46 protein-coding genes (2 of these 46 cut by a window edge) are annotated in these 57,671 nt (G+C 49.0%); 31 read left to right on the top strand and 15 right to left on the bottom strand.

Going from position 1 to position 57,671, the window contains the following annotated elements:
• Nucleotides 1-2,589, top strand: the 3' portion of a protein-coding gene (locus C8R30_RS03060; protein ID WP_107789527.1) for a bifunctional acetate--CoA ligase family protein/GNAT family N-acetyltransferase. Its footprint begins 90 nt before the window's first position; the window shows 2,589 of its 2,679 coding nt (coding positions 91-2,679); its start codon lies off the left edge, out of view; its stop codon occupies nucleotides 2,587-2,589.
• A 315-nt stretch (nucleotides 2,590-2,904) separates the two neighbouring features.
• Nucleotides 2,905-3,279: a hypothetical protein gene (locus tag C8R30_RS03055; RefSeq protein ID WP_090669350.1), complete on the top strand. Its 375-nt coding sequence runs from the start codon at nucleotides 2,905-2,907 to the stop codon at nucleotides 3,277-3,279.
• 51 nt (nucleotides 3,280-3,330) lie between these two features.
• Here C8R30_RS03055 and C8R30_RS03050 read toward each other — a convergent pair whose 3' ends face one another.
• The gene (locus C8R30_RS03050; protein ID WP_107789526.1) at nucleotides 3,331-4,032 is read right to left on the bottom strand and encodes a glutathione S-transferase family protein; all 702 of its coding nucleotides are present in this window, start codon (nucleotides 4,030-4,032) and stop codon (nucleotides 3,331-3,333) included.
• 171 nt (nucleotides 4,033-4,203) lie between these two features.
• On the opposite strand from C8R30_RS03050, the gene C8R30_RS03045 reads away from it, so the two are divergent.
• The 7 genes from C8R30_RS03045 to C8R30_RS03015 all read left to right on the top strand — a co-directional run bounded on the left by C8R30_RS03045 (nucleotide 4,204) and on the right by C8R30_RS03015 (nucleotide 16,073).
• The gene (locus C8R30_RS03045; protein ID WP_090669356.1) at nucleotides 4,204-4,578 is read left to right on the top strand and encodes a winged helix-turn-helix transcriptional regulator; all 375 of its coding nucleotides are present in this window, start codon (nucleotides 4,204-4,206) and stop codon (nucleotides 4,576-4,578) included.
• Between the two features lie 272 nt (nucleotides 4,579-4,850).
• Nucleotides 4,851-7,490: an MMPL family transporter gene (locus C8R30_RS03040; RefSeq protein WP_107789525.1), complete on the top strand. Its 2,640-nt coding sequence runs from the start codon at nucleotides 4,851-4,853 to the stop codon at nucleotides 7,488-7,490.
• A gap of 119 nt (nucleotides 7,491-7,609) precedes the next feature.
• Nucleotides 7,610-10,849, top strand: coding sequence for a PAS domain S-box protein (locus tag C8R30_RS03035; RefSeq protein ID WP_107789524.1), 3,240 nt, complete (start codon nucleotides 7,610-7,612; stop codon nucleotides 10,847-10,849).
• A 9-nt stretch (nucleotides 10,850-10,858) separates the two neighbouring features.
• Nucleotides 10,859-11,605 carry a response regulator gene (locus C8R30_RS03030; protein WP_204799642.1) on the top strand — a complete coding sequence of 249 codons (747 nt, stop codon included), beginning with the start codon at nucleotides 10,859-10,861 and terminating at the stop codon, nucleotides 11,603-11,605.
• The gene (locus C8R30_RS03025) at nucleotides 11,602-12,870 is read left to right on the top strand and encodes a GGDEF domain-containing response regulator (protein WP_107789522.1); all 1,269 of its coding nucleotides are present in this window, start codon (nucleotides 11,602-11,604) and stop codon (nucleotides 12,868-12,870) included. The genes C8R30_RS03030 and C8R30_RS03025 overlap by 4 nt, the downstream gene beginning before the upstream one ends.
• Nucleotides 12,871-12,915: 45 nt before the next feature.
• On the top strand, nucleotides 12,916-14,733 hold the full coding sequence (locus C8R30_RS03020) for a sensor histidine kinase (protein WP_107789521.1): 1,818 nt from the start codon (nucleotides 12,916-12,918) through the stop codon (nucleotides 14,731-14,733).
• Between the two features lie 323 nt (nucleotides 14,734-15,056).
• Nucleotides 15,057-16,073 (top strand): hypothetical protein, encoded by a 1,017-nt coding sequence (locus tag C8R30_RS03015; protein WP_107789520.1) that lies wholly within the window; start codon nucleotides 15,057-15,059, stop codon nucleotides 16,071-16,073.
• A gap of 104 nt (nucleotides 16,074-16,177) precedes the next feature.
• Here C8R30_RS03015 and C8R30_RS03010 read toward each other — a convergent pair whose 3' ends face one another.
• The 4 genes from C8R30_RS03010 to C8R30_RS02995 form a co-directional block, all read right to left on the bottom strand.
• Nucleotides 16,178-16,516, bottom strand: a complete 339-nt coding sequence (locus C8R30_RS03010; protein WP_146162674.1) for a hypothetical protein — start codon at nucleotides 16,514-16,516, stop codon at nucleotides 16,178-16,180.
• A gap of 185 nt (nucleotides 16,517-16,701) precedes the next feature.
• Nucleotides 16,702-17,166, bottom strand: a complete 465-nt coding sequence (locus tag C8R30_RS03005) for a hypothetical protein (protein WP_090668448.1) — start codon at nucleotides 17,164-17,166, stop codon at nucleotides 16,702-16,704.
• 42 nt (nucleotides 17,167-17,208) lie between these two features.
• Nucleotides 17,209-19,596: a penicillin acylase family protein gene (locus tag C8R30_RS03000; protein WP_107789518.1), complete on the bottom strand. Its 2,388-nt coding sequence runs from the start codon at nucleotides 19,594-19,596 to the stop codon at nucleotides 17,209-17,211.
• 53 nt (nucleotides 19,597-19,649) lie between these two features.
• Nucleotides 19,650-20,138 carry a DUF1499 domain-containing protein gene (locus C8R30_RS02995; RefSeq protein WP_107789517.1) on the bottom strand — a complete coding sequence of 163 codons (489 nt, stop codon included), beginning with the start codon at nucleotides 20,136-20,138 and terminating at the stop codon, nucleotides 19,650-19,652.
• A gap of 272 nt (nucleotides 20,139-20,410) precedes the next feature.
• Between C8R30_RS02995 and C8R30_RS02990 the strand changes: the two genes are divergently transcribed.
• The gene (locus C8R30_RS02990) at nucleotides 20,411-20,935 is read left to right on the top strand and encodes a M15 family metallopeptidase (protein ID WP_258191924.1); all 525 of its coding nucleotides are present in this window, start codon (nucleotides 20,411-20,413) and stop codon (nucleotides 20,933-20,935) included.
• Nucleotides 20,936-21,026: 91 nt separating this feature from the next.
• Here C8R30_RS02990 and C8R30_RS02985 read toward each other — a convergent pair whose 3' ends face one another.
• Genes C8R30_RS02985 through C8R30_RS02975 form a run of 3 tightly spaced genes read right to left on the bottom strand, consistent with a single transcriptional unit; the run spans nucleotide 21,027 to nucleotide 23,882 of the window.
• Nucleotides 21,027-22,118 carry a UDP-N-acetylmuramoyl-tripeptide--D-alanyl-D-alanine ligase gene (locus C8R30_RS02985; RefSeq protein WP_107789515.1) on the bottom strand — a complete coding sequence of 364 codons (1,092 nt, stop codon included), beginning with the start codon at nucleotides 22,116-22,118 and terminating at the stop codon, nucleotides 21,027-21,029.
• Nucleotides 22,119-22,154: 36 nt separating this feature from the next.
• Entirely contained in the window at nucleotides 22,155-23,195 is a 1,041-nt protein-coding gene (locus tag C8R30_RS02980) for an ATP-grasp domain-containing protein (protein WP_107784270.1), read from the bottom strand.
• Between the two features lie 51 nt (nucleotides 23,196-23,246).
• Nucleotides 23,247-23,882: a hypothetical protein gene (locus C8R30_RS02975; protein ID WP_107784271.1), complete on the bottom strand. Its 636-nt coding sequence runs from the start codon at nucleotides 23,880-23,882 to the stop codon at nucleotides 23,247-23,249.
• Nucleotides 23,883-24,027: 145 nt separating this feature from the next.
• On the opposite strand from C8R30_RS02975, the gene C8R30_RS02970 reads away from it, so the two are divergent.
• Both C8R30_RS02970 and C8R30_RS02965 read left to right on the top strand, forming a co-directional pair.
• Nucleotides 24,028-24,801 carry a glycerophosphodiester phosphodiesterase family protein gene (locus tag C8R30_RS02970; RefSeq protein WP_239654150.1) on the top strand — a complete coding sequence of 258 codons (774 nt, stop codon included), beginning with the start codon at nucleotides 24,028-24,030 and terminating at the stop codon, nucleotides 24,799-24,801.
• The gene (locus C8R30_RS02965; protein ID WP_107789514.1) at nucleotides 24,779-25,948 is read left to right on the top strand and encodes an FAD-dependent oxidoreductase; all 1,170 of its coding nucleotides are present in this window, start codon (nucleotides 24,779-24,781) and stop codon (nucleotides 25,946-25,948) included. The genes C8R30_RS02970 and C8R30_RS02965 overlap by 23 nt, the downstream gene beginning before the upstream one ends.
• Nucleotides 25,949-25,991: 43 nt before the next feature.
• Here the strand turns inward: C8R30_RS02965 and C8R30_RS02960 are convergent, their stop codons facing one another.
• The 4 genes from C8R30_RS02960 to acs all read right to left on the bottom strand — a co-directional run bounded on the left by C8R30_RS02960 (nucleotide 25,992) and on the right by acs (nucleotide 30,615).
• Nucleotides 25,992-26,363 carry a septal ring lytic transglycosylase RlpA family protein gene (locus tag C8R30_RS02960; RefSeq protein ID WP_090668421.1) on the bottom strand — a complete coding sequence of 124 codons (372 nt, stop codon included), beginning with the start codon at nucleotides 26,361-26,363 and terminating at the stop codon, nucleotides 25,992-25,994.
• A gap of 56 nt (nucleotides 26,364-26,419) precedes the next feature.
• Nucleotides 26,420-27,496, bottom strand: coding sequence for a hypothetical protein (locus C8R30_RS02955; protein WP_107789513.1), 1,077 nt, complete (start codon nucleotides 27,494-27,496; stop codon nucleotides 26,420-26,422).
• Nucleotides 27,497-27,623: 127 nt separating this feature from the next.
• Nucleotides 27,624-28,589, bottom strand: a complete 966-nt coding sequence (locus tag C8R30_RS02950) for an MBL fold metallo-hydrolase (RefSeq protein WP_107789512.1) — start codon at nucleotides 28,587-28,589, stop codon at nucleotides 27,624-27,626.
• Between the two features lie 55 nt (nucleotides 28,590-28,644).
• Nucleotides 28,645-30,615, bottom strand: coding sequence for an acetate--CoA ligase (acs, locus tag C8R30_RS02945; RefSeq protein ID WP_107789511.1), 1,971 nt, complete (start codon nucleotides 30,613-30,615; stop codon nucleotides 28,645-28,647).
• Nucleotides 30,616-30,796: 181 nt separating this feature from the next.
• On the opposite strand from acs, the gene leuC reads away from it, so the two are divergent.
• The 16 genes from leuC to C8R30_RS02865 all read left to right on the top strand — a co-directional run bounded on the left by leuC (nucleotide 30,797) and on the right by C8R30_RS02865 (nucleotide 48,194).
• Nucleotides 30,797-32,209 (top strand): 3-isopropylmalate dehydratase large subunit, encoded by a 1,413-nt coding sequence (gene leuC / locus C8R30_RS02940; protein ID WP_090668410.1) that lies wholly within the window; start codon nucleotides 30,797-30,799, stop codon nucleotides 32,207-32,209.
• 36 nt (nucleotides 32,210-32,245) lie between these two features.
• A complete protein-coding gene (locus C8R30_RS02935) occupies nucleotides 32,246-32,374 on the top strand; it encodes an entericidin A/B family lipoprotein (protein WP_107784275.1) in 129 nt (42 codons plus the stop codon).
• Nucleotides 32,375-32,383: 9 nt separating this feature from the next.
• Entirely contained in the window at nucleotides 32,384-33,022 is a 639-nt protein-coding gene (gene leuD / locus C8R30_RS02930) for a 3-isopropylmalate dehydratase small subunit (RefSeq protein ID WP_090668404.1), read from the top strand.
• A gap of 26 nt (nucleotides 33,023-33,048) precedes the next feature.
• Nucleotides 33,049-34,110, top strand: coding sequence for a 3-isopropylmalate dehydrogenase (gene leuB, locus C8R30_RS02925; RefSeq protein ID WP_107789510.1), 1,062 nt, complete (start codon nucleotides 33,049-33,051; stop codon nucleotides 34,108-34,110).
• Nucleotides 34,111-34,266: 156 nt separating this feature from the next.
• Nucleotides 34,267-35,379 carry an aspartate-semialdehyde dehydrogenase gene (asd, locus tag C8R30_RS02920; protein ID WP_090668398.1) on the top strand — a complete coding sequence of 371 codons (1,113 nt, stop codon included), beginning with the start codon at nucleotides 34,267-34,269 and terminating at the stop codon, nucleotides 35,377-35,379.
• Between the two features lie 178 nt (nucleotides 35,380-35,557).
• On the top strand, nucleotides 35,558-38,026 hold the full coding sequence (locus C8R30_RS02915; RefSeq protein WP_107784277.1) for a motility hub landmark protein FimV: 2,469 nt from the start codon (nucleotides 35,558-35,560) through the stop codon (nucleotides 38,024-38,026).
• A 73-nt stretch (nucleotides 38,027-38,099) separates the two neighbouring features.
• Nucleotides 38,100-38,921 carry a tRNA pseudouridine(38-40) synthase TruA gene (truA, locus tag C8R30_RS02910; protein WP_107789544.1) on the top strand — a complete coding sequence of 274 codons (822 nt, stop codon included), beginning with the start codon at nucleotides 38,100-38,102 and terminating at the stop codon, nucleotides 38,919-38,921.
• 82 nt (nucleotides 38,922-39,003) lie between these two features.
• Nucleotides 39,004-39,630, top strand: a complete 627-nt coding sequence (locus tag C8R30_RS02905) for a phosphoribosylanthranilate isomerase (protein ID WP_090668395.1) — start codon at nucleotides 39,004-39,006, stop codon at nucleotides 39,628-39,630.
• Entirely contained in the window at nucleotides 39,617-40,816 is a 1,200-nt protein-coding gene (gene trpB / locus C8R30_RS02900; protein WP_146162673.1) for a tryptophan synthase subunit beta, read from the top strand. The genes C8R30_RS02905 and trpB overlap by 14 nt, the downstream gene beginning before the upstream one ends.
• A 93-nt stretch (nucleotides 40,817-40,909) precedes the next feature.
• The gene (gene trpA, locus C8R30_RS02895; protein WP_107789508.1) at nucleotides 40,910-41,725 is read left to right on the top strand and encodes a tryptophan synthase subunit alpha; all 816 of its coding nucleotides are present in this window, start codon (nucleotides 40,910-40,912) and stop codon (nucleotides 41,723-41,725) included.
• 19 nt (nucleotides 41,726-41,744) lie between these two features.
• The gene (gene accD / locus C8R30_RS02890; protein ID WP_107789507.1) at nucleotides 41,745-42,659 is read left to right on the top strand and encodes an acetyl-CoA carboxylase, carboxyltransferase subunit beta; all 915 of its coding nucleotides are present in this window, start codon (nucleotides 41,745-41,747) and stop codon (nucleotides 42,657-42,659) included.
• Nucleotides 42,660-42,723: 64 nt separating this feature from the next.
• Nucleotides 42,724-44,013 (top strand): bifunctional tetrahydrofolate synthase/dihydrofolate synthase, encoded by a 1,290-nt coding sequence (gene folC / locus C8R30_RS02885; RefSeq protein ID WP_107789506.1) that lies wholly within the window; start codon nucleotides 42,724-42,726, stop codon nucleotides 44,011-44,013.
• A gap of 72 nt (nucleotides 44,014-44,085) precedes the next feature.
• On the top strand, nucleotides 44,086-44,742 hold the full coding sequence (locus C8R30_RS02880) for an SPOR domain-containing protein (protein ID WP_107789505.1): 657 nt from the start codon (nucleotides 44,086-44,088) through the stop codon (nucleotides 44,740-44,742).
• A gap of 38 nt (nucleotides 44,743-44,780) precedes the next feature.
• Nucleotides 44,781-45,278, top strand: a complete 498-nt coding sequence (locus C8R30_RS02875; protein WP_107789504.1) for a CvpA family protein — start codon at nucleotides 44,781-44,783, stop codon at nucleotides 45,276-45,278.
• Between the two features lie 137 nt (nucleotides 45,279-45,415).
• A complete protein-coding gene (purF, locus tag C8R30_RS02870) occupies nucleotides 45,416-46,939 on the top strand; it encodes an amidophosphoribosyltransferase (RefSeq protein WP_090668375.1) in 1,524 nt (507 codons plus the stop codon).
• Between the two features lie 82 nt (nucleotides 46,940-47,021).
• Complete coding sequence (locus C8R30_RS02865; protein WP_107789503.1) at nucleotides 47,022-48,194, top strand: O-succinylhomoserine sulfhydrylase; 1,173 nt, start codon at nucleotides 47,022-47,024, stop codon at nucleotides 48,192-48,194.
• Nucleotides 48,195-48,303: 109 nt separating this feature from the next.
• Here C8R30_RS02865 and C8R30_RS02860 read toward each other — a convergent pair whose 3' ends face one another.
• Nucleotides 48,304-48,795, bottom strand: a complete 492-nt coding sequence (locus C8R30_RS02860) for a peptidylprolyl isomerase (protein ID WP_090668370.1) — start codon at nucleotides 48,793-48,795, stop codon at nucleotides 48,304-48,306.
• A 22-nt stretch (nucleotides 48,796-48,817) separates the two neighbouring features.
• Nucleotides 48,818-49,387: a peptidylprolyl isomerase gene (locus C8R30_RS02855; RefSeq protein ID WP_090668367.1), complete on the bottom strand. Its 570-nt coding sequence runs from the start codon at nucleotides 49,385-49,387 to the stop codon at nucleotides 48,818-48,820.
• 254 nt (nucleotides 49,388-49,641) lie between these two features.
• On the opposite strand from C8R30_RS02855, the gene cysS reads away from it, so the two are divergent.
• On the top strand, nucleotides 49,642-51,018 hold the full coding sequence (gene cysS / locus C8R30_RS02850; RefSeq protein WP_107789502.1) for a cysteine--tRNA ligase: 1,377 nt from the start codon (nucleotides 49,642-49,644) through the stop codon (nucleotides 51,016-51,018).
• Between the two features lie 56 nt (nucleotides 51,019-51,074).
• Here the strand turns inward: cysS and C8R30_RS02845 are convergent, their stop codons facing one another.
• Nucleotides 51,075-52,655: an NAD(P)H-hydrate dehydratase gene (locus C8R30_RS02845; RefSeq protein WP_258191921.1), complete on the bottom strand. Its 1,581-nt coding sequence runs from the start codon at nucleotides 52,653-52,655 to the stop codon at nucleotides 51,075-51,077.
• A gap of 30 nt (nucleotides 52,656-52,685) precedes the next feature.
• Between C8R30_RS02845 and purL the strand changes: the two genes are divergently transcribed.
• Nucleotides 52,686-56,684 (top strand): phosphoribosylformylglycinamidine synthase, encoded by a 3,999-nt coding sequence (gene purL / locus C8R30_RS02840; RefSeq protein WP_107789501.1) that lies wholly within the window; start codon nucleotides 52,686-52,688, stop codon nucleotides 56,682-56,684.
• Nucleotides 56,685-56,779: 95 nt separating this feature from the next.
• Nucleotides 56,780-57,671, top strand: the 5' portion of a protein-coding gene (locus tag C8R30_RS02835) for a ChaN family lipoprotein (protein WP_107784286.1). 359 nt of this gene lie beyond the right edge of the window; 892 of the gene's 1,251 nt are visible here — the first part of the coding sequence; it begins with the start codon at nucleotides 56,780-56,782; its stop codon lies off the right edge, out of view.

Below are 57,671 nucleotides of genomic sequence, written 5' to 3'. Positions count from 1 at the left end.
GTATACAAAAACATGCTGGGAAGTGGTTTTCAGGGCAGGCTTTATGCCGTCAATCCTAACCACAATGAAATCCAGGGGCGGCGCGCATACGCGAGTATCGAGCAGATTGATGAATCTGTCGATCTCGCTGTCATCATAACCCGCGCAGCGACCGTGCCGGATATCATCGAGTCTTGCGGCAAGCGAGGCGTCCGGTTTGCTTTGGTACTCTCAGCGGGTTTTAGAGAGATCGGGCCGCAGGGAGTGGCGCTTGAACGTGCCGTGATTGAAAACGCGCAGCGCTATAACATGCGGTTGATTGGTCCGAATTGTCTCGGCATTCTTTGCCCACGAGTGGGATTGAATGCGACCTTCAGCAAAGGCGGTGCAAAAGCGGGCGGGTTGGCTCTGGTCTCACAATCGGGCGCATTCTGTACGGCGATTATGGACTGGGCGCGACCGAATGATATCGGCTTTTCTAGCATCATCTCAATGGGTACGGCGGCTGGTATGGATTTCGGGGAAATACTCGACTATCTTGCATCCGATTTGCATACAGAGAGCATCTTGCTGTATATCGAAGGTGTCCAGCGCGCACGTGGTTTTATGAGCGCATTACGCGCAGCGGCGAGGATCAAACCCATTTTTGTGGTCAAGGCAGGTCGTCACGAAGCGGGCTCAAAAGCCGTTTTTTCTCATACCGGTGCGCTGGTAGGCGCGGATGACGTATTCGATGCGGCGTTGCAGCGTGCTGGGGTTGTGCGGGTCAATACCATCGTGCAGCTATTTTCTGCTGCGCAGGCGCTTTCAACAAATTTTCGCCCAAGTGGCAACCGATTGGCAATCGTGACCAATGGGGGTGGGCCTGGCGTTATGGCAAGCGATCGGGCGGTAGATTTGGGTGTTGCACTTGCCACGTTGTCCGAGCAGACGCTATCCGACTTGAACGCGGGATTGCCGGTGACCTGGTCACATGGCAATCCCTTGGATATCATCGGCGATGCGACAGCAGATCGTTACCGTCATGCTGTTACGCACTGCCTGCAGGATGAAGGAGTGGATGGTGCGCTCGTGATTCTGACGCCGCAAGCAATGACCCGGCCATCGGAAGTAGCGCGCACCGTGATCGAGGTGGCGGCAAAATTTGACAAGCCGCTCATCGCCTGCTGGATGGGCGAAGCACAAGTCGCTGAAAGCAGGCAAGCTTTTAACCAAGCAAAAATACCAAACTTTCGCACGCCTGAACCCGCTGTTGAAGTGTTCTCGTTTATATCGGCTTACTACCAGAATCAGAAACTGCTAATGCAGACACCGGGTCCGATTTCGCGCTATAGCTCACCCGATGTGGAAGGGGCGCGTTTGTTGATCGAGGGTGCGTTGGCCGAGCATCGTAAAACTTTAAACGAAATGGAGTCGAAAGCGATATTGGCTGCTTTTCATATACCGATCGCCAAAACGATGGTGGCGCGCTCTCCGAATGAAGCATTATTGCTTGCCGAAGAGTTGGGTTTGCCGGTTGCTATGAAAATCAATTCGCCCGATATATCGCATAAATCGGATGCTGGCGGGATACGGCTCAATCTGGGTAATGCACAGGCAGTCCGGTCGGCCTACCATGAAATCATTCAGTCGATTCAGAAGAACAGCCCCAATGCACGGATAGATGGGGTGGTTGTTGAACCGATGATTATCAAACCCAATGGGCGGGAATTGATGGTCGGCGTTACCAGCGATCCGGTATTTGGGCCCGTCATTACGTTTGGTGCGGGCGGTGTGCTGGTCGAAGTGCTAGGTGACCGTGCGGTTGCTCTCCCGCCGCTCAATCGTTTTCTGGTGAAAGATATGATTCAACGAACGCGAATTGCAAAACTTCTGACCGCATTCCGTAATCTGCCACCTATCCACATGGTTGCGCTGGAAAGCGTATTGATGCGTGTGTCAGAAATGGTGTGTGAACTTCCTTGGATCAAGGAGATGGATATCAACCCATTGATCGTGGATGAAAACGGAGCGTGCGCGGTAGATGCGCGGATGGTGGTTAATTACCTGCCGCCCTCTGTCGATCGCTATGCGCATATGGCGATACACCCTTATCCGGTCCACTTGATCACGCATTGGCAAATGCCGGACGGTACCGATCTGACCATTCGTCCCATACGACCTGAAGATGCCGAGATCGAGCAGGCATTCGTGCGAGACTTATCGGCAGAATCTAAATATTTTCGTTTCATGGATACATTGCAGGAGCTTTCGCTGCCTATGCTTGTGCGTTTCACACAAATCGACTATGACCGTGAAATGGCTTTGATTGCCGTGCTGGAAGAGGACGGGCATGAGAAAGAATTGGGGGTTTGCCGTTATGTGGCCAGTCATGATGGCCAAACGTGTGAGTTTGCCCTGGTCGTGGCCGATGAATGGCAAAAGAAAGGGATCGGTAACAAGCTCATGAATTGCTTGTTCGATGCGGCGCGTGCGAGAGGCATCAAGCTCATGCAGGGTGAGGTGCTGGCCACCAACCGCTCTATGTTGGAACTGGTGCGTCGTCTGGGTTTTGAGGTGAGTACCAGCGAGGAAGATGCTTCGATTAAATGGATTATGAAGCGGCTTTGATGTCGCTGCTACGATGAGACCTATTTACTTCGGTAGTGGGAAGGTACCCGTTTCATCAAGCTACTGTCGTAGTTTGACTATACTGGTTATTCATCATTGGTTCAGTTAAGTATCGCTATGCTCAAAATACAGAATCTTTTACAGCAGTGAAGCCAAGCGGTAACGTTGTAGGATTTTAAACAGACGTAACTGTCGACTGATAGCGCATTCGTTTAAACTAGCCGTGATGGGAAAAGTGGTTATAGCTTCTAAAGTTATGATGATAGATAACGTTAATAAACACTCATACGGTTACTTTGCTAGGGGGATAACACTATGAAAATTAAATACGCTTTATGGATGCTTGCACTGATGTCATTGCAGGCTAATGCAGATAATTCAACACTGGATGCAGCAATCGGTGGAGCATTAGGTGGTGCGGCTGGCGCAGCGATTGGCAATGAAATCGGCGGCCGCCAAGGCGCAATTGTTGGCGGCGCGCTGGGTGCGGCAGCCGGAACTGCGGCCACGACGGATCATGGTCACCGTCATGCTGCACCCTATGGGGGCGGACGGTATTATACGGCTCCACCGGCTGTTCCTTATTATGGTGCACCCGCCATGGATCCGCGCTTTGGATATGGCTATCCCAGTGGTGGCCACCCAGGCTATCACTGCCCTCCGGGACAGGCCAAGAAAGGTCGATGCTGATTTCCAGTAAAATCAGCACCCTTAAAGATCACGCTTTTTGGTTGGATTACCCTATAGATCTGGATAGAATTCCGCTTTAATGTTGTCGACATAATCAACCAAATTCTTTTTTGACAAACTGAATTCTTTAATCGGGGATTCAATTGGGCAGCCTATGATATTGATTAAGTGACCAAAAGCACATGCATCTAATGTGGTGGGGCGATCTCCTAGAAAATATCGTTTAGTTCCAAGAATAGCCGATACCGCTTCGATATCTTGATTGCCTAATGCAAAAATTTCTTCTGCTTGATGCCTGCCGGTGCCGTGACCATATATCTGCCGTATGATTTTTGGACGCCAACTACTGGCAACAATATGCCGGATAATGGGGGGTAACCGACCAAAAATTGCTTTTTTATTGATTTGCCAATTTTCATCGGTGTATTGCCAACGTGAATAAAGCATGACCCAGAACAGATGTTCATCAAGTAAGCGCTGTATGGCAACGGATAACGCCAATTCTGCTTCAGTTAAGTTTTTATCCAGGTTTTCGTAGGTTGATTTTAGATAACTAATGATAAAACGAGAATCAGCTATTGCTTCACGCTGATCTTCAATATAGGGTAACTTACCTTTGGGCGCATCGAAAGGAAAAGCCGACTTGGTTTCGTGTTGAATATCAGCCATTCGCAAATAGGTTTCTATTTTGCAGCAGAATGGGCTCAAGTTCGGGATTCCCCAAGTACGTTCGAATTGGTAAAGTTTTAGCATGCAGTTGATCCTCAACATCATCTTTATTAATTGGCTAATCGATCGATTGTATAATCCAATCGGTTAAATATTGTACACTTGTATTATGCAAGTATCTATAAATTACAAGTATCAGTATCACTCAATGTAAGTGAGCATGCTCCCCTTTTATTTCTCAATAAAAACTAACGTATGGCTGAGGAACTGGATAAACTGATTTTTGAGCGATCAAATTGCCCGATCTCGTGCTCACTTGATCTCCTCGGTGACAAATGGACTTTGTTAGTGATCCGCGATCTGCTGCTGGGTAAAAAACGCTTTCAAGAATTCTTGAAATCCCCAGAAAGAATTGCCACCAACATATTGGCGGACAGGTTAAAGAAAATTGAAGCTGCTGGACTTATTACTCAACAGACCTATCAACAAAAACCGGTTCGTTATGAATATGTATTGACAAAAAAGGGAGAAGATCTCAAACCTGTACTTCAGGCTCTAGCCAACTGGGGAATAACCTATTACCCTGGGACTAAAATTTTTGAAGCTGTAGGGCGGCCCTCAAGTCATTGAAGGTTTTTGCTTTCCCAATAAATTACACCGCACAGTCAGTTCATTGCGCTATATGCCGCAATAAAGAGCCTGCCTTCGGCAATAGAGACTCGAAAACTGATGAAGCATCTTTACCATTTTACTACCCCTACAGGGAAGGATACGATATAAGAATAATTAGTATAATAATCAGTATCTTATTCACATTTTTGGTAAGGATTAGCGTGCGGTGTTTGCTTTTTTGGGACTATACTATTGCTGAAGATTGTATTGCACCAACATAAGGGGAGACGATGAAAATGATGGGCGCGCGTTTTGGGATTTGGCTAGAGAAAATGGAAAGGAACGTATTGCATTTTCCCAAAACACTGATTTTATTGGTATTGATGTTATGTGCTCTAAGCTTGCATTATGCTGCGGGTCACCTGGGGATCGATACCGATACGACCAAAATGCTTTCAGAAGAATTGCCTTTCCGCCAGGATAGAGAACGCCTGGTTGCGGCATTTCCTCAGGACGAACAGGCGGTACTGGTAGTAATTGATGCTGAGATCCCGGAAAAAACTACCGAAGCACTCAGTTATCTTGGGGAAAGGTTTCGTGCGGAAGAACAACACATCGAGTCGGTCTTTATTCCTGGGGAAGGCGAATTTTTTGATCGCCACGGGTTGCTTTATCTCAAGCTAGAGGAACTCAACGAACTGGCCGATACTTTGGCTGAGGCTCAGCCTTTTGTCGGTACATTGGCTGAGGACAATAGTCTGAAAGGCCTGCTCTCCATCATCGAGCTTGCCATCACGACCGAGGGGCGTGAATTGCCGGTGGATCTCAACCCGTTGTTGGAAAAAATCAGCCAAGCGATGCGTGCAGCACAGACTGGCGAGCAATATCAGCTCTCGTGGCAGCAAATGATTTTTGGTGGTGATGCAAAAATGCTGACAACGCAGCGTTTTATCGTACTCCAGCCGAAACTCGATTACAGCGCTTTGGTGCCTACGGAGAGGGCATTGACGAGTATTCGTACCATCGTTGAGGAAGCAAAAGCGCAATTTCCTGACGTACGCATTAGATTGACCGGGGAAGTCGTGCTTGAGCATGATGAACTGGAAAGCGTGGAAAGTAGCGCGACGATGGCTTCCATTTTTTCTCTCATATTAGTCTGCCTTACACTCTTGATCGGCCTCCGTTCGTTGCGGTTGGTGTTGATCACTTTCGTGGTGTTGTTGATGGGGCTCGCTTTGACCGTCGGTTTTGCCACTTTCGCAATTGGTCATCTCAATCTGATTTCCATTTCTTTTGCCGTTTTATATATTGGTATTGGTGTCGATTACGCCATTCAGATTTCTTTACGCTACCGTGAATTGCTTCGGCAGAATTTTACTCAATTCCAGGCGCTGATGGAGGCAGTGCATAAAGTGGCGCCGTCGATTGCACTGTGCGCCCTGACCGCTGCTGCAGGTTTCTTTTCTTTTATGCCAACTGCTTATGTTGGGGTATCGGAATTGGGAGTGATTGCCGGAGGAGGGATGTTCATTGCACTGATCATCTCTTTGACGGTGCTGCCTGCATTGTTGATTCTATTTCCGTTGAATCCAGCCACGGTGAAATTGGACCGGAGCACATTTCCGCAGTGGGTTTATCACTTTCCGATGCAGCATCGGACTGCCATCAAATGGACGGCTATATCGCTTACCCTAGTTAGCTTAGCTTTCCTGACCCAAGTGCGATTCGATTTCAATCCCCTCAATTTGCGCGATCCTGATAGTGAATCCTTATCGACTTTCAGGGAATTGCTGGATACCAAACAAACATCACCTTTCACGCTAACGGTGTTGGCGCACAGCAAAGAGGAAGCAGAGCAGACTGCGCAGAGATTAGCTGCATTGGGATCTGTCGAAAACGCGATTACAGTGCTCAATTTCGTGCCGGAAAATCAAGAAGAGAAACTGGCTGTACTGCAGGATCTTTCTCTCATGTTGGGATTGCCTATCTCCACTTTTCCGCCTGTGCTCGACGATACCCTGGAAAATCACAAACAGGCGTTGGAGCGTTTCTTGACTCGAATCGAAGAAAGCTTGGCTGCCGATCCAGCCAATGTGCTTGCTGGGAGCCTGCGTCAGTTGCGAGACGATGTGAAGCGACTATTGAAGGCGCTAGAAACACTGCCTGAGGCTAAGCAGGCAGCGCTATTGGATCAGTTGCAAAACAGCTTGCTCGGTACGCTCAAGACTTCGATGGATCGGTTGCTGCAAGGGTTGCTAGCTGATGTCGTTTCCTTGGATGCGCTGCCTAAAGACCTACTTGAGCGTTGGCTCAATGCCGCAGGTGTTTACCGGGTTCAAGCCTTTCCTCGGAAGAACCTCAACGACCACGAGAATCTCAAAGAATTCATTGCTGATGTCAGGACCGTATCGATCAATGCGACCGATTTGCCCGTTATTTACCTCGAATCGGGCAACGCAGTGGTGGAAGCTTTCCAGAAGGCACTCATTGGAGCTTTGCTTGCGATTTCTACCGTGTTGCTTGTTATGCACCGAAACATCAAGGATGCCAGCCTGATTCTTTTGCCTTTGCTGATGATGTCGATCCTCACCGCTGCTTCGACCGTGTTGTTGGATAATCCATTCAATTTTGCCAATATCATTGTGATACCCTTGTTGATGGGGTTAGGGGTAAACAGCGGAATTTATATCATGCTTAGATTGCGTGCCATGCCTGACCGGGAGCAAGATGTACTAAATACCAGTACTGCACGTGCCGTTGTATTCTGTAATTTGACCACCCTTTGTAGTTTTGTCAGCATGGCTTTCACGCCGCATTTGGGATTGGCGAGTATGGGGTTGTTATTGTCAATCGGGTTGATTCTGATCATTTTAACCTCTTTGTTAGTCTTGCCTGCATTTGCTTGCAAACCACTGAAACCTTCTAGTTGAGGGGGGCTTGGTTAATGAATAGCGGGTGATAGATCGATGTTGGCTTGGGCGCATCGCCCGTTTGACAAGATTTAATAGGGAAGAAACGCGACGTTTCTTCCAGACAAGGAAGCCGCGCCATGAAGAAAATCACTCAATATCGGGCATCATCGGGCATCAAGCATGGAGATGCCGGTGGAGGACTGAACGAATCAGAAGCACTGTTCAGAGCCATCTTTGATAATGCAACTGACGGCATCTCTCTTGTAGAAGTGGAAGGTACGAAGATTTTGCTCGGAAATGCTGCCTTTTGCCAGATGCTAGGTTACACGCCCAATGAAATCAAGGGCATGCTTGTCCAGGCTATCCATCCAGAGGAGGAGCTGATCGCTATCATGAGTGAGTTTATGCGTCTTGCAGGTCAAAAAGGGGGGCTGGCTGAAAATATCCCCGTCAAGCGCAAGGATGGCCATGTTTTTATTGCGGATATCACGGTTGCCTATCTCGAGATAGGTGGCAAAAGATATCAGGCAGGGTTTTTTAGGGATGTTACCGAGCGTAAACAGACGGAACGATTGCTAAGGCAGCGGGAAGCGGATTTCATGGCCATTATCGAACACGCACCCATCGCCAAGATTGTGACAGGAAGCGACGATAAAGCCGTGATTCTGATGAATCAGCGGTTTACCGAGCTATTGGGTTATACGGTAGAGGATGTTCCCAATGCTGAATGCTGGTGGCCGCTTGCTTATCCCGATGCGCAATATCGGGAAATGGTCAAAACAGAATGGACAAGTAGAGTCGAGCAAGCGATGCAAAGTTGCGGCCGCATAGTGCCTATGGAGACAACGGTTACCTGTAAAGACGGCACAAAGCGGTATATCCGGTTTTCTTTCGTATCCTTAGGAAACAAAAACATTATCACGTGTGAAGATTTGACCGCAAACAAGATAATGGAAGGGGCATTGCGTGAAAGTGAAGCGCGTTACCGTAGTATTTTTAATGCCGTAGATGACATTATTTTTAGTGTTGAATCGGATGGCACGCTCGCCTCGATCAGTCCTTCTTTTGAACGGCTGACGGGATGGTTGCCAAGTGAATGGATAGGCAAACACTTCTCACCCCTTGTTTATCCCGGGGATCAAGCGAGAGTTCAGGCGCTTTTCGAAAGATTATTAGCGAGAGAGGTGATTCCTGCTTTTCCGATGCGGCTCATGAGGAAAGAAGGGACTTATCTGGACGCTGAAATCAAAAGCGTTGCGATAGGTCATGGCGAGTCTGTTGCAGTATTCGGCATACTGCGTGATATTACCGAACGTAAGCGGGCGGAGGAGATAATTTTCCGGCGATTGACGTATGAAAACCTGCTTTCACGGATCTCTAGCATGGCGTTGGCGGCTGACAATCTACATGATTTTCTGGAACAGAGTATTGCCTTAATAGGGGAGGTGATGGCAGTAAGCCGTAGCTACCTGTTCGAGCATCGTCATGAGACAGACACGATGGACAACACTCATGAATGGTGCGCGCCGGGTATAGCACCACACAAGGAAAACAATCAAGAGGTATCTTCTAATATAGCGCCATGGTGGGTAAGTACACTCAGGAGTGGTCAAAATATCTGTTTTACTCATATTGACGAAATTCCCGATGAAGGCGTAATGGAAATTTTGCGGCGCCAGGATATTCGTTCTATTCTGGTTGTTCCGCTTTTTGTGGGCGGTCGCTACTATGGCTTCCTTGGTTTTGATGAGTGTTTGCAACATCGGGTGTGGCCGCAAGAGGATATCGATGTGCTGCTTTCGATTTCAAGGATTATCGCGGTTGCCATCGAGCGGATGTGGGTAGAAGAACAAGTCCGTCGGCAACAAGAGCTTACTACCCGGATTATCGAAACCATTCCCATGCGCGTTTTCTGGAAAGATTGTGTATCACGTTATCTAGGCGGCAACACGACATTTGCCAAGGATGCGGGGTTGGCGTTGCCACAAGACTTGATTGGCAAGGATGATTTTCAGTTGATTTGGCAGGAGTTTGCTGAGCTCTACCGTGCCGATGACCGGCAGGTGATAAGTACCAATACTGCCAAACTTTCCTATGAAGAGCGCTTGATAACCGCATCGGGAGAGCGCATCTGGGTGCGTACTTCCAAGGCCCCTTTGCATGATCAAAGAGGGGATGTCATCGGTCTGCTGGGTGTCTATGAAGACATTAACGAGCAGAAGCAATTGGAGTTGGCCTTGCGAGAAAGCGAAGAACGTTTTCGTATGGCATTCCAGACCGCAGCCATTGGCATGACGTTGGTTGGACTGGATGGGCACTGGCTGAAAGTTAACCGGTCATTCTGCAAGATCGTAGGTTATTCAGAGCAGGAATTGTTGCATTTGACATTCCAGGAGATAACTCATCCGCATGATCTCCCATCCGATCTCGAACTGGTAGAACAATTGAGTGCGGGAGAAATCAATCATTACCAGTTGGAAAAGCGTTACCTTCATAAGAAGGGGCACGTCGTTTGGGTGCGGTTGAGTGTTTCGCTAATAAGTGATGCGCAAGGAAATCCTATCTACTTTGTTGCTCAAACTGAAGATATTACCGAGCGCAAGCGTGTGGAAGAAGAGTTCCAGAGATTAAACCAGGCGCTTGAGATCAAAGTTACCGAGCGCACCAAAGCGTTGTTAGAGGCGCAGGAGGAATTGGTGCGCAAGGAAAAGCTTTCCATGCTAGGGCAAGTGGCGGGCAGCGTGGGGCATGAGTTACGCAATCCGCTCGGCGTGATGAGCAATGCGGTTTATTTTTTGCAGATGGTGTTGTCCGACGCGGATGAGACCGTTTTGGAGTATCTCGAAATCATTAAAAATGAAATCGCGGCAGCGGACCGTATCGTGGGTGATTTATTGGATTCGGTACGCACCAAGCCACCCCAACGAGATATTGTTTACATCGTACCGTTGCTGGAACAAACCTTGAGAAAATGCACTATACCGCCATCTGTGACGATCAAACTCGATCTTCCAGAATCACTCCCTCCTTTGTTTGTGGATGCCATACAAATTCAGCAGGTATTCCGCAATTTGATCAGCAATGGCATCGAGGCAATGCCGGAAGGCGGATCGTTGGAAATTTGGGCACAAGTTGGCAAAAAAGCGGAAACCGTGACGATTAATGTGCGAGACCATGGCATCGGTATGTCGCAAGAACAATTAGGCAGGCTATTCCAGCCTTTGTTTACCACGAAAGCGCGGGGTATTGGTTTAGGGTTGGTTGTAGTAAGAAATTTGACGCAAGCCAATGAAGGGTGCGTACATGTGAAAAGCGAGTGGGGGGTGGGCAGCACATTTGCTGTTACTTTACCCATTTATCATGTAATAGCAGGCTAAAGAGGGCGTATGATGAAAACCCTGGTGGTCGATGATGACCGTCGTATCGTAAAAACCACTTGCGATATTCTGAAGATAAAGGGCTATGAGTCTATCTTCGCTTATTCGGGTGAAGAAGCGGTCGAAATAGTTAAAGCAGATATGCCCGATTTTGTGCTGATGGATTATAAAATGCCGGGTATCGATGGTGTCGAGGCATTGAGACAGATGCACTTGACTGCTCCGGCGTTGCCTGTTGTCCTGGTCAGCGCCTATGCAACCGAAGAAATGATAGATGCGGCAAAACAAGCGGGTGCTTATGCCGTGTTGAGCAAACCGCTCAACTTCCAAATGGTCTTGTCCTTTCTTTCTTTGCTGGAAAAGGAGGAGAGTATCTTGGTCGTCAACGACGATCCCGATCTGAGCAAAACGCTGAAGGATATCCTGGCGCTCAGAGGCTATCAGGTAGAAACGGAAAACGAGCCGCAGAATGTGCTCAAGCATCTTGAGCAGGACTATAAGCTGGCGGTAGTGCTTGATCTCAAGTTCGGTGTGGCTAAAGGCGCCGATATACTCGAGAAAATTCGGGCTAAATACCCTGGCAAGCCCGTCGTTTTGCTGACCGGTTATGGACAAAGAATATGCGAATCACTCGATGACATGGATAAATCCGGTGTTTATACCTGTTTGTACAAGCCTTTCGAGATGGATGATCTACTTCAGGTGATCGAAGAGATCCGGGTTATCAAGTTACAAAATTTGTTGACGATGAAATGAACATAAAAACAAAAATTCTCGTAGTCGACGATGACTTGAATCTCAGAAAAACGCTCGTCGATACGCTCAAAGTAAAGGGCTATGAAACAGTGGCGGTGGCTACGGGTGCAGAGGCGGTTGCGGTGGTCGAGCAAGGTGGATTCTGTTTAGCGTTGATCGACTTGAAATTGCCGGATATATCCGGTATTGAAGTGATGACCCACATCAAGTCTATCGCACCCTTGATCGAGGTGATTATTCTGACAGGACACGCTTCCATGGATACGGCGATCGAGGCAACTCGTCAAGGCGCTTACTCCTATCTACACAAACCTTACCAGATGGATGATCTGTTGAGAAATATCCGGCTCGCTGTCGAGCGTCAGCAAGCCCAAGAAGAAATTCTGAGATTGGCATCGTTTCCTAGACAGCATCCCAACCCGATCATAGAGTTAGATCCGGCGGGTGGGGTTACTTATGTCAATCCGGCGGCAGAGAAGCTATTCCCTGATATCGTAGCTAAAGGATTATCCCACTCGCTGTTGCGCGATTTCCCGTATTTGCTGCCTAAACTGCGCGATAGCCAAGAGCAGGAAGGACTCATCCATGAAGTCGAGGTCGGGGGATGTACCTATGAACTGCATATCTTCAGTGTTCCGGAATTTGGCTTGATTCGTATTTATGCGACAGATATCACGCGACGCAAGCAGACCGAAGAAGAAATTCGTCTGCTCGCGACGACCGACAGCCTAACGGGGATTACCAATCGTAGAGAGTTCATGCGCATACTGGAAAGCGAAATGGATCGCTCCAGGAGATATGGAACGCCTTTGTCATTGATCATGTACGACCTGGATTATTTCAAGCAAGTCAATGATACCTACGGACACGATATCGGCGACGAAGTATTGAAGGCCGTTGTTAGACTGGTGAACGAGCATATTCGAGGTGTCGACATTGATGCTCGCTGGGGAGGGGAGGAATTCTTGGTATTGATGCCGCAATCCGATTTAGCCGCTGCGCGGAATACAGCCGAGAAGCTGCGTCAGGCGATCGCTCAGCATTCGTTTAAAAAAGTGGGCGCGGTTACCGGAAGCTTTGGTGTGACGGCATTTATTCCGCAAGATAACGCCAGTTCGCTGCTTAAACGCGTCGATGATGCGCTTTATCAGGCGAAGGAGCGAGGCCGGAATCGCACTGAGGCCCTGGTGGGTGGCGAAAAGAAAGATAAGCAGGATAAGCAGGATAAGCAAGAATCTGAACCCAATTCTGGTTCAGCTGGGTAAGTTCGTCGGCCACGATGCTTGGATCGAGGTCTCCATTGATCCCCTATGTCTACTCATTTTAGCGGTTTCCCGGCAGAATACCGATCTCATGGGTATCAGAATAGCGATTTACAAGACGGGTTAGAAACGGGGTATTCTTACAAAATTGAGGATGTACAAGCACTCCGTAGTGAAGAGACCATGAAAATCAGTATCAAAACCCTCAGTAACGTTATCGGGGCAATTGCTATTCTGATGCTATTGGCAATGGGGCTGATCATCGTTAGCGTGCTGCGTATTCAGGATAGCATCATCGATAGCCAGGAGCGTCGCTTCCGCTCACAATTGCTTGCTGAAGAGCTTTCTCAGAGCTCCGAGGAGCTTACTCGTATGGCGCGCAGCTACGTGGCGACGGGTGATCCTATTTATGAGCGCTACTATTTGGAGATTCTTGCCATTCGTAACGGCGAGTCGCCGCGTCCACAAGATTATTCTCCTGCCTATTGGCACTTGCTGGCTGCCAAACAACTGCCCCCAATGACGCAAGGCGAGACCGTTTCCTTGCATGAGCTGATGCACCGTGAAGGCTTAAGTGAGCGAGAACTCAATTTGTTACGGCAGGCGCAGGCAAATTCCGACGAGTTGGTGAAAATCGAGCGGCAGGCATTCGCTGCCATCAAAGGGCGGTATGATGATGGGCAGGGTGCTTTTACGGTCATCCGCGAACCTGATCGCGATTTTGCGCTGGATTTGCTTTATGGAGAACGATATGTCGCTGCAAAAGCAAGCATCATGATTCCGATTCAGCATTTTAGGAATGCAATCGACGAGCGAACCAAGATCGAGCTAGAAAACCTCCAGCTCAATCAGAAAAATCAAATCCTACTGCTTATGCTTCTCATCGTATTTTCCTTGGCGGGGGTGCTATTTATCAGTGGGTACATACGACGCGCTGTATTGCATCCGCTTGCGCAGCTTGGTCGTTGCGCTAACGAAATTTCCAAGGGGGATTATGGTTCTCATTGCGATATTCAGTCGGGTAATGAATTGACCGAGTTGGGTGCTCATTTCAATCGTATGGCTCAGTACATTGAGCGGGATTTCACGGCACGCCTGCAGGCAGAAGATGAAATCCGCAAGCTTAATGAAGCATTGGAAAATAAGGTGAAGGAACGCACCCGGCAACTCTTGGCGGCGCAAGAGGCGTTGGCGCATGAGGAAAAGTTGATCATGCTTGGCCAAGTGGCAGATGCGCTGGGACATGAGTTGCGTAACCCACTCGGCATAATGAGTAACGCGGTGTACTATTTGCAAAGTGTGCTAGCCGATACCGATGCGGCCACCAGGGAATATTTGGGTATCCTCAAGGAGTCGATCGCTGATATGGAGCGCATCGTATCCAATCTGCTGGATGCTATACGCTTTAAACAGCCTCATGCTGAACCCGTCGAAGTTGCCGGGCTGATCGAGCAAACGTTGCGGGTGTGTAGCGTGCCGGCTACCGTTACCGTAAGACGCAATGTGCCAGCAGATTTGCCCGTTATCCACGTTGACCCCATGCATCTTCATCACATCCTGTGGAATCTGATTGTCAATGGCGTTGCAGCAATGCCACAAGGGGGTACACTGGAAATCAGTGTGAATGCAGACAGACAAGCTAGGCTAATCAGCATCAGCATCAAAGATAGTGGTATCGGTATGACACCCGATCAATTGGATAAGTTATTCCAGCCCTACTTTGCTACGGGCGCTCGGCACATTGGGCTTGGGTTGGTGGTAGTGAAGCGTTTGATCCAGGCGAATGGCGGCCAGGTAGAAGTGATCAGTAGCCCGGGTGAAGGGAGTACCTTTACCGTCATGTTGCCAATCGATGAGCCGAAATAAAGTCGGGAAACGGTGTATGCAGAAAGCGTATTGGCGCCGCTAACAGTCATTCATGACGGCGCCACTCAACTTCTGACGATTCTAAAAAGATCACTCCCTCAATTTTCACAGAAAGTATCCGGCTTTTGTGTTCTTCGTCTCAGCGTAGAGACTTGCGAGGAGTTTGGGTACTTTCTCGCCCGGTTAGTGTGCAATATGGATTATTTTCTTTCAGGAACTAAAAAAGATAATATTTGAGCCATAATTGAGCATCTTTATCTTTATGTCGAGAGAGTCCGAAAATTGTCAGAAAGGGGGGTTTTGACCTAAGTCAGCTAATATCCATGTGGTTCAAATGGTTTCTGTTGGTCTTCATGTTGTTATTGGGCGTATCGGTGACTGCGGCTTCTGTCCCTACGTTAAGCAATGTTATCACCTTGTTGAGGCTGGAACATGATGTTGTGGCTGATCTTGAGCAAGGTAAGATCGTCACGTTTGCAGTTCAGGAATCTACCCGAAAAGAATTGGCAGTAGGTTTAGCGACGTACTTGCCGTCATCGCCAACTAAGCTAGCTGATTTTTTTAAGCTAGGTGATTTTATTGGGATTGATCCGGATGTTTTGGTATTTGGTGAGATATTTCCTCACGCTGGTATCGATACTTTCCAGCATTTTTCTTTTGCGCCCAAGCAAAGTGACGAAGTCCAGAATTTACTGGCTGCTGAGCATGAAGAATTTAATTTATCCGCAGACGAAATCAGCCGCTTTGTATCGCTTAACGGACAATTATCCGATCTTGATCGGGTAAATTTGACAGAGGTTGTATCGCAGCGCTACCGGCAAGTTTTATGGCAGCGTTGGCAGGCCTATTACAACCAGGGGTTATCTGGGGTGGCACCCTATGTACGTGGTAATGGTGAAGTGGATACTGGAGAGGAACTCAGGCTTCTGGCGGATAATAACGCGTTGCTAGCGTTGTTATCACCTGCGCTAAAGAAAGCATGGTTGAGTTACCCGAGTCATTTTCCGCAGGAGGCGATAGAACGATTTCTTTGGCTCAATCGGGAGGTGAATGGTCGACCTGCAGCGATACTCAGTCATCGGGTCTTGTACACGGCCGATAGCATTTCAATGATAGTCAGCAGGCATTTTTTTGTTGGTCATTCCTACAACGCGGGGCAAATGGTTTTAGCTTGCTTGCCCCATCGCGAGGGCATGATCGTGTTTTATATTCAGCAGACGTCGACTGACAAAGTCACCGGCCTTGGAAGCAGTCTCAAACGTGGCGTTGGCCGTATGCGCATCAAACAGCAAATGATCAAGAATTTAGAGCGAATGCGCGCAGCGATGCAATCCTATTAAACAGGAGCGGTGTAGAAAATTCTCAGAATCACTATTTTCTCCTGCTGCTATGAGTGGAGTTCAAGTTGGTTGCACCTTGAAGCCTTATTTTATAGTGGTGCCCATTAGTTTCTGTTCCAGAACGAGCGTTCGATTTCTTCGATACGCTTTTCTTCCTCACGATACTTTTCATTCTCATGCTTGTGTATTTTGCGGTTCATTTCTTCCCGGTGCTTGCGTTCTTCACGGGCTATTTCCTCAAATTTTTTTCGTGCTTCACGTTCCTGCTCATGTGCATCTTTATAAATCTCACGCTCTTTCTCCATCGATTCCTTTCTGGTTTCCAATGCTTCCTTGAGAGGAGCGTCCGCCTGAACAAAGGTGGTGGAAGAGGCCAATATGATGAGTAATGCAACTGAAATTCCTGCTTTATTCATGAGTTGCTCCATTAGCGTATTGTTCATGATTAATTCAAAATGACAGCTTTTTAGCTTTGAACGAGAAGGATACGGGAAATAGTATAAAACGATCAACTCCTCGAACAGCAATGTGCGCAGATTCCTTAGGTAACTGTTGCGCTAAATGGCCTAAAGATGTTCAACTCGTTATTAGCTTCAGCAGGCGAGTTCATATGGAACAAGAGATTCGGTCAGTGGTGATCATGATGAACCGGCTGGGCCTCTGCTGGCAGGTCGGTGGTTCGAATTTGGTAGGCCGCATGGCATGCAACACATGTTTGGAGCGTCATGCTCAGTTGTGCCAGCGTATGCTTAGTGTCTTTTAAGGTTTCCGCATCGGCTGCAATCTGATCAAAACTCTTGTGAACCGAGATGCCGAGCTGCATGAAATCTTTCGGTAACACCGATCGCAAATGGTTTTCTCCTGAATGCGCCATTTCCGTTCCCAACATACGTGCATGGCGTGCGACAGCAAGCATATCGTCTTCAGTAATTGCTTGTAGTATCTGTTGTGTGCCGAGCAATAGAGCGCGCATCTCGGTCAGGATATGATGGCGCTGCATTTCATTAAGCGAGAGTATCTTACGCTCGTCGATGTCTTGAGCGAAAGTTGCGGTTGCGACGATGGCGAGTGCGGCAAAGGCCAATTTTTTCATGAGTGTCTCCTTTTTATCTAAACAATCTAAACATAAAATGGGTCAGGGGGTACCGTTTGTTGGGGTCAGTGTGAGCGTGCGCTCTGTCGGGCCGGGCAGAAACGGGGTGGTTTTTCCGGCAACCCAGTCAGCATGGCCGCTTGCGTAATAAGGCGAGAGCGGGTGCCCGCTTTGCCCGCCGGGCATCGAGAAATAGCCACGTTCTTCATCACCGGGTGCAACTACGAAGCGCTGAGATGCACCGAAACTGGGAGACTGGATGCGGGGCATATGGCTATCACCCGGTAAGGGGTCACGCGGCATATCCAATTGTTGCGCCAGAAACTTGGGCAATACGCGGCTCAGGGGATGCTGAATTGCAGCCGTGTTCTGCTCTCCCCAGGTGCGTGCAGCGATGCCGCCTGGCAGTGACTGCATATATTCGGTGATGCGTTGTGCGCAGGTTACAAGCAAATGATCCCAATCGGTATAGCCAGGCGGTAGTAAGTGGGGTGGGCGTTGGGTAAGTAATAGCCAGGCGGCGTGTTCTATCTGAGTCAGTCGTGGCATCATAAAATCTGGATGGTGCTGCCGTACTGCCGCAGCAAACCCCTCCTGAATACTGCCAATCACCTCTTGACGGAAGGTACGTACCAGCCGATACGCAACGGAGTTGACAGAAGCATGGCCATCCCAATCGGCCAGTGCCGTTTCCATAACCGAGCGCCAGTTGGCTGCGGGAACGCGATCAAGTGTCTGTTCGAGTAATTGCCGCCAGCGTGCTAGGAACAGAGCGCGGTCATCCAACTGAATCGAATGTAAATCCGCCGCGGTGAAAAAGTCATTCGCCGCTAAACCATCACGGATTTGTTTAGCGCGTGCACCGAGCTCATAGCCGCCGTCACCAAGGTATTCAAGCATTGAGCCATCGATCGCCCGTGCGTTGCCATTCCATAATCGCTGTTCGGGCGGATTGACGATGACCGGATATTTTTCGGGTGCTAACCAACCGTTCCATCCTTTATTGTTTTCGCTCCAATCCGATGGATGAGTGGGATCATAGTCACCGATGCGCGAGGGAATGCGTCCCGCGATCGTCCACGCGATATCCCCGTCTCGGCTGCCAACGATGAAGTTTTGTGCTGGCATGCCAGCGCGTTGTGCAATTACCATGGCATCCTCGATGGTTTCTGCTTGTTCGAGGAGGATGAGGTCCAGATTGACCGCACCAGGTTGATGAGCCGACCAGACGAGCGCCAATAGAGCGCCGTCATGATCGGTTGCGAGAATGGGCCCCCATTCTGTTTCACGGACTTCCAGTATTTCATCTGCTGTATCTCGCACGCGCAGCACTTCACGGTGTATCGTAAGGGGCTTCCAACCCTGAGGGCTACGATAGCGCGTGGAATCGGATGGGTCGAGCGTGATTCGGACCCAATCCGCCATATCACCGTAGCTGTTGGTAAAGCTCCAGGCAACATGACGATTAGAGCCGACGACGATCGCGGGCGTCCCTGGCAAACTTACCCCATTGATATCGAGGGTGCGCTCATCGTGGACGGGATGCGGGTAAATAAACCGGGTACGGAACCATAAACTGGGCACGCGTAGCGACAAATGCATATCATTGGCGACCAGCGCAGCGCCTGAAGTCAAGGTGCCTGACACGGCAAAACTGTTGCTGCCGGGCGTTTCATCAAGCTGAGCGTCTATTTGATCAAGAGGGTCGCGCAGCTGTTTCGGGTTTAAATTACGCAGATCGAGCGCTTCGCGTGTAGGGGGAGGAGGCCAATCAAAAACGGGCCCAATCAATGGTGCATCCCACTCGCCACCTCTTGCGGTGAGAAAACGGTAAGCGGATTCAGGTAAGCCGGCACGCAACACGGACAGTTGCAGCTCGCGTTGCACGCTTGGCTCCTGCAAAGTGAAATACATCGATAACACCACTAGCACACTGTCTTCACTGCGCCAGGGGTGAGGTTGGCTGCGTGTCAATAGATAAGGAAAAGGGCGCACTGTAAGCGCCATCAATCCCTCGTTCACGCCGTCGCGATAAGCCTCGATTAACCGCCGATGATCCTTGGGGAGGGTGGAGAGCATAGCTGTAGCGCGTGCGCGCATGCGGTGACCGCGTGTCTGGCGGTCAGCGGGCAATGCCGCTTCTCCAAATAGTTCGGCCAATTCGCCGGCAGCGCTTCGCCGCATGAGATCCATTTCAAAAAAACGCTCCTGAGCATGAACAAAGCCAAGCGCCCTGGCAAGATCCACGCGGTTTTGCGCGCGAAGGGTAACGCTACCTTGCGCGTCTCGCTCAACCTCTACGGGCATACTCAGGCCTGTCAGCCTTACCGTACCCTCATACTGTGGTAAGCTGCCTTGCAATAACAGACTGATGGTACCAATGAATGCAAAGCTCAGTAGCAGCAGGATAATTAGAAAACGGCGCGCCATATAAAATCACTGATTTGCCATTGTGATGAACGGATAGCTGGCTTAGAAAAAACTCAGGAAGCGCCGAGTTGTGCACGTATCGTTTCGATACGCTTGCGATTGACACCCAGGTCGCTTCTGCCTATCCGGGAAGCCGAGCGCACTTGAATTACCTTGGCGGCTGGATCGAACCAAAATTCTGCGTCATCGACAAATTTGAGGATACGGGTCGTAAACTGGACGTAGAGATAATGCTCATTGCTCGTAATGATTTCAGCGCCTGGCATGGATTCGACGATGCTGCGTAGGCGTGCCAATGTGGTCGAAGCGTCACCCATGAGCGGGTATGGCTCAATTTTTGCATAATCGAGTTGCGGGTGATCGGGGTAAAGTACCGCTTGGCTGGAGACGCTATTGGGCGTCATGGAAGGCGGTTTTAATTTTCCGTCCTGTACGCCAAGATCAGTTGGCGGTGTTCCTTTGAACATGCCGAGTTGGCCAGCAATGATGGTAGCTATCACGACTAAAGTAAAGCTGATCAAAAGCCATTTGATGAATATCATAAATGTGTCCTATTGGGATCAATGGTGAAAACGACAAATTATCAGGCGCGGTAAGCACCTAGGCCATCGATCAATAGCCTATCATATTAAAATAACCATGTTAGGAGAAGAATAGTGAATCTATGAAAATCAGGATGAGTTCTCGTTACCTTCGGAAGGGGTATCATCTCGCGCGGGAAATTATGTGGCGAGCATCGGTCAGGTTTTAGATGTTCCGGGATAGCAATCAAAGGCATGATGACTATGTTCGGAGGGTGTATGCTTTGCATCGAATGCTGGGTATCCCCAGGACGTATGCAGATCGAGGATTGCCGTTTTATCGCTATCCTGCGGAGCTGGTGGCTGTGTCTACCGGTGTCTTTGAGGGACAGCAATGCCTGATGACGCCTAGAACTCGATCACAATGGCGCGCAATGCATACGACTGCTGCTAATGATGGGGTGGGTCTGCAAATTCGCTGGGCGTTTCGGAGTGCTGATCAGCAGGCAAAACTCATCCGTGATCAACTTGCCTGGGGTGGAAAGCTTGATTATTTGCTGACATGGATCGCTGCTCCTGGCTATAGTGAACATCATACCGGGCGAGCGCTCGATCTTGATAGTTTTCCCCCTGCAGAAAAATTTGAGGATACCCCTGCATTTGACTGGCTCTGCAACAATGCATGGAAATTTGGGTTTAAACTTTCCTACCCAATAGGCAACGATTCCGGGTTTATTTACGAGCCATGGCATTGGTGTTACCAGGATATTATCGAGAACACTGCTCTACACCAATCTTGCGAGGTCAGGAAAATTTAAACATTATCAATTTTGGAATGAGGTCTTTTTGGCTAATGAACAAATAACCCTAAACAGGATGCCTGGGGGTCTTAACATTGCTAATTATCGTTTATTCACTATTTTTCTTCAATTTTTTGACGATTTGCCCCATGTTGGCCGATGCTGATCCCTTGATGAAGACGCAATCCCCTTTTCGAAGGTAATTGTTGATCGATTCGGCACATTCACCGCTGTTATCAAACCAAGTATTGGGTTGATACCACTTGGCTAGTTCGCCTACCCCAACCAGCAAATCAACCCGCTCGCGTGCATATTGACCTACTTCTTCATGAAGACGTACGCTTTCCTCTCCTAATTCAGCCATAGTGCCTAGAATGGCCACTCGACGTTGCCCCGGTTTGGTTATTTTTTCTAGCATGTCTAACCCGAATTTGACAGACAACGGATTTGCATTGTAGCTATCGTCTATGACTGTCGTATCTGTCAGCTCAATGACATCTAACCGTCCTTTAAGATTTATGAAATTTTCCAAAGCTGGGCTAACTATTTCTTCAGGGATACCCATATGCTTACAAACAGCCAAGGTAATATTTCTTGATAATTCAGTGCCTTTTCCTGAGACCTTAATAACGGGAGCATTTGCTTTTGCTTCGAGAAAGGAGACAAATTCATGATCCTCACCCAATATGACCAAACCTGAGGGGGAAGCAGACTGTACAAGCCTACTTTTTTCCCGTGCAATTCCTTCAAGTGTTTTGAATCGCTCTAAATGTGCGGGTCCGATCGTGGTAACGATTGCAATATCGGGCGAGACAATATTTATTAATTGTCGCATGTGCCCACTCCAGCCTGCACCATATTCCAGTACCAAGACTTTGGGATAGTTTCCCAGAATGAGACTAAGTGCCCGAAAAGGGATCTTGCATAGCATCAGCAATTTGGCTGATCTGTTATGGGGAATTTCGCTCCAGTTATGGAAGCGTAGTAATGTGGCTGGCAACCCAATATCGTCATTCATATTGTCTTGGGTGTATCCCACCTTTCCTATCATTTTTTCAATAGGAGGATGTGTTAAGACAGATGAAATCATGGCTGCCGTGGTACTTTTCCCCACAGAGCCAGTTATGCCGATAACGAGAGGTTTGCGAATCTTGACAGTGAGTCGTGCCCAAAAATTGAGATAGGGTTCAATGATTTTCATCGATTAAAATAAGTTATGAGTTGCTGCTTTGTTAAGTTATTGAATATCGAGACAAGCGATAAAATCAGACCAAATGGCGTCTTCTGGCCTCATTGATCCTTCGACCCAGATGGGTTGCGGGAAATGATTTTGCAGTTGCCAGTGACCCGGGCAAGCTGCGACAGCCCAACCTTCATAGTAATAGCTGATTTCTACGATCACAGGTTCACCGTTCCTGCGTAAAATATCGACTGCTAGTGATTGGGTCTTGAGCGTTTTTGCAGTTTTGAAAGCAAGCATCAATGCATCGAGCGGAATTTGGGTGGGATCCCAGTCGATACGGCCACTACCACTTGCCCGGAAATCATTGGGGCGGTTATGGCGCCTGAATGCAAAGGCACGGTTACCAATGATTGTGATGCGAATGTCGAAATCATTCCCTGGGAGAAATTCCTGAAATAACAAATACCCTTTATGGAATTCCTCATCTCTTTCCCGGCATAAAAGTATTCGGCTAGCCTCGAGGATCCGCTTTAGATACCAGCGGAATGGAAAATTGGGTGGAGGTAACGTGTGCATACCTGAGCCAAAAAGCTCTTGAACACACCGATGTGCGGCTTTTGCGTTGTGCACCAACTCGACGTTGCGTGAAATGATGCCAGAAGTCAGTTTTAAAACCAAAGGATAGCTGGTGACAGTGGTAATAAATTCTACTGCTTGGTCTCGTGACCAAAGCACCGTAGTTTTTGGTATGGGGATACCGGCAAGCCTAAGGAGATAGAATTCAGCTATCTTGTCATCAAAATGCCATATCGTGTTGAGATTGGGGAAGACCCGTATTTTGCTGACATGCGCCAGCGAAGCGATTAATTTTCGGGCGGGACGGCTCACAGATGGCGGTTGCGCAAACCAATACATGAACGCATCGCAATCCTGGAGTTGAGCTACCCCATCTGTAGCATTGGAAAAAATATCGATAGCGCGTGTTGTAATCCCTTGTTGAGCAGCCAGCTCATGCCATCTTGCTGAGAAAGATTGATAGCGCCCACTTGTGAGCAGTTGGTGGTCTTTCTGGATCGCGATGATGGGTTTGTTCATACGTGCCTTCCTATAAGCAATGATCAGAAGATCAAGCGTGAGTGAGTGAAGTTATTCAATCGACGGGCGGCGTATTCTTCGCCAGAGGACGAATGCGACGATACCGGCAATGATAAACCAAATACCGTATCGCTTGATCCATTCGGCTGGATTCTTTTGTGCGTATGTCTGGATTTCGGCGATATCGACGACTTTCTGGTTTTCTTGTCCATTGTCGAGGGTGATGAGGTGGAGCCGGATTGCAAGTTGATGGCGGTTGGGGGCAGTAGGTGTTACTGTCCATGACCAGAGTGTTCCGCTTTGTCCTGAAAACAATTGAACCTGCGGTCCAGGATTATCGATATGAAAACCGTTGCCAACGATTTCTGCCTGCATGCTCGCATGGACTTTGCCGGAAATCCCTTGCATGGCGACACCATGAGGCGATCGGGCAATGATGTCATTGAGGCGATTCGCCAACGCCTCGGTATCCAGTTGGAGCGTGACTTCAAAAGGTGTGAACTGGACAACCTCGGTAGGAAGTGAGATGGCTGTACTTTCGACGGGTAGCTTCATCATGACGATAGGGGGGAACTGTTTTTCCCCATAGAAGTAATGGGTAAGTGAATTGATCAGGAACGGTATGAAAAGAAGCGCTGCCAGTAAGGCAGGGAGGAGTAGATTGAAGTTGAATCTAAATTTACGCATTATTTCTCCCAATGAATGCATTAAGTTCGATATGGTTATCGATTCTATCATCTAATCTTGTGTTCAAATCCTGATTGACCGCTATAATCGACAGCAGTATGGGCCATGGGCCGTGATCCACATTTTCTGCAGGAAGCTTTCGTTTGTGAGTGAGCAAGCTATACCTTATCTGATAGCGCACCGCGGTTATCCTATGCGTTATCCCGAGAATTCTCTCGCTGGCCTCGAAGCGGCTATGCTGGCCGGTGCTTGTTTTGTCGAAATCGATATACAGTTGAGTGCGCGTCGTACGCCGTTTTTGTGTCATGACGATCACCTCTGGCGTTTGGCGGGATCAGACCGCTGGTTGACTCAGCTTGACGATGCGGCAATTAGAATGCATTCCGTGCCTTACCCGGGCTTGAGGTTGGCTCATCCGCCCGAGTCTGAGCCCCTCTCTGATTTGGCTGAGTTTTGTCAGCTTCTGCAGGCATGGCCGTGGGTGACGGCATTTATCGAGATCAAGTCTGAAAGTATTCTGAGGTTCGGTTTGGCAGCGACGGTGGACGCGGTGCTCGAAGTCATTCATCCGTACGTCAAGCAATGTATCGTGATATCGTTCGATGATAAAGCCGTGGCGTACGCCCGTGAACGCGGTGGGGTGCGGATCGGGTGGGTTATTCCGGAATGGGATAATGAACAGGCAGCAATCGCAACGGCGTTGGTGCCTGATTTTCTGTTCTGCTATACCCGACGCCTGCCGCGCAAGCCAGCGGAGCGTTGGCAAGGACCTTGGCAATGGGCGGTCTACACGGTCGATGATAGCCCTACTGCGCTTAGCTATGCTGAGGAGGGTGTTCTGCTGATCGAAACCGATACAATCGGAACCTTAATACAACATCCGTTGCTCAAAAAGCATGCCTGCGTCCAATCATTATGACATCGTTGTCGTCGGCGGCGGGATTCAGGGCGTGGCGGTCGCGCAAGCAGCCGTTGCGCGTGGCTATACTGTCCTGCTATTGGAAAAGACAGCGCTTGCCGCAGGCACATCGAGCCGCTCCAGTAAACTGATTCATGGAGGGCTGCGTTATTTGGAGCATGGGCAATTCAAGCTCGTTTATGAGAGTCTGCGCGAGCGATCGGATTGGTTGAGATTGGCACCTTCTTTGGTCAAGTTGAGTCGATTCTATATTCCGGTCTACCAGAATACTACCCGTAGTGCGCTGACGATTCGTGCAGGTTTGAGTCTGTATGCCCTGTTGGCGGGTGGAGGAGCGTTTGCTCGTTTTCGTGTTGTTCCTCGCGCGGAATGGGGGCAGCTGGATGGTTTGACCACGCATGGGCTCAAACAGGTTTTTCAGTACTGGGACGCGCAAACAGACGATCGGCTGTTGACGCAGGCACTGATGTATTCTGCCCAATCCCTGGGGGCGGAATTGCGCTGTCCAGCAGAGTTTGTGCATGCAATCCTTACGCCAGGAGGATGTGAAATCGATTATGCCGAGGAGGGCGCAACGCATCATTGTACTGCCGCCGTGTTGGTGAACGCTGCTGGTCCATGGGTAAACAGCGTGACACGACGGATCGAGCCCTGTCCGCCCGAATACCCCGTCGATCTGGTGCAAGGGAGCCATTTGGTGCTGGAAGGCGAGCTTGAGCGGGGGTGCTATTATCTGGAGTCTCCGGTCGATCGAAGAGCCGTTTTTGTACTGCCGTGGTATCAACAAATTCTATTAGGAACAACCGAAACGGTGTTTAAGGGCGTGCCGGAAGAGTCCGCCCCATTGGTTTCGGAAGAAGCGTATTTACTGGATTGTTTCCACCACTATTTTCCAAGCCGTCCTGTCGAGATCAAAGAGAAATTCTCCGGATTACGCGTATTGCCTGCTATGCAAGGCATTGCGTTTCGCCGTTCACGAGAAATTCATTTGCAGTGCGATACGCAGCCTAAACCCAGAGTGGTGAGTTTGTATGGCGGTAAGCTGACTGTGAGCCGCGCGACAGCCCAGAAGGTGTTGCGGACGATCGCGCCGACGCTTCCTGAGCGCACGCCTAAAGCGGATATTTCGAAATTGAAGCTCGATTGATCGTAAAGCTCTTTTCTTGTGCCGCGTTTAGGGTGTGATCAGACTATCGTCTTGTTTTGACGGTTTCAAGAGTGACAGAGACCCGGCCTTGTTCTATGAATCCCAGTTTTTCTGCGGCACGCCTGGAAACATCGATAATATTGGGATTGTTCTGGGCCATGCGATCGTTGATCTTAACGATCACACTGTGGTTATTTTCGAGATTGGTTACTTTTACCAGGGTTCCATAAGGTAATTCATTATGGGCTGCGGTAAAGATTTTCTGATCGAAGATTTCACCGTTGGCCGTTTGTCTGCCCTGATATTTGTCGCTGTAGTAGACTGCAAAGCCCGTTTTGGCTAGGGCTGCACTGGCGCCCAGTGCTAAAAGTATTCCAATGCCAAGAAACAGCATCGCGATAAGGTGTCTTGCCATAATTTATTTCCTCATTTAGATGAATTCTAGTCATGAAAAAACGAAAACGGCAGGTTTTATGGGTTAATTAAATCATTTGTATCGTTATTGAGTTTTTTTCTGCATTCTTCCTCTTTGCCAATCAGATCGATAAGTCCGGCGGATCGGATGCATTCGTGATATTCGAAGCGAATATCATTTTGTTTTTGAATGATATTGATTGAATCGGAAAGTTGCTTGATTTGTTCGATGATTTTTTCCAAATTGATTTCTTCGATCGTGCTGTTTAGTTGAGCGATGTTTCGTTGTGCTTCATTAAGTTTCTGTGCAGATTCTTCGTTTGCTTGCCTGATTTGCTGGGTAAATTTACGTTGTGCCCGATAGGTGTGATGCTTGAGCGCGTTACCGAGTTCTTCGATACCTTTCTGAGTGAGTGAGGTAAGCATTTCTTCATAGGTTTTCAGTTCATTTTGCATGAACTGCTGGATGTTTTCCTGGAATGAGTCGAGTGATCCATCGATAGTTTGATTGAAGGGTTGCATTTTTTCTGCTATGAGACGGCTGACATCGTCCTCAATACGTTGCAGGATATCGGCTGAGATTTTGTCTACGGGTTCTCTCGTATTGATGATTTCTTGTTTGGCTTGGTCAAGATGCGATTGGATAGCCTTGGTCAGGGCTGCTTGCTGATCTTGGTGATGCTGCCGGGATCGTTTCTCATTTTCGGCAATCAGCCATGAGATAAGGATAAGCTCCTTTTTTTCTTGCTGACTAAGCCGATCGATGGCTTCGTCCAGTATGCCGGATGCGACTTCCTCGTTGACCAAATTCTCGAGATGATCGAGATCGGAAGCATTTAGCAGCGTTTTTAAGCTGGACTCTGTTTCGGCTACATTGGCTTGCGCCTTGGATAGTGTTGCTGCTTGGCGGTATAGTTCATAGGGTAAGAACAGTAAAATGAGTAAAAGACAGATAATATAAGTGGCGATTTTTCCATTTCTATGTTGCAGCAGAAAACTGAAGCCAAATAACACGAGAATGAGAATAACCGAGGGTGCCAAAATCGAGGCGATCTCGAACCAGCTCCTTTCTGTGATCATGCTTATAGAAAAACTATTTATCATTCCGGCAATAAACGTGTTCAGTTCATCCATCGATTACTCCCTGTAAGATCGTAAAAGTTAATGATGAGACATTTCAATGCTTCTCTCATATGGAAAAGTGCGGCTGCGTGTAACTGTAAATAACTTCGAAAGTATAAGCTATCACTTTCTTTGGTACTTACGTTTTATTGGATTGCTCGGACTGATTCAACCATGTTTCCAGTCCCATGGCATTGAGTTCGATATCGATGCGCAATAGCTCATGAATCGCTTCGGGTTGCCATGTGCAGCCGTGGGCGGCAAGCCGTTCGCAGAGAAGTGATTTCATCGCCCGCACAATATAGGCGTGCCGGTCTGAAGTTTCTTTGGCTGCTTCGTTCGCGATACCGACAAAAGCATCGATCAAATCATGCATTTGAGCTGCATGGTGAGGGAGATGGCCGATGCGGCTGTAGTGAGTCAAAAATGCATGCTGTGGATGGTAACTCATGATGCGATGCAGAGAGGCGTGGGCGGCGGCTGGATCGAATTGAACGGGTGTCGTCGTCGGAAATACGAATTCCAGCCCATTGACATCGAGTTCACGATACGAAACACCGAAGGTATCTCCGGTGAAAAAGGACTGACTTCGTTCGTCAAAAATGCAGTAATGGTGGCGCGCATGGCCTGGGGTGTCGAGCAATAACAGCGTTCTGCCATTCAGGTCGATGCGTGTTTCATCAGGCGCTTCGATGACCCGTTGTTCGTCAATTGGATGAATTTCACCATAAAGGCGTTTGAATTCTGCTTCGCCATAGACGGCTTTTACGCCAGCGATCAGTTTTGTGGGGTTGACCATATATTTCGCGCCACGTGGATGCACGACCAGTTTGGCGTTAGGCAACTGTTCCATGAAGGCGCTCGCGCCGCCGGCATGATCCAAATGGATATGCGTAAGCAGTACATAAGCGACTGCTTCGGGAGCAATCTGCTTGCTTTTCAGTACTTGCATGACACCCGGTACAGAAAACTGGGTGCCTGTGTCAACCAAAGCGGCAACGCCATTTTCGGCGATCAAATGAATCGCTGCGCGACCGGGGCGATGGTATTGTGCATCGATCGCGCTGATGCCAAAACCGTAGTCGATAAAATGAGGCAAATTCATATGTTTATTCGATAAAGCATGTATGTGGCCAAGTTGATGGGTAAACTGTTTTCATTCAACTGACAGGTTGTTTGAGTTGTTCGAGGATGGCCGGATTTTCAAGTGTGGAGGTGTCCTGGGTGATTTCTTCTCCTTTTGCCAGAGATCGCAGCAAGCGCCGCATGATTTTACCCGACCGTGTTTTGGGCAAGTTATCGCCAAACCGGATTTCTTCTGGTCTGGCAATCGGTCCAATTTCGCGCGCAACCCATTCCCGCAATGTGCCAGCGATTTCGGAGGCTTGTGCGCCATGGGGACGCTGGCCTTTCAATACTACGAAGGCAACCACGGCCTCTCCTTTGATTTCGTGCGGTTTTCCGACGACGGCCGCCTCGGCAACCAATGGATTGGCAACCAGCGCCGATTCGATTTCCATCGTTCCCAGACGATGACCGGACACATTCAGCACATCGTCAATGCGCCCCATGATCCAGAAATATCCCTCCTTATCACGATGAGCTGAGTCACCCGCCAAATAATAGCGGCCGCCACAGATATCCTCCGGGAAATAGGTTTTTTTGAAGCGAGCCGGATCCTTCCATAACGTGCGAATCTGGGATGGGAAGGGGCGTTTGATTACCAGAAATCCCCCCTTGCCAAGTTCCACATCATGGCCGGCTTCATCCACTACCGCAGCGCTGATGCCGGGGAGTGGTAATGTGCATGAACCAGGTTTGAGTGGAATGGCCCCCGGAATGGGAGCGATCATATGACACCCCGTTTCGGTTTGCCACCAAGTGTCGACGATCGGGCAACGGGATTGACCGACGACGGTGTAATACCACATCCATGCTTCAGGATTGATCGGTTCGCCCACCGAACCAAGAAGGCGTAACGAGGAGAGATCATATTGTTGTGGCAAATCTGCGCCTAATTTGATAAGTGAGCGAATCGCGGTCGGGGCGGTATAGAATGTTGTGACTTTGTGCTGTTGTATGATTTTCCAGAAGCGGCCAGCATCAGGGTAGGTGGGGATGCCTTCGAAAATGACCTGAGTCGCGCCCATCGCCAGAGGACCATAGGCGACATAGCTGTGTCCCGTAATCCAGCCGACATCGGCGGTACACCAAAAAATATCTGTCGGCTTGTAATCGAACACCCATTGCATGCTGATCATTGTACCTAACAGGTAGCCGGCAGAAGAGTGTTGCACACCTTTAGGTTTGCCGGTGGAGCCGGAAGTGTATAGCGTAAACAGGGGATGCTCGGCATTGACCCATTCAGGCGCGCATTCACCTTGTTTGCCATGAATCAGGTCATGCCACCAGATATCGCGGTTGTTTTGCCATGCGATATCGACGCCTGTATGTTTGTATATGACAACCGATTTGACAGAATCGGTATCGCCCATGCTAAGGGCTTCGTCGACGGTCGCTTTAAGCGGGTGGTTCTTGCCGCCGCGCGTTTGCTCGTCAGCGGTGATCACCGCGGCTGCCCCCGCATCGACGATACGCTCGTGCAAACTCTTGGCGGAGAATCCGCCGAATACGACCGAGTGAATTGCGCCGATGCGGGCGCATGCTTGCATGGCGATCACCGCTTCGATACGCATCGGCATATAGATAATGATGCGATCCCCTTTTTTGATATCCAGCGCCTTTAGACCATTGGCAAACTGACAGACGCGCTGGTAGAGCTCACGGTAGGTACAGTGATTGACATCGCCATTGTCGGCTTCAAAAATAATCGCTATTTTGTCAGGCTGATTGGCGAGATGTCTGTCCAGGCAGTTATATGAAATATTGAGTTCACCGTCTTCGAACCATTTGAAGAAAGGCGGTTCTGAATCATTCAGGACGCGTGTAAAAGGCTTATGCCATAAAATATGCTGCTGCGCCAGTTTGCTCCAAAAAGAGGGGTAATCGCGCTCGGCTTCGGCGCAAAGCGCCCGGTATGCTTCGATGTCAGCTAGATTCGCTTGTTCGACGAATTTAGTTGAAGGCGCAAAGATACGTGTTTCGTGTAGCACGGATTCGATGGTGGACATAGCCTATTCCTTTATTTCCTGGTTATTCGGGGAAAGATGAATCAGAAAATTGTACCACTCATGGGACTTGAAGAAACTTGCTATTAACCTTATAGCTACGTTCATCGAATCATTAACGCGCAGCCTACTGCTGAATACTGCTTTATGGGATAATGACCGGATTCTAATGGAATACTGCAATATGAAGACTTTATACGACAAACTTTGGGAAAGCCATGTGGTGCATGCGGAATCGGATAAGCCGGACAGCATGGTTATTCTCTATATCGATCGCCATCTCGTGCATGAGGTCACGAGCCCTCAAGCATTCGAGGGGCTGAAATTAGCCGGGCGCAAACCTTGGCGAATCAACTCTATCTTGGCGGTGGCCGACCACAATGTTCCTACGACAGATCGGAGCAGCGGTATCAAAGATCCCACCTCACGTTTGCAAGTGGAAACGCTTGATCAAAATTGCGAGGAGCTGGGGATTACCGAATTTAGAATGAACGATCAGCGGCAGGGCATCGTACACGTCATCGGGCCAGAGCAAGGCGCGACGTTACCGGGAATGACGGTGGTATGTGGCGATTCGCATACCAGCACTCACGGCGCTTTTGCCTGCCTTGCCTTCGGCATTGGTACCTCTGAGGTGGAACATGTGCTGGCAACCCAGTGCTTGCTAACCAAAAAAGCTAAGTCGATGCAAATTTTGGTCGAGGGTAAGCTGGGGCGCGGGGTGACAGCCAAAGATATTGCGCTGGCCATTATTGGTGAGATTGGTACGGCGGGTGGTACGGGTTATGCGATAGAGTTTGCCGGCAGTGCCATTCGGGCGCTCAGCATGGAAGGCCGGATGACGCTTTGCAATATGGCTATCGAAGCGGGAGCGCGTGCAGGCATGATCGCAGTGGATGAAACGACGATCGAATATCTCAAGGGACGTCCTTTCGTGCCCAAGGGTGAGCTGTGGGAGCAGGCAGTTTCTTATTGGCGTACTCTGAAGAGTGATGAGGGAGCCGTGTTCGATCGGGTTGTGAAGTTGGATGCTGCGCAAATCAAGCCACAAGTGACTTGGGGGACTTCCCCTGAGATGGTGGTTTCGATTGAAGGCAAGGTGCCGGATCCTGCCTCGATAACTGATCCGGTCAAGCGTCACGACACTGAAAATGCATTGAAATACATGGGGCTTACACCCAATACACCCATCAGCGAGATATTTCTCGATAAAATTTTCATAGGGTCATGCACGAATTCCCGCATCGAGGATTTGCGGGAGGCTGCTTCTGTTTTGAAAGGCAAACATATAGCTCCTAATATCAAGCTGGCGCTCGTGGTACCGGGGTCTGGCTTGGTAAAATCACAGGCGGAACAAGAAGGAATCGATAAGATTTTTCGTGAGGCTGGTTTTGAATGGCGCGAGCCAGGCTGCTCGATGTGCCTGGCAATGAACGACGATAGATTAATGCCGGGTGAGCGATGCGCTTCTACTTCCAATCGGAATTTCGAAGGCAGGCAAGGCCCTGGAGGAAGGACGCATTTGGTGAGCCCCGCCATGGCTGCAGCGGCAGCGGTAGCTGGCCACTTCGTGGATGTTCGTGCGATGAATGAGTGACAGTCGATATCATTTTTTAATGACAAGGAGATGGAAATGAGAAAATTATCTGTAACATTTGGCGTGTTGATGATTGTCCTGCTGCTGTCCGGCTGTCATACCATGCAAGGGTTTGGGAAGGATATCCAGAAAGGTGGGGAAGTGATCGAAAAATCTGCCCAGTAAAATATGACAATGAAAAAATTCGAGCACTGCAAGGGATTGGTGGTTCCGCTCGACCGCGCTAACGTGGATACCGATGCCATCATTCCCAAACAATTCCTGAAATCGATCAAACGGTCCGGGTTTGGTCAGAATCTATTCGATGAATGGCGGTATCTGGATCGGGGCGAGCCAGGGATGGATGCTTCACAGCGTAAGATTAACCCTGACTTTATTTTAAATCAGCCTCGTTACCAAGGCGCGCAGATTTTAATAACGCGCGATAATTTTGGATGCGGATCGAGCCGGGAACATGCGCCCTGGGCGTTGCAGGATTATGGTTTTGAAGTGATCATTGCGCCCAGTTTCGCAGATATCTTTTTCAATAACTGCTTTAAAATTGGTTTGCTGCCGATCATTCTGGATGGAAAAGTCGTGGATAAGCTCATTGAAGAAGTCATGGCGACCAGCGGATATCGTTTGACTGTGGATTTGGCAGCTCAAACAGTTACCACGCCGAGCAATGAAAGCTATGGTTTTGAGATTGATCCGTTCAGGAAGTATTGTCTGATCAATGGGTTGGATGAGATCGGCTTGACTTTACAACATGCTGATAAAATCAGGCAGTTTGAGGAAAAGCGACGAGAGACGCAGCCCTGGTTATTTGCCTGATATCAATTTACCGGTGTAAACAAAATATGAAAATAGCTGTTTTGGCAGGGGATGGCATTGGTCCGGAAATTATTGCCCAAGCGGAACGCATACTATTGGCGCTTAAATCCGATGGATTGAAATTCGAGCTGGAGCCCGGTCTGCTTGGAGGTTGTGCCGTGGACGCAACCGGGGAGCCCTTCCCGGAGGTGACTCGTCAACTTGTTGCGCAAGCCGATGCCGTGCTGTTGGGTGCGGTCGGTGGTCCGCGCTACGATAGTCTGCCTCGCGAGAAGCGTCCTGAGCAGGGGTTGCTGGCTATCCGCAAGGCATTGAATCTGTTTGCTAACCTGCGGCCTGCAATCTTATACCCTGAATTGGCGAGCGCCTCGAGCTTAAAACCAGAGATTGTTTCGGGGCTGGACATTTTGATCGTACGCGAGCTGACCGGTGATATCTATTTCGGTCAGCCGCGCGGGATCGAGCAACGCGATGGGCAGCGCGTTGGATTCAATACGATGATTTACTCGGAGATGGAAATACGCCGAATTGCGCACGTTGCTTTTCAAGCTGCGCGGAAACGCAAAGGTCGGTTGTGTTCGGTGGATAAAATGAATGTGTTGGAGTGTACACAGCTGTGGCGCGATGTAGTTTCGGAGACCGCAGCGGCGTATCCGGATGTCAGTTTGTCACATATGTTGGTGGATAATGCCGCCATGCAATTAGTACGCGATCCCAAGCAGTTTGATGTGATCGTCACGGGGAACATGTTTGGTGATATCTTGTCCGATGAAGCTTCAATGCTGACAGGTTCAATCGGTATGTTACCTTCCGCATCGCTCGATGATCAAAATAAGGGGCTATATGAGCCCATTCACGGATCCGCACCCGATATTGCAGGGAAAAATATCGCGAATCCGCTCGCAACGATCCTCTCAGTAGCGATGATGTTGCGCTACACGTTTGCCCAGGAAGAAGCGGCTTTGCGTATAGAAGGTGCAGTTGGTAAGGTATTGGCGCAAGGGTACCGTACCCATGATATTTTTGAGCCGGGTACGCAAAAGGTGGGGACGGCAGAGATGGGGGAGGCCGTGTTGGCGAGCTTGTAAATCGGCATCGACCAGTGGGGGCAAGCATCCTCGTTTTGAGAAGAGTCGCTTGCTTTATTGATCGGCATTGTGATCGGCATTGAATTCCCCAAATTACAAGATTGCAAGAGATTCAATCATCAATATTTTTCAGCGTAAAAGGTTATAGAAAACTAAATGAAACAAGTGGGCTTTGTGGGTTGGCGCGGAATGGTAGGTTCTGTACTCATGCAACGAATGCGTGAGGAAGATGATTTTTCATTGATAGAGCCCGTATTTTTCACGACATCTCAGAAGGGGGGAGACGGGCCGGATGTCGGCAAAGGTGTTTCGCCTCTTCAAGATGCATACGATATTGCGAAACTAAAGCAGATGAATATTATCCTTTCTTGTCAAGGAGGCGATTATACCAACGAGATTTTTGGTAAGTTGCGAGAATCTGGCTGGAAAGGGTATTGGATCGATGCTGCATCTGCGCTTAGAATGAGAGATGATGCTGTCATCATACTGGATCCCATCAATATGCCTGTTATCAAACAAGCCATGCATGAGGGTGTCAAGAATTACATTGGCGGTAACTGCACGGTCAGCTTGATGCTGATGGCAGTGGGTGGGTTGTTCGATAAGAACATGGTAGATTGGATGAGCGCGATGACTTATCAGGCTGCTTCCGGTGCGGGGGCGCAAAACATGCGCGAATTGCTCCAGCAGATGGGAGAAACGCATCGCGTGGCCGAGGATCTGCTCAATGATCCGGCCTCAAGTATTCTAGATATCGATCGGGAAGTGGCTGAGAAGCTGCGTGATAAGAATTTTCCTGCCGAGCACTTTGGCGTGCCATTGGCTGGCAGCCTGATTCCATGGATAGATAAAGAAGTTGAGCATGGGCAGAGCCGTGAAGAGTGGAAAGGCCAAGCTGAGACGAATAAGATCCTGGGGCGAGCGGATACGCCTGTGCCCGTCGATGGCATTTGCGTGCGTGTCGGTGCAATGCGCTGCCATAGTCAAGCTTTGACGATCAAGCTTAAGCAGGATATTCCGTTGGATGAAATTGAAGATGTGATCGCTCAGTCCAATGATTGGGTGCGGGTCATTCCAAATGAACGCGAAATGACTACAAAAGAACTGACGCCAGTTGCCGTTAACGGTAAATTAGACGTCCACGTTGGGAGATTGCGCAAGCTGAATATGGGAGGAGAATATCTCTCCGCTTTTACGGTGGGCGATCAGCTTTTGTGGGGGGCGGCAGAGCCACTGCGCAGAATGCTACGAATACTGATCGAGCATTAACGGTTTTATCCATTGTGCAGCAAGAGGAGAAATAGCACATTTTTTATTTTGGCGCGTTTTGCTCCAATCACCTAGGCTTTCTCAATTACCGTGATCAACCTAAGGTACAAGGTATTTCTTTCGCCAATATGACCCGTGCTGGCACGTATTTAATGCTAAGAAATGTGAGGATATCCCTGTGAGCAAGATTTGTTTGAAAGTCGGCTGGGTAATGATTTTATGCTTGATGCCTTGGCTAGTAAATGCGGCCGGATTAGGCAAGTTGACCTTGGGTTCATCGCTGGGACAACCCTTCAAAGCGGAAATCGAGCTGGTTTCAGTTGATGAAGGTGAACTGCCCTCCTTAGCGGCACGTGTGGCTTCGCCCGAGGCATTTAATCAAGCCGGCATGATCTATGCCCCTTATCATGCCTCATTGCGTGTTTCAATTGAGAAGCGTGTCAATGGTCAACCCTATATACACGTTGCTTCTACACAATCGATCAATGAGCCATTCATCAACCTGCTGGTAGAGCTGAGCGGATCTTCTTCGGGACGCCTGCTGCGTGAATATACGGTGTTACTGGATCCAGCAGAAACCGAGCTCAATGAGCCTGTAGTTCCAGTTGTGCAGCGTGCAAGTAGCTCGCTGCAAGCCACTTCTAGCGCCACTGAAACGATTCAGCCGCATGAGCGCAATAGCCAAAAGACAGCGATTAATAGCAAAGAAGCGTCTTATAAACCGGGGCCGGCTACCTATGGCCCTGTTGAACGAGGAGAGACACTGACTAAAATCGCAAAACAAGTTGCGCCAGAAGGGATTGACTTAAACCAAATGTTGGTTGCGTTGTATCAGGCTAATCGTGATGCTTTCTTTGAAAATAATATGAATTTGCTCAAAGTGGGATCCATTCTGCGGATTCCCCAGCAGAGCGAGATTGCATCGGTTAGCCAGAGAGAAGCAAGCCAGGAAATTAAGGCCCAAACCGCTAATTGGCATGCTTATCGGCAAAGAATAGCAGAAGCTGCAACGAGCACTTCAACGAATACTTCAGTGAGAGCCGACCTGAAGCAGTCGGCAGAGGGGAAAATATCGACAACGATTGAAGAGGACAGTCCTTTATCCAAGAACGCGCCCTCCGAGGAAGTATTGATTTTGTCAAAGGGACAGTCTCCCTCGAGCTTCCAAGATAATGGCGAATTTGTTGGTGGTAAAAACAGTGCTACCCAAGATTATTTGCGCATGATGGAAGAAGATGCCATTGCAAAAGAACGTGCACTCCAAGAAGCCAATGAGCGCATAACTTTGCTGGAGCAAAATATCGAACGATTGCAACGCCTGATCGAAATTAAGGGAACGGGTATGGCAGAAATTCAGGCAAGGGCAGAGCAGTTATCCCCCCAAGCAGAGTCATCACCATCCTCAGAAGAACACCTTGTGCCAGATGATGGTGTAATGACTGACGCAATAATGCCTGAAGAAGTGAATGAAAAGACGGATGCTGAGCATGCTGAAACAACCGTGGCTGCACAATCTGAAGTCATGGAAGCTGCAGACCAAGTTGGACTGCCCGAGTTCGAGTCTACTAGTGCAGTCGAAATGGCTTTATTAGATCAAATTATAGATTTTGTTGCAGAAAACTTGGAAGTGACGGGTGGAGTGCTTGCCGCACTGCTCACAGGTTGGCTGGGTATTTCTATTCTGCGCCGGAGAAGAAATCAAAAGGATGAGATGGATCATCTCTTTGATTATGTTGATGAGGAGCCGGAGGGTAATAGCAAGACCACACACGCTACGGCGGCGACTTCGATGACAGCAGCAGAGACAGTACCGGCAGTTTTGAGTGATCGGCAGCATAATGACAAAGAATCGTTCGTTGAATTTTCTGAAGAAGCCAAATTCAATATTGAAAAGCGGGAAGGCGGGTTATCCGAATCAGCCGCTGGGTTCTTTTTCGGAAAGAATATGACTGAAAACGTGGTGGTCGATCAAGGCAAGGATTTGGCAAGCCATCAAGCAGGCATTGCGCCGTCTTCCCCGAAAGAGTCGCCTGTCGAAACATCGAGTGAGACACCAACCGAGAATTTGGCTGAACAAGTTCATGATATTCAATTCGATATCAAAGATAGCCCTCACCATGGTGCGGCTGAACTGAAAGACCAGGAAATTGTACCGGATGCGTCAGAACAGGGACGTGAGAAGGCGGCGGCGGTGCCTGATCTTGAGTTCACTTTAAGTTCAGCGCCTGAGCAAGATGAAAAGGAAGACTCGCCTCGGAAGACCGATACTTCCCCTGATGATGCGGGAATACCCTTTGAGCTGGATTTTCCTGGAGAGATCGCATCCGAATCCCCTACGACGCCATCGAACGATGAAACTGTGACTTCCTCGCAACAGGAAGATGATCGACATGTCCTGACGTTCGATCTGAGTGAGATAAAACTGGATTTAGATGATGAACCTGAAAAGGCCAAAGATGATAACGCTCAGACGGATAACCAAAATGATATCCCTTGGGATGAGGTCGCAGTCAAAATTGATTTAGCCAAGGCTTATCTGGAAATGAAGGATATCGAAGGTGCTCAGGAAATCCTGGAAGAGGTCCTGCGGGAGGGGACTGAATCACAGCAGGCAACTGCACGATCAATGCTGGATAGCTTGAAGTAACAATAGGTTAAGGGTTGAGTGCGCCTATTAAACAGAGCCAAGAATATTTCAGCATCGTTAACGTCGTATGCATGTGAAAATCGTTCTCGTTCTAGAATATAATGGAGAGCATTATCACGGTTGGCAAAACCAGCCCGCTTGCCGTTCTATCCAAAGTGAATTGGAAGCTGCTGTTTCTCAAATCGCTGGCATAGAAACGCGTGTTATTGCCGCGGGTCGGACAGATGCGGGTGTTCATGCGCTCTATCAGGTTGTACATTTCGAGACCGTTGCGCAACGGCCATTGAGTGCTTGGGTACGTGGCGTCAATGCGTTTTTACCAGAGGATATCGCGGTGCTTTGGGCATCAGAAGTTGATGAGACTTTTCATGCCCGTTATTGTGCGATTGAGCGGCGTTATCTTTATTGCTTGCTCAATCATCCGGTTCGTCCCGGGCTTTGTCAGGGTAGAGTCGGTTGGTTTCATGGCCCCTTGGATCTTGAGAAAATGCAGCGGGCGGCGGATATGTTGCTGGGAGAGCATGATTTCAGCGCTTTTCGTACCGCCGAGTGCCAAGCAAAGAATCCAGTTAGAACTATGACGATGGTTGATGTTAGGCAGCAAGGACATCTTGTTCTCTTCGAGTTTCGGGCAAACGGTTTTTTGCATCACATGGTACGTAACATAGTGGGTAGCCTAATCTATGTTGGACAAGAAAAATATTCGCCTGATTGGATGCGGGAATTGATGAAAAACCGCGATCGGACGCAAGCTGCACCGACCTTTTCTCCGCATGGTTTATATCTTGCAGGTGTGACATACGATGAAAAATGGAAATTACCTGATTCTCGATCGCTTTCTTTTTCAACCCCACTGCCGGTGGTGTCCCGGATGGATCAATCAGACTGTAAATAGCGATGGTCGAAACTGTTGATATGTTTTTGCAAACGGCGCTGATGCGGTGTCGTTTATATATTACAAAAGGGGATAGGGGCGCATGCGGGTTCGAGTGAAAGTATGCGGAATTACGCGTGTAGAGGATGCGCTTGCCGCAGCTCGGCATGGTGCGGACGCGATAGGGTTCGTATTTTGGGATCAAAGCGCTCGATCCGTTGCGCCCGCCCAAGCACGTGAAATAGCCTCCAGATTGCCACCCTTTGTGAGCACAGTCGGTGTTTATGTCGATCCCTCACCAGATTGGGTGGAGGAAACGGCTGTCACAGCCGGTTTGAGCTTGTTGCAGTTTCATGGTGAAGAATTACCCGATTTTTGCAGCCAATTTAGATTGCCTTATATTAAAGCTTTGCGTGTGCGGGAAGGGGTGGATTTGTTACAATATGTGAAGCTTTACCAAAACGCCAAAGGGTTGTTATTAGATACCTATACGGCGGGTATGCCAGGTGGAACGGGCCAAGTGTTTGACTGGGGCCTGATCCCAACAGATTTTCCTTTGCCGCTTGTTCTTTCGGGAGGGCTCAATCCTGACAATGTCATGCCTGCGATCAAGCAGGTAAGGCCATGGGCGGTGGATGTATCCAGCGGCGTTGAGATCGCTAAGGGTATTAAGGACGTCAATAAAATTTCTGCTTTCATGCAAGGAGTCAAAAATTGTGAAGATTTATGATCTTCCAGACAAGCGGGGTCATTTTGGACCCTATGGTGGGACGTTTGTAGCAGAAACTCTGATCGCAGCGCTAGAAGAATTGCTCGCTCAGTATCAGCATTTTCGGGATGATGTCGATTTTCAGGCAGAATTTTCACATGAGCTCAGACACTATGTCGGTCGCCCCACGCCAATATATCATGCCAAACGTTGGTCGGCTCATCTCGGTGGCGCGCAGATTCTGCTCAAGCGGGAGGACCTGAATCATACGGGGGCCCATAAGATCAACAATACCGTAGGACAAGCATTACTTGCGAAACGCATGGGTAAAACGCGCGTGATCGCTGAAACGGGAGCGGGGCAACATGGCGTGGCCAGCGCAACGGTTGCTGCCCGTTACGGTATGGAGTGCATCGTTTATATGGGTTCAGAGGATGTAAAACGGCAAGCAACCAATGTTTATCGCATGAAATTGCTGGGCGCAACCGTTATACCGGTCGAATCCGGCTCGCGTACGCTCAAGGATGCATTAAATGAAGCAATGCGAGATTGGGTGACCAACGTCGAAAATACCTATTACATTATTGGAACCGTGGCAGGCCCGCATCCTTATCCGATGATGGTACGGGATTTTCAGGCTGTAATTGGAAGAGAAGCCAAAATACAAATGACAGAGGAATACGGTCGACAGCCCGATGCGCTCATTGCCTGCGTAGGAGGGGGATCGAATGCGATTGGCTTGTTTTATCCTTATATCGATAATGATGAAATTCGTATGATAGGCGTGGAGGCAGCGGGTAAAGGCGTGGATACCAATCAGCATGCTGCAACCTTAGTGACCGGTAGGCCAGGCGTATTGCATGGCAATCGTACTTATTTGATTCAAGATGACAATGGTCAAATCATCGAAACACATTCCATTTCTGCTGGATTGGACTATCCGGGCGTCGGCCCCGAGCATGCATGGCTCAAAGATAGTGGTCGTGCGGAATACGTCGCTGTAACGGATGAAGAAGCGTTGTCTGCGTTTCATGCGCTTTGCCGTTTTGAGGGTATTATTCCCGCCCTTGAATCGAGTCATGCGTTGGCTTATGCCGCGAAGCTCGCACCGACACTGGGGAAAGACAAATTGTTGTTGGTTAATCTGTCAGGCAGAGGTGATAAAGATATGGTGACCGTTGCTCAACAGTCTGGGATAGATCTCTAAATGAATGCTTCTTGTGTGAAGATTCATCAAACAATTTTCGTTTCTAAACTTTCCAACAATTCGGGTTTTACACTCATTTAACGCCTTTTAAAGATGAATCGTATCGCATCGACTTTCTCTTCCCTGGGTGCTCAGAATAAAAAAGCGCTCATTCCTTTTATTACCGCAGGTGATCCAGAGCCTGCAATGACTGTGCGTTTAATGCACGAGTTGGTGCAAGCAGGGGCAGATATTATTGAACTCGGCGTGCCTTTTTCAGATCCGATGGCAGATGGGCCGACTATTCAGCGCTCTTCCGAGAGAGCGTTGCAGCATGGGGTGGGCCTAAAGGATGTATTAGCCATGGTTGCTGAATTCAGAAAAGCCGATCAAACCACGCCGGTCGTATTGATGGGTTATGCTAATCCGATCGAGGCGATGGGTTATCAGGGTTTTGCGATGGCGGCAAGAGAGTCGGGTGTCGATGGGGTGTTAATAGTTGATTATCCGCCTGAAGAATGCGAGGAATGGGTCAATCAGTTGGAACATCAGTCGATCGATCCGATCTTTTTATTGTCACCTACTACCCCCAAGGCACGGGTCGAGAAAGTGGCTAAATTAGCCAAAGGGTATGTTTACTATGTCTCCCTAAAGGGTGTCACGGGCGCGTCACATCTCGATTTGACCGACGTGCGCAAGAAACTAGCAGAGGTGCGCGCCATTATTTCTGTGCCTATCGGCGTCGGATTTGGGATACGTGATGGTGCTACTGCGAAAGCGGTAGCGGGTTTGGCTGATGCCGTAGTGGTCGGAAGCCGGATTATCGAGGAAATCGAGAATGCTCCCTCGGATATTTTACTAAGCAATGTGAATAGCTTGGTAAAATCTTTGCGCGCTGCGATTGATCAAGCAGCCGTTCCTCTCTCTTAGTGGGGGAGTGTTAGCGACAATGAGTTGGTTTCAGCGCATTATTCCGCCTAAAATCAAACGTAAAGAAAATGGCGAGAAGAAAGCGGTACCCGGGGGGCTATGGAGCAAATGTGCTTCTTGTGAAGCGGTGCTGTATTACACAGATTTGGTCAAGAATTTAGAGGTTTGCCCCAAATGTAGTCATCACAACCGTATTTCTGCTAGAAAACGAATCGATCTATTGCTCGACCCAGATGGGCGTCATGAAATTGGCGAGCAAGTTACACCGCAAGATCCGTTGAAATTCAAAGACAGTAAACGCTACACAGACCGATTGGCGCAAGCGCATGAAAGTACCAATGAGGAAGATGCTTTAGTGGTTATGCAGGGGAGCATCAAAACAGTTCCGGTTGTTGTGGCTGCCTTTGAGTTTGGTTTTATGGGGGGATCGATGGGGTCGGTCGTCGGCGAGCGCTTTATTCGCGCTGTTCAGGTCTGCATTGAGCGGCATCTCCCATTTATCTGCATCACAGCAAGCGGGGGCGCCCGCATGCAAGAAGGGTTGTTTTCGCTGATGCAGATGGCAAAAACATCGGCTGCGTTGACTCAAATGAGCAAGGAGAAGCTGCCTTTTATCTCGGTACTGACTGATCCGACGATGGGAGGGGTGTCTGCGAGCTTTGCTTTTATTGGAGACATCGTGATTGCTGAACCAGGTGCCCTGATCGGTTTTGCAGGTCCGCGCGTCATAGAGCAGACAGTGCGTCAGACGCTCCCTGATGGTTTCCAAAGAGCCGAGTTTTTGTTAGAACATGGCGCAATCGATATGATTGTGGATCGCAGAGAGATGCGTGACAAATTAGCCAATTTATGTACATTGCTGATGCGAATGGTGGCACCCGTTGCGCAGCAAGCAGCGGCACCGATACGTGAGGCGGGCGTAGAAGGCGATTGATAAGAGACCGTTGGTCGTGTGTGCTTGATGTATGGTTATCGATGAGTACCGATCAACTAAATAAATGCTCATAGTGGAAAATACCGTAAATCCAATTTCATTGGACGATTGGTTGCGATATCTTGAGTGTCTGCATCCCAAAGCGATCGATATGGCGTTGACCCGGGTACGGGAAATCAGCGAGGCGGCTGGGCTTATTCCTACATTTCCTCTGATTATTGTAGGGGGCACTAATGGAAAAGGGTCGACCTGCGCTATGCTCGAATCGATACTCAGTTGCGCGGGCTATCGGACAGGGTGTTATACCTCACCCCATTTGCTTAGATACAATGAACGCGTGCGTATTGAACGAGAAGAAGTAACGGACGAGGCGCTTTGCAAGGCATTTGCAGCGATTGAATCAGCTCGTGTTCACTGTGGCACCTCTTTGACTTATTTCGAGTTTGGCACACTCGCAGCGATGCAATTGTTCATTGAAGCCAGCGTGGATGTTGCGATTTTGGAAGTCGGATTAGGCGGACGTTTGGATGCCGTCAATGTGTTTGATGCCGATTGCGCTATTCTGACCAGTATCGATCTGGATCATATGGATTACCTGGGAGAGACCAGGGAAGCAATCGGTCTCGAAAAAATAGGCATATTTAGGAAGGATCAATTTGCGGTCTGCGGGGAACGGGACTTGCCGGAGAGAGTACGCGAGCAGATAGAAATCATTGGAGCAAAATTTTTCCATATTGGTATTCATTTTGATTATACGGCCGATAGGCTGCAGTGGAGTTGCAAAGGATTGAAGGGGCAGTATTACTCATTACCGCATCCTGCTTTGCGTGGCGACTATCAATTAAATAATGCCAGCATCTGCTTGGCCGCTTTGGATACGTTGAGAGAGCGGTTGCCAGTGACGAGCAATGATGTGCGGCGAGGGTTGCTGGAAGTATCCTTGCCAGGAAGATTCCAAGTTTTGGCTGGCAGGCCTGTTACGATTCTGGATGTCGCGCATAATCCAGCGGCCGCTCATGTATTGGCTGATAATCTTGGCGCATTGGGTGTTCATCAGTATACTTATGCGGTCATTGGGATGTTAAAGGACAAAGACATTGTTGCTGTCGGGCAAGCGATGAGCGAGCATATCGATGAATGGCTGGTGGCAAGTACGCATACGGGGCGTGGTGCTTCTGCCGCTGAAATCGTCCAGACATTCATTCATAGTGGAATAGCCAAAGAGGGTACGATTCACTCTTTTCCAGATGCAGTAGCCGCTTACAGATATGCACGCGAACGTGCGGGCGAAAATGATAGAATATGCGTGTTCGGCTCGTTTTATACGGTTGGTGCTGTGTTGGCGGTTTTATAGAAATGCTTGGATGTTGTGAACACTTTGTTTTTACAATCTTTGAGCCATCAATGATCAAAAGGTAACTTTTCAATGGTCAGAAATATAAGTGAAGAAGAAGCATTACTCAGAAAGCGCGCTCGGAGACGCTTAGTAGGAGCTGTGACATTGGTTATTTTGTCGGTTGTATTTTTACCGATGATACTTGACAGCGAACCAAAACAAGAACAACAAGAAATTGATATCCTGATTCCCTCCGAAGATTCCGTAAGCGAAGCTTCTCCCTGGATGATGCCAAGTGAGCCATTTGATGACGATATCAATGCGAGTGGAGGTGCGGAAGCGCCGGTGCCTTTCAGCGTGCCGGAATTCTCGCAGACCGATGATGATACAGCCGAGTTATATGGCACACCACGCGTTCCTATTCCTGCTACCAAGCCTCAATACAGCAAGCCAGTGCATGTTGCTAAAACAGAATCATCAAAAACAGAACCGGCAAAAATCGAATTGCCAAAAGCCGAAGGGGCGTTCGTCATCCAGTTAGGCGCATTCGCTGATCCTACCAAAGCGAGACAGCAACAGCAAAATCTCGCAGCAAGTGGTGTAGATGCCTACATAGAGACGATCAAGGTAGGCGGTAATGAAATGGTTCGTGTGCGCGTGGGACCTTTCCCAACTCGGAAAGCAGCTGAAGAAGGTTACGAGAAGTTAAAAAGAATGGGGTTGAGCGGCGTCGTAACAACTCGATGATATAAGCTGTTGGGCCTCTTACGGTTAAATTGTCATTAATGACCATTTTTGATTACGTTGTTCTAGGTATTGTCTCGATTTCGGTTTTACTTAGCATTACGCGCGGAGTAGTACGGGAAATCGTGTCATTGCTTGGTTGGGTCATCGCTTTTTTTGTGGCGAGCCATTACGCCGCAAATTTTGAGCCTTTGTTGCCACAGACGATCAAAGATGACTCGGTACGTATGCTCATTGTCTTTGTGATGACTTTTTTTGCAGCACTGGTTGCGACAATGATCATTTCAATGGTGCTGTCCAAATTGGTCAGAAGTGTTGGCCTCGGCTTAATCGATCGGATCTTGGGCGCAGTATTCGGGTTTGCGCGCGGTGTATTGGTGGTTCTGTTTATAGTGGTTGCTGCCGGTTTTACGGCATTGCCACAGCAGCCTTTCTGGCAGCAGGCTTTGTTGAGTGAGCCACTTGAGTTAGCTGCAGTACAAGTCATCGATTGGTTGCCGCCCGATCTTAAAAAGCATATTGGCTTTAACAGCCGATAATTGGCAGTGTCTTGGCAGGTTAATTAACTTTTCACCCCTTGACCTAATGGCAGTAGAATAGCTAGAAACGTTATCAAAATCATAATGGAAGAGTCTGCTTGTTTTCTCTGTAACTTCAATTTAATTCGGGGTTGATTATGTGCGGGATTCTCGGTGTCGTTGCCCAGTCACCAGCAAATCAGTTACTTTACGACGGGTTGTTAATGTTGCAGCATCGCGGGCAAGATGCTGCAGGGATCGTGACGGCCCAGGAAAATACCTTCCATATGCATAAAGGGTTGGGAATGGTCAGAGACGTTTTCCGTACCCGTAACATGCGTGCATTGTTGGGCAATATGGGGATCGGTCATGCGCGTTATCCGACCGCTGGCTCTGCGGAATCGCCTGCTGAAGCGCAACCTTTCTATGTCAATTCTCCTTTTGGTATCGTATTGGGACATAACGGTAATTTGACCAATGCAGACGAACTCAGCAAAGCGTTGTTTCGATCTGATCGGCGGCATGTCAATACACACTCCGACTCGGAGGTGCTGTTGAATGTATTGGCGCACGAGCTGCAGGAGTGTACTACCAGTTATCAACTGGATCCTGAAACAATATTTGCGGCAGTATCTGGCGTGCACCGTCGTTGCCGGGGCGCTTACGCGATCATTGCCATGATCGCTGGTTATGGTTTGTTGGCCTTTCGTGATCCTTACGGTATTCGCCCTTTGGTTTTTGGGGCAGCAGAAACCGAGCATGGAACAGAATATATGGTGGCCTCGGAAAGTGTAGCGCTCGATACACTCGGATTTAAATTGATTCGTGATGTTGCACCGGGTGAAGCTATTTTTATCGATGATAAAGGTCATTTCTATAATAAACAGTGTGCAATCAATCCTACTTTGAATCCCTGCATTTTCGAGTATGTTTATTTGGCTCGCCCCGACTCCATTATGGATGGGATTTCCATCTATGAGACGCGCCTCAATATGGGCAGCAGTCTGGCAGATAAAATAAAAAAAACCATGCGGCATCTCGATATAGATGTCGTTATTCCCATTCCTGAATCCAGCCGCCCAAGCGCTTTACAGCTTGCCAATTCGCTAGGGATCAATTTTCGCGAGGGGTTTGTTAAGAACCGTTATATCGGTAGAACTTTCATTATGCCGGGGCAGCAGCATCGGCGTAAATCGGTACGTCAGAAGCTCAATGCAATCGGGGTTGAGTTTCGGGGTAAAAATGTATTGCTAGTGGATGACTCGATCGTCAGGGGAACGACTAGCCGGGAAATCGTGCAGATGGCGCAAGAAGCCGGTGCGCACAAAATATATTTTGCGTCGGCAGCGCCACCGGTTCGTTATCCGAATGTATATGGAATCGATATGCCAACACGGCAGGAATTGATTGCGACCGATCGTGATGATGATGAGATATGTCGTGAGATTGGAGCAGACGGGCTTGTTTACCAGGATATCGAGTCGCTCAAGCATGCGATCTCGTCGGTTGATCCGCGTGTGAAGAATTTTGAGACTTCTTGCTTTGATGGGCATTATATAACCCAGGACGTGACGCAGGAATATCTCGCTAGAATCGAGTCTCAGCGCAATTCAGGTACAAAAGTATCGCATTCAGGCCGACATAGCACGCAGCTCGATCTCGGATTGGTATTGGCAGATTAAAATAAGATCGCATACTCAGTTTTGAATAATCTTTTGAATAACCTAATAACTATAAAGCAGTTTAATCGGGAGGCATGTCGGCATGTCGGATGATTTAGAGCTAGAAACATTAGCACTTCATACGGGAATCCATCGTAGCCAATTCAATGAACATTCCGAAGCGATGTACCTGACTTCGAGTTTTGTGTTCGAGAGCGCGGCTCAGGCGGCAGCCCGTTTTTCTGGCGATGAACCCGGCAATATCTATTCCCGATTTACCAACCCTACTGTTACGGCGATGCAGGAGCGGCTCGCTGCATTGGAGGGCGCTGAAACCTGCATTGCGACGGCTTCCGGCATGTCGGCCATCCTTGCGTGCGTGATGGGGTTGCTCTCGGCAGGAGATCACATTATCGCCTCGCGGAGTTTATTTGGCGCTACGGTAAATCTCTTCTCCAATATCCTCAACCGTTTCAAGATTGAAACGACTTTTGTTTCCGCGACCGATGTCGAAGCCTGGCGTTCGGCTGTTCAAGCTAACACGAAGCTGTTATTTCTGGAAACGCCTTCTAATCCTCTCACGGAAATATCGGATATCGCTGCGTTATCAACTGTGGCCAAACAAGCGAATGCTTGGCTGGTAGTGGATAACTGCTTTTGTACACCTATCCTGCAAAAACCCTTGGCATTAGGGGCCGATATTGTGATTCACTCGGCGACCAAGTACTTGGATGGTCAGGGGCGCGTGCTAGGCGGTGCCGTGTTGGGGAATCGCGAGGTATTGATGGAAAGCGGTATTTTTGGTTTCCTACGCACAGCCGGCCCCACATTGAGTGCCTTTAATGCTTGGGTTATTTTGAAAGGACTGGAAACGCTTAAAATCCGGATGGAGGCTCATTCTGCGCATGCGCTGGACATTGCGCATTGGCTCGAACAGCAGCCGAATGTTACCCGTGTTTTTTATCCAGGATTACCTTCGCACCCGCAGTATGAGCTTGCAAAGCGTCAGCAAGCGACAGGCGGAGGGATCGTTACTTTCGAAGTAAAGGGAGGAAAAGAAGCGGCGTGGCGTGTCATCGACAGCACCCGACTTATTTCGATCACGGCTAATTTAGGCGACGCCAAGAGTACGTTGACGCATCCAGCGACGACGACTCATGGCCGCATCAGTCAAGAAGCACGCGATGCAGCTGGGATTACCGATGGCTTGCTGCGTATCGCAGTGGGTCTGGAATCCCCGCGCGATCTCAAAACTGATCTTGCGCGGGGATTATAGTTTATGAGTACCTCTCTCTAAAAATTCAGCGTTTTAAACAAGACGCGACAAGAACAGAAAATGTTGACGAGGCATGAATTTTTAGAGGTAATGTCCTTGTATCACCATTTCAACAGCTTTCGGCTTTAGTAATGACAACATCTTCCAGTGGCACATTCTGGTGACCCGCATAATCTCCGGTTTTGACCTGCTTGATTTTATCGACGACATCCTTCCCTTCCACGACCTTGCCAAAAACACAGTAGCCAAAACCTTGCGGGGTGGGTGCACTATAATTCAAAAAGCTATTATTACTCACATTGATGAAGAACTGTGAAGTGGCTGAGTCGACATCCGATGTTCGCGCCATGGCAATGGTGTAAGCATCGTTTTTAAGTCCATTGGCCGCTTCATTCTTGATCGGAGCAAGGGTCTTTTTCTGCTTCATACCAGGTTCGAAACCGCCCCCTTGGATCATAAATCCGTCGATCACGCGGTGAAATAAGGTGTTGTCATAATGACCGCTATTCACGTATTCCAGAAAATTTTGGGCGGTGACGGGTGCTTTGTCGCTATCCAGCTCTATCGTGATGGTGCCGTAATTAGTGTGTAGCTTTATCATATATTCATTCCTTAGTTAATGATCAGGGAGAGGAAAGCAGCTCGATGGATTCGATAACTACCCTATTTTTGGGAACATCACTCGCAAAAATGCCGTTTGCACCAGTAGGTGTGGTGGCAATTTTATTGACCACTTCCATGCCTTCGGTCACCTTGCCGAATACCGTATAGCCATAACCTTGTATCGTCGGTGCAGTGTGATTCAAAAATGTGTTATTGGCGACATTGATAAAAAACTGTGCTGTCGCAGAATGGGGGTCACTTGTTCTGGCCATGGCGATGGTACCAACTTCGTTTCTCAAACCATTGGCCGCTTCATTCTCGATGGGTTGTTTAGTAGGCTTCTGAGTAAGTGTTTGATCGAATCCGCCACCTTGAATCATGAAGTTTGCGATTACACGATGGAAAATGGTGCCGTTATAAAAGCCATCGTTCACGTAACCCAAGAAATTTTCTACTGTTTTGGGTGCTTTCTCAGGATACAGTTCGACTGTGATGGCGCCAAGATTGGTGTTTATTTTGACTGCGGGTTGGGCAGCGACAAGTGTCATGCTGGTCATCAAAACGATGAGAGCTGCGAAAAATCGAATCATGATAATTTCCGTTATGAGTGATATTGCGTCGTATGAAAAGCTAACCGACTCCTTATGTTACAATCCCACGCTTTTGTTGCAAGCGGTTACTGAGCGTTTATTTGTTAAGTTCAAGGGAGCCATTTAAATGAAATAATTTAAACTGAAACTTCCTGGGAAATAATAATAAAAAGGTAGCTATGTAATTATAGGCGTCGTTCACCCCAAAATTTTACCAAGAAGATCATTTTTCTCACAATTATTCATTCACCGTAATGCTTAAAATCTACAATACCCTGACTCGAAAAAAGCAATCTTTCATTCCTCTCATTCCCGGCGAAGTGAGGATGTACGTGTGTGGGATGACTGTCTATGATTACTGCCACCTTGGCCATGCACGCGTTCTGGTGGTATTCGATACTGTGGTGCGTTGGCTGAAAGTAATGGGCTATAAAGTCACCTATGTACGCAATATTACTGATATTGACGATAAGATTATCAAGAGAGCTTATGAGAACGGTGAAACCATCGATATCTTGACGCAGCGTTTCATCGATGCCATGCACGAAGATGCTGCAAAACTGGGTGTGGATCAGCCGACCCATGAACCACGCGCTACCCAATGTATCGAGGATATGATCGCCATGATACAAATCCTCGTACAAAAGAAGCTTGCTTACGTTGCGGCAAATGGCGATGTATTTTATGCCGTTCACCGCTTTCCTGATTATGGGAAACTTTCGGGCAAAACACTCGAAGATTTACGTGCCGGCGAGCGTGTTGAAATCGATCTCAATAAAAAAGATCCCTTGGATTTTGTGTTATGGAAAGCTGCCAAACCCGATGAACCGAGTTGGGATTCTCCATGGGGAAAAGGTCGGCCAGGTTGGCATATAGAATGCTCGGCAATGAGTGAGCACTATTTGGGTGAGCAGTTCGATATTCATGGCGGCGGCCAGGATCTGCAATTTCCCCATCATGAGAACGAAATTGCACAAAGCGAGGGCGCGCATGATCACCCTTACGTTAATTATTGGATGCACAATGGTTTTGTGCGTGTCGACAACGAGAAAATGTCCAAATCGTTGGGCAATTTCTTTACCGTACGTGAGGTGTTGACGCAGTATCAACCGGAAGTCGTTCGTTTTTTTATCACGCGAGCACACTACCGGAGCCCGCTTAATTACTCGAACGAACACTTGAACGATGCCAAGAATGCCCTCGATCGGCTTTATATTGCGCTGAAGGAACACAATACTTTTGCAAGCGAGGTGAATTGGGGAGATCCTTACGCCGCACGCTTCAAATCCGCGATGGATGATGATTTTAATACGCCCGAGGCGATTGCCGTCCTGTTTGATCTTGCTGGGGAACTGAATAAAACCAGAAGTCTGCAACATGCTGTGTTGCTAAAAGCGCTAGGCGGTATGCTAGGGTTGTTGCAACAAGATCCACAAGCTTATTTGCAGCATCCTTTCTCGGCAGAAGACAGTCACTTCACCCCTGAAGAAATCGAGCGTTTAATTCAACAACGGTTGGCAGCGAGAAAGATGCGGGATTTCGCTCAGGCAGACACGATACGTCAGCAACTGTTAGAAGCAGGCATTGTGCTGGAAGATGGTGCGCAAGGAACAACTTGGCGGCGTCAATAAAGCGAATCGGCAGCCGAGGCTGGCGCAGGGTTAGCTACTGCTGCGCACACGGTTGATCAATAAGCACTGACGGAATGGGCGTATCTTGTTTGGGCTTCGTCACCGTAAACCCAGCGGTTTAACAGACAACGGGCTGAATCGATAATTTCCGAGGCGGTCATGCCGATCGGACCGTGCCATGCTCCAAGCAAAGCATCAGCAGCACTGCCATGCAGATAGACGGCAAGCAACAATGCTTGCTCGGAAGATAGCCCTTGTGCAAGGAAAGCGCCCATCATACCGGATAGGACATCGCCTGTTCCGGCGCTGCTTAAACCCGGGTTGCCGCTGGTATTGAAGTAGCGATGTCCATTTGTCAGCATACAGAGACTGCCCGCACCTTTGAGCACCAGCGCGCAATTAAAGTCCTTGGCTAAACGCTCCGCAGCGGTGAAGCGGTCACGCTGGATGCTCGCCGGGTCGGTATGGAGCAGACGCGCGGCTTCAGCAGCATGCGGTGTCATGATGGTGGGTGTTTGGCGCGATCTTAAGGCGGTGGCAAGCTCTGGGTAAGCTGCGATGAGATTGAGCGCATCTGCATCCAATACCAGCGGTAAGGGCGTGTGCAAGGCTTTTTCTAAGCAAAGACTGGCGGTGATTTCCTGTCCTAGCCCTGGGCCGACTACCAGGCAAGTGAGATGATCGAGCTCGAAGAGCTCATCTACCGGTCGTAGCATCAATTCAGGTTGGGTCGGATCGATCGTAAGCGGAGCTTCAGCGATCAGGCCAAGATATACCCGACCCGCGCCTAATTTGAGCGCAGCCATGCCAGCCAAACGTGCAGCACCGATCATGCCTGACGCCCCACCTATGATGCCTACGCTGCCAAAGCCGCCTTTATGACTGTTCGCTGGCCGAGGTGAGGGTAAGCAATAGTGGATCGCGTTGTGATCCAGTAACCATGATCGTGGGGTTATCAGGGAAAGCGTGTCGAGATCAAGATTGCACACGATGATTTTGCCAGTACATTCACTGCCATCATGCATGAGCAACCCCGGCTTCAATCCAATGAACGAAGCGGTAATGGTCGCTTTGATAACGGCATCAGGTGCAGTCCCTGTATCAGCATCGAGCCCACTCGGAATATCGAGCGCGAGCACCGGTAATTGCATGCTGTTAATCGTCTCGATCAGTTGGCGATATTTTTCATCAAAGGGATGTTTTGCGAGATTCAAACCAATACCAAACAAACCATCGACAATCGCATGCCACTGCACGTCAGCAGGTATTTCGTCATGAAGATGCCCGCCTGCGGCGAGCCAACTTTCCAGAGCTCGTTTGGCATCGGGCGACAAGCGCGCAGCGACCCCAGTAAAAATTGTCGTGACTTGAAACCCCCAATTGTGCAGATAGCGTGCAGCGACCAGGGCGTCTCCGCCGTTGTTGCCTGGCCCAGCCATGACCAGGACGCTATTTCTGCCATCGACCAACAAGTTGTCTTTAGCGATATGAGCGGCTGCCAATCCTGCTTTTTCCATTAAGCCGGGGGGATTTGGCATAGAAAATGCGAGTTGTTCGATTGCCCTAATTTCATCGGTGGTGTAGACAGGGATTGGGTTATTCATCAAGCCGGGTGCCTTCTCGTGTAAAATTACCATTCATAATTCACTCATCCACGCTTATTTCTGATGCTGCAATTTCGAGGCCATAAGGCATTATCCCCTTTCCGATTACAAAAATTAGTTAACCAGATTCGTTCCATCGTACCGCAATTTTCAGCCATTGAGACTGAATACTGGTATTTTTGTTCGTCTAAACGCGATTTAGACCAAAGTGAACTCGGTATTTTACAAAAATTACTGAATGTCGACCCTAATGATCAATCAACAGTGCAGAGGGACGTGCTTTTGCTCGTGTTGCCTCGTCCCGGCACGATATCGCCTTGGTCATCCAAGGCAACCGATATCGCTCATCATTGCGGACTCGAAGCGATTGAGCGAGTCGAGCGAGGTGTGGCATTTTATCTTCAGCAGGAAGGTGAATTAGCTGTGGAGAGCCTGCGCGCAATTGAGGCAATTATTCATGATCGTATGACAGAGGCGGTGGTGCATTCGTTACAGGAAGCATCGATGTTGTTTCAGTATGTCGAGCCCGCCCATCTCAGGGAAATCGATATCTTGACAGGAGGGGCGGCGGCGCTGAAGCTAGTCAATCAGGAAATGGGACTGGCCCTATCGTCGGACGAGATGGGTTATTTGATGGACTATTATCGAGATAGTCAACGCAATCCTACTGATGTCGAATTGATGATGTTTGCCCAGGCCAATTCAGAGCATTGCCGGCATAAAATTTTCAACGCGGATTGGGTCATCGACGGTGAGCCCAAGAACCGATCATTGTTTTCGATGATACGTTATACGCATCAACAGCACCCGCAGGGAACGATTGTGGCATATGCGGATAATGCTGCCGTTATAGAGGGGGCGTCGATCGATCGATTCTATCCTACTGGCCACCAGCACATTTATGGCTATGCGAACGAGTTGACTCACTTGCTCATGAAAGTGGAAACGCATAATCATCCTACCGCGATTTCTCCTTTTCCTGGCGCTGCGACGGGTGTAGGCGGCGAAATACGCGATGAGGGCGCCACTGGACGTGGTGCGAAACCTAAGGCAGGGTTAGCAGGATTTTCTGTTTCCAATCTATGTGTTCCCGATTACCTTCAGCCTTGGGAGAAGTTGCCTGGTACGGGGCAAGCGGGCTATGGCAAACCTGAACGTATCGCATCGGCCTTAGAGATCATGTTGTCCGGTCCTATTGGCGGGGCGGCATTCAATAATGAATTTGGGCGTCCCAATCTAGCGGGTTACTTCCGAACGTTTGAAGCGCTCGTTGCGGGCGAGATGCGCGGCTACCATAAACCCATCATGCTGGCAGGCGGAATCGGGCAAATTTCCGACAAGCATACCGTAAAGCAGAATTTCTCGACCGATGTTTTGCTGATTCAGCTAGGCGGGCCAGGCATGTTGATCGGATTGGGCGGAGGCGCGGCCTCCAGTATGGATACAGGCACGAATACGGAAGATCTCGATTTCGATTCAGTGCAACGCGGTAATGCAGAAATGCAGCGCCGTGCACAGGAAGTGATCGATCGTTGTTGGCAATTGGAACAGAGCGGGCAGCCTAATCCGATTCTCTCGATTCACGATGTTGGTGCAGGGGGATTATCCAATGCGCTGCCCGAGCTCGTTCATGGAGCAGGGTGCGGAGGGCGGTTTGATCTGCGATCAATTCCAGTAGAAGAGTCAGGGATGTCGCCGATGCAAATCTGGTGTAACGAAGCGCAGGAACGCTATGTATTGGCCATCCGGCGCGATTCTTTGCCAATCTTCCAGGCGATATGCGTACGTGAACGCTGTCCTTATGCCGTCGTGGGAGAAACGATCGCAGAGCCACAGCTTGTCGTCGCGGATAAACAATCACGTATCTCACCGATCGATATGCCGCTGCCGGTGTTATTGGGCAAACCTCCTAAAATGTTGCGAACGGTTACCCATCTCGCAAGGAAACTTGCGCCCTTGGATACGGTAGGATGGCATTTGCAGGAAGCGGCCTATCGGGTGCTGAGGTTACCCGCGGTTGCTGATAAAACCTTCCTCATCACCATAGGTGACCGCAGCGTAGGCGGAATGACCGCACGTGATCAAATGGTGGGGCCCTGGCAAATACCGGTGGCAGACGTCGCGGTGACGAGTATGGGCTACCAAACCTATCTCGGTGAAGCATTTGCGCTGGGTGAGCGCGCACCGATTGCTTTAATCGATCCGGCTGCTTCTGCCCGCATGGCAGTGGGTGAAGCGATCACCAATATTGCGGCTGCTTCGATCGATACGCTTGAAGAAATCAAGCTGTCCGCCAACTGGATGGCGGCGGCGGGGCACGATGGCGAGGATGCGGCCCTCTATGATGCCGTTTATGCCATAGGAATGGAGCTGTGCCCGCAGCTAGGAATCAGTATCCCGGTTGGTAAGGATTCCATGTCGATGAAGACAGCTTGGCAAATATCGAATCCTAATAATGAAATTGAAAAGAAAGCAGTGACTGCGCCGCTCTCATTGATCATTTCTGCTTTTGCAAGAGTGAGCGATGTACGCAATACACTCACGCCCCAGCTTCGCACGGATCGCGGGGAAACCGAACTGATTTTGATCGATCTTGGCGAAGGGAGAAATCGCTTGGGAGGTTCGGCGTTAGCGCAGGTGTATAGTCAAATGGGAGATAGCGCGCCCGATATATCGGGCGTGGCTGAGATCGATAAGCTCAAGCGCTTGTTTGCAGCTATTCAGCAACTGAATCGTGCCGGTCAGGTTGTCGCTTATCACGATCGTTCGGATGGCGGGGTGTTCGTTACTTTATGCGAGATGGCTTTTGCCGGGCATGTGGGTATCACTGTCAATTTGGATCAATTATGCTTTGATCCGCTCGCCAGTGATATCGATGGCTATGAGATCAGACCCGAAGCGCTGAATGGCCGTTTTTCAGAACGTCTGATGGCGGTCTTATTTAACGAAGAGCTCGGGGTAGTAATCCAGATCGAGCAACGATTTCACGATGCCGTGTTCCATACATTGACTGAGTTCGGGCTGCGCCACAACAGCTTTGTATTAGGGCATCTCAATGATCAGGATGAAATTCGTCTGTTACGTAACAATAAAGCCATTTTTCAGGAGAAGCGCGCCGAATTACAACGCGCCTGGTCGGAAACCAGCTACCAAATGCAACGGTTGCGTGACAATCCGGCATGTGTCCAGCAAGAATTTGATCGGATTCTCGATGTTGCAGACCCGGGTTTGAGCGCCGAGCCGACATTCGATGTGGAGGATAATATTGCCGCGCCTTTTATCCAAACGGGGGTGCGGCCTAAGATCGCCATTCTGCGCGAGCAAGGGGTCAATGGTCACGTCGAGATGGCAGCAGCTTTCGATCGTGCCGGATTTCAAGCCGTTGATGTGCATATGAGCGATATCATCGCTGCGCACATTTCATTGGCTGACTATAAAGGATTGGTTGCATGCGGTGGATTTTCTTATGGTGATGTGCTGGGGGCTGGGGAAGGATGGGCTAAATCCATCTTGTTTAATACACGTGCCCGACATGAGTTTCAGTCCTTCTTTGAACGTGGGGATACGTTTGCCTTAGGGGTATGCAATGGTTGTCAGATGATGAGCAATTTGCATGAAATCATCCCTGGCACCCAACATTGGCCCCACTTTGAGCGTAATTTATCCGAGCAGTTCGAAGCGCGCTTTGTTATGGTTGAGATACCGCAGAATCCTTCGCTCTTTTTTGATGGTATGGCGGGAAGCCGCTTACCGATCACGGTTGCGCATGGCGAGGGCTTGGCAGTATTTGAAAGCGATCAACAGCTGGCTGCGGCGTTACCCTATGTCACGCTACGCTTCGTGGATCACCGAGGGGTACCGACCGAACGATACCCCTGCAATCCCAATGGTTCGCCACAAGGCGTTACCGGACTAACATCGACAGACGGACGATTCACCATTTTGATGCCTCACCCAGAGCGCGTATTTCGTACCGTGCAACATTCATGGCATCCCGGGGAATGGGGAGAAGATGCTCCCTGGATAAGAATATTCCGGAATGCGCGTAAATGGGCCGGATAGCTTTCTGGAACCAATTGAATACGGAATTTGTCCTTCTCATGGTGTATCCAAGTGATGATCTGGCTTTTTAATTTTCTTAAGAATAATCAACAAAAATGAATAATTTAAAAATAATTGTCCGGAGTGGACTCATCAGCGTAGCGCTATTTTCATGGGGAACCTATGCTGGAAACTTATCGGCAGGAATCCTTCCAGCGCCTAAACCTTTGGCTCGGCTCAGCAACGCTGCGCAAGAATGTGTGCCGGCAGCAAACTGGATTATTCCTGGAAAAGGGGCGACTACCCTGCCTGAAATTGTTGCGCGTGCTGCAGGTCAGTCGGTGGTTTTGCTAGGTGAAACACATGTTAACCGCGAGCACCATCGTTGGCAGCTACAAATGCTGGCCGCACTTCATGCCGTTCGCCCCGATATGGTAATCGGTTTTGAAATGTTTCCGCGCCGCGTTCAGAAAGTGCTTGATCAGTGGGTAGCGGGAGAGCTATCCGAGTCTGCTTTCTTGAGAGCGGCGGAGTGGGATACGGTATGGCGGACCGATGCGAGCCTATACTTGCCTTTATTCCATTTTGCACGCATGAACCGTATTCCAATGCAAGCATTGAATATCGATACGCGTTTGAGAAAGCAGGTCTCCGAAAAAGGTTTTGATAGTGTGCCCGAGAATGAGCGTGAAGGGGTCACGCGCCCAGCGCCCCCGAGTTCCGAATATCTCGATTTCTTGCTGCCGATCTATGAGCTGCATGATCGCAAGAGCAAAATGAAAAAACGGAGCACCCGCTATGATCCTGATTTTTTGCGGTTTGTAGTGGGCCAGCAGTTATGGGATCGCGCCATGGCGCAGGCGATTCATGCAGCGCTAAATTCATCGACTCAGGAAAAGAGCCCCCTTGTTGTCGGTATCATGGGATCGGGACATATTTTGCATGGCTTTGGTGTTCCTCATCAATTAAAAGATCTGGGGGTCACGAAAATTACTTCATTATTGCCAT

The sequence above is a fragment of the Nitrosomonas nitrosa genome, from assembly GCF_003051105.1.
GTDB lineage: Bacteria > Pseudomonadota > Gammaproteobacteria > Burkholderiales > Nitrosomonadaceae > Nitrosomonas > Nitrosomonas nitrosa.
This window is presented reverse-complemented; position numbering and strand designations above follow the sequence as displayed.

Excerpts from the sequence above, each read along its gene's own strand:
- C8R30_RS03055 (WP_090669350.1), top strand. The coding sequence starts at position 2,905 with ATGAAAATTAAATACGCTTTATGGATGCTTGCACTGATGTCATTGCAG.
- C8R30_RS03050 (WP_107789526.1), bottom strand. The coding sequence starts at position 4,032 with ATGCTAAAACTTTACCAATTCGAACGTACTTGGGGAATCCCGAACTTG.
- C8R30_RS03045 (WP_090669356.1), top strand. The coding sequence starts at position 4,204 with ATGGCTGAGGAACTGGATAAACTGATTTTTGAGCGATCAAATTGCCCG.
- C8R30_RS03040 (WP_107789525.1), top strand. The coding sequence starts at position 4,851 with ATGAAAATGATGGGCGCGCGTTTTGGGATTTGGCTAGAGAAAATGGAA.
- C8R30_RS03035 (WP_107789524.1), top strand. The coding sequence starts at position 7,610 with ATGAAGAAAATCACTCAATATCGGGCATCATCGGGCATCAAGCATGGA.
- C8R30_RS03030 (WP_204799642.1), top strand. The coding sequence starts at position 10,859 with ATGATGAAAACCCTGGTGGTCGATGATGACCGTCGTATCGTAAAAACC.
- C8R30_RS03025 (WP_107789522.1), top strand. The coding sequence starts at position 11,602 with ATGAACATAAAAACAAAAATTCTCGTAGTCGACGATGACTTGAATCTC.
- C8R30_RS03020 (WP_107789521.1), top strand. The coding sequence starts at position 12,916 with ATGTCTACTCATTTTAGCGGTTTCCCGGCAGAATACCGATCTCATGGG.
- C8R30_RS03015 (WP_107789520.1), top strand. The coding sequence starts at position 15,057 with ATGTGGTTCAAATGGTTTCTGTTGGTCTTCATGTTGTTATTGGGCGTA.
- C8R30_RS03010 (WP_146162674.1), bottom strand. The coding sequence starts at position 16,516 with ATGAACAATACGCTAATGGAGCAACTCATGAATAAAGCAGGAATTTCA.
- C8R30_RS03005 (WP_090668448.1), bottom strand. The coding sequence starts at position 17,166 with ATGAAAAAATTGGCCTTTGCCGCACTCGCCATCGTCGCAACCGCAACT.
- C8R30_RS03000 (WP_107789518.1), bottom strand. The coding sequence starts at position 19,596 with ATGGCGCGCCGTTTTCTAATTATCCTGCTGCTACTGAGCTTTGCATTC.
- C8R30_RS02995 (WP_107789517.1), bottom strand. The coding sequence starts at position 20,138 with ATGATATTCATCAAATGGCTTTTGATCAGCTTTACTTTAGTCGTGATA.
- C8R30_RS02990 (WP_258191924.1), top strand. The coding sequence starts at position 20,411 with ATGCTGGGTATCCCCAGGACGTATGCAGATCGAGGATTGCCGTTTTAT.
- C8R30_RS02985 (WP_107789515.1), bottom strand. The coding sequence starts at position 22,118 with ATGAAAATCATTGAACCCTATCTCAATTTTTGGGCACGACTCACTGTC.
- C8R30_RS02980 (WP_107784270.1), bottom strand. The coding sequence starts at position 23,195 with ATGAACAAACCCATCATCGCGATCCAGAAAGACCACCAACTGCTCACA.
- C8R30_RS02975 (WP_107784271.1), bottom strand. The coding sequence starts at position 23,882 with ATGCGTAAATTTAGATTCAACTTCAATCTACTCCTCCCTGCCTTACTG.
- C8R30_RS02965 (WP_107789514.1), top strand. The coding sequence starts at position 24,779 with ATGCCTGCGTCCAATCATTATGACATCGTTGTCGTCGGCGGCGGGATT.
- C8R30_RS02960 (WP_090668421.1), bottom strand. The coding sequence starts at position 26,363 with ATGGCAAGACACCTTATCGCGATGCTGTTTCTTGGCATTGGAATACTT.
- C8R30_RS02955 (WP_107789513.1), bottom strand. The coding sequence starts at position 27,496 with ATGGATGAACTGAACACGTTTATTGCCGGAATGATAAATAGTTTTTCT.
- C8R30_RS02950 (WP_107789512.1), bottom strand. The coding sequence starts at position 28,589 with ATGAATTTGCCTCATTTTATCGACTACGGTTTTGGCATCAGCGCGATC.
- acs (WP_107789511.1), bottom strand. The coding sequence starts at position 30,615 with ATGTCCACCATCGAATCCGTGCTACACGAAACACGTATCTTTGCGCCT.
- leuC (WP_090668410.1), top strand. The coding sequence starts at position 30,797 with ATGAAGACTTTATACGACAAACTTTGGGAAAGCCATGTGGTGCATGCG.
- C8R30_RS02935 (WP_107784275.1), top strand. The coding sequence starts at position 32,246 with ATGAGAAAATTATCTGTAACATTTGGCGTGTTGATGATTGTCCTGCTG.
- leuD (WP_090668404.1), top strand. The coding sequence starts at position 32,384 with ATGAAAAAATTCGAGCACTGCAAGGGATTGGTGGTTCCGCTCGACCGC.
- leuB (WP_107789510.1), top strand. The coding sequence starts at position 33,049 with ATGAAAATAGCTGTTTTGGCAGGGGATGGCATTGGTCCGGAAATTATT.
- asd (WP_090668398.1), top strand. The coding sequence starts at position 34,267 with ATGAAACAAGTGGGCTTTGTGGGTTGGCGCGGAATGGTAGGTTCTGTA.
- C8R30_RS02905 (WP_090668395.1), top strand. The coding sequence starts at position 39,004 with ATGCGGGTTCGAGTGAAAGTATGCGGAATTACGCGTGTAGAGGATGCG.
- trpA (WP_107789508.1), top strand. The coding sequence starts at position 40,910 with ATGAATCGTATCGCATCGACTTTCTCTTCCCTGGGTGCTCAGAATAAA.
- accD (WP_107789507.1), top strand. The coding sequence starts at position 41,745 with ATGAGTTGGTTTCAGCGCATTATTCCGCCTAAAATCAAACGTAAAGAA.
- folC (WP_107789506.1), top strand. The coding sequence starts at position 42,724 with ATGCTCATAGTGGAAAATACCGTAAATCCAATTTCATTGGACGATTGG.
- C8R30_RS02880 (WP_107789505.1), top strand. The coding sequence starts at position 44,086 with ATGGTCAGAAATATAAGTGAAGAAGAAGCATTACTCAGAAAGCGCGCT.
- C8R30_RS02875 (WP_107789504.1), top strand. The coding sequence starts at position 44,781 with ATGACCATTTTTGATTACGTTGTTCTAGGTATTGTCTCGATTTCGGTT.
- purF (WP_090668375.1), top strand. The coding sequence starts at position 45,416 with ATGTGCGGGATTCTCGGTGTCGTTGCCCAGTCACCAGCAAATCAGTTA.
- C8R30_RS02865 (WP_107789503.1), top strand. The coding sequence starts at position 47,022 with ATGTCGGATGATTTAGAGCTAGAAACATTAGCACTTCATACGGGAATC.
- C8R30_RS02860 (WP_090668370.1), bottom strand. The coding sequence starts at position 48,795 with ATGATAAAGCTACACACTAATTACGGCACCATCACGATAGAGCTGGAT.
- C8R30_RS02855 (WP_090668367.1), bottom strand. The coding sequence starts at position 49,387 with ATGATTCGATTTTTCGCAGCTCTCATCGTTTTGATGACCAGCATGACA.
- cysS (WP_107789502.1), top strand. The coding sequence starts at position 49,642 with ATGCTTAAAATCTACAATACCCTGACTCGAAAAAAGCAATCTTTCATT.
- C8R30_RS02845 (WP_258191921.1), bottom strand. The coding sequence starts at position 52,655 with ATGGTAATTTTACACGAGAAGGCACCCGGCTTGATGAATAACCCAATC.
- purL (WP_107789501.1), top strand. The coding sequence starts at position 52,686 with ATGCTGCAATTTCGAGGCCATAAGGCATTATCCCCTTTCCGATTACAA.